We start from the raw sequence: 57,671 nt of genomic DNA on the forward strand, positions 1-57,671 counted from the left end.
GCTATATCTCTTGAGGTTAAAGGCTTTGGATATACCAACAAAAGAACATACCTGTACACAGAAACCATAAAGATGCTTGATGTGCTTGTCATAACGTTATGTATATCTATAGCTATAGCTATTTTCTATCCCGGCATATGAATTTCTTCAAACAGTCTATTGCTTCTTCAACACTTTTAGCGCTTTTTCCAAATCCTCTACACATTTTGATATAGATAGGTTCTTTAATACCGTAATCTTCAACTCTAACCCTGCTTAAAACATCTATAGGGTTACCATAAGCTACAACTCTTCTATTCAGTATAAGAAGTTTTGTAGCATAGCCTAACACATAGTCTAGATCGTGTTCTACAACAATTACTGTCACATTACTGTTTCTCCAATAGCTATATACATACTCATAAAATCTACGTTTAGATCCTGGATCCATATAGGCGCAAGGCTCATCCAATAACAGTATCTGGGGCTCCATAGCTATTACAGAAGCTAAGACAACACGCTGAATTTGACCCATAGAGAGTTCGTGAACTAATCTATTTCTGAGATTCTCTATATTAACAATATGTAAAGCTCTATCAATTCTTTTGCTAATCTCAATAGGCTCTAAGTTCATATTCTCAAGAGGAAAAGCTATCTCTTCTTCAACAGTTAGAGAAAAGATCTCGTTAATAGGATTCTGAAAAACAATACCAACTTTCCCCAAAAGCTTTCTGAAACCTTCTTTAAGAACATCTACATCTAGAACCCTAACATAGCCAGAGACCTTAAGGTTTCTAAAAGCTTCAACAATACCTATAAAAATCTTTAGAAGAGTAGATTTGCCACCACCACTAGGTCCTGAAACTATAACAAAATCTCCACAAGATATATCTATAGATACATCATCCAGTATTTTGAGACCTTCAGTATTCTCGACACTCAGAGATCTAGTTTCTATACATACAGACATATACATCACTATCTCTGTATATTACCGATATAATTGATTCTATAAATTGTTATAAAGTTTAGCTAGGTATACTCAGTATAACTTAGTTATACTCGATAAAACTACAAACCTATTAGGTTTAATACACTTATACTCACTTGGGTGAGAGATATGAAGTTAGAGCTAATTGTGAAACACACTATAGAGGGTTTGAAAAAAGTCTTCAATATATACGGAAGAACAACTGAATCAGCTACTAGACTTCAAGAAAAATACGAACAAGACGATAACTATGAAGAAACCCACATAGTAAATAGAAACAGTACAATAAGATGTGTTTTCGAATTAAACCAGATAATATGCTATGACACAGTAACGGGAAAGGTATACTAAGGGTATTTTAGTCATCTGAAACACATATTCGCAGTTAACTACATATAACATTTTAAAGAAAGTTTTATAAATTAGCTACTTTCAGCTTACGACACTTTTATTGTTAATCCAGGTATAGATACCTTTTTCTCTATTCTAGTCACGATTTCGCTTAAGATCATGGATACAGCTGTATAGAACAATGCTATGACTATATAGATCTGCATATACGCGAAGGTTTTTGATGCAATCCATTTAGCTGTATAGATAAGTTCTGGTAGAGCCACAAAATAAGCTATAGAACTAAACTTTAGAAGATATATCAGCTCATTTGTTAATGATGGTATCGCTATTCTTAGAGCTTGAGGAATCACTACATTAATGACTGTACTAAAAGAACTCAATCCAAGCGAATATGCAGCTTCCCACTGTTCCCTAGGTATAGAGTTTATTGCCGTTCGCAGATATTCTGATTGGTATGCCGCAGAATTTAATCCTAATGCTATTAATGAAGCTGTAAATGAATCCAACTTAATTCCTAAAACAGGTAGCGTATAGTATACAAAGAATAGCTGTACAATCATCGGAGTACCTCTAACAATCTCGATAAATAATGTTAAAAGGGATCTAAATGGTTTAGCTATAGAGCTTCTTAGAACGGCTATAATTATACCTCCTACAAAGCCTATAGAGAATGACAGAAATGTTAACTCTAAAGTCAATATAAAGGCTAATACTAAATCTATACCGTATTTAGAAAATATATCAAGTAATTCACTTATCATTTGTATCTCCTATCAATTCTGTAGAGCTCCATAAGTTTTGAAACGAAAATCTTTGTTCTCTCTTTTTCTGGAGCCAACAATATTCTTTCAGGAGGACCTTTCTCGACAATTCTTCCATCCTCCATAAATATAACTTCATCTGCAACTCTCATAGCGAATCCAAGTTCATGAGTAACTATAATCATAGTCATTTTCTTTTCTGATAACTTCTCAAGAACGTTGAGTACTTCTACCGTTAGCTCCGGATCTAGAGCTGATGTAGGTTCATCTAGTAGAAGAAGCTTAGGAGACATAGCTATTGCTCGTGCGATAGCAACTCTTTGTTGTTGTCCTCCAGAAAGTTGTGCTGGATACTTCTTCCAAAGATCTTCTGTTATACCTACAGAAATCAGAGCCTCTTCAGCGATTTTTCGAGCCATGGATTTATCCATTTTCTTAACCTTTACAAGTCCGAGCATAACATTATCAATAGCGGTTAGATGAGTGAAAAGGTTGTAGCTTTGAAAAACAAAACCTATTTCTTGTCTAACTCTATGTATATTGATTTTTCCTCTCGTTATATCCATACCATTAAATAATATTGTACCCTTATCAGGTTTTATTAGAAGATTTAGACATCTAAGAAGCGTTGATTTGCCTGATCCAGAAGGCCCTATAATGACAACTGTTTTACCTTCTTCTACCTCTAGATCTACACCCTTAAGCACGTGTTGTTTACCGAAATACTTATGGATATTTATAGCCTTCAGTAAAACATTCATAGAGGAGCACCATAGCCTAGAGAACCGATCCTCTTATGAATTAAATTAGATACAAATGATATCGTATAACATATTATTAAATAGAGAATAGCTACTGAAGCTAAAGGTATAACGTATTCCATTCTAGCATTAGCGATATTGATGGAAACAGTAAACATTTCTACAACACCTATAGCGTAAGCTATTGAAGAGTCCTTCAGAAGAATAGTAAATTCGTTAAGTAACGCTGGAATAGATAAAACTATCACTTGAGGAAGTATAATGTATCTAAATGATTTCCATCTATCTAGACCTATAGAGAGTGCAGCTTCTAGCTGTCTAGCTGCTATAGCTTCTATTATACCTCGAAAGATTTGGGATTGATAAGAAAAGCTTATAATGCCTAGACCTATTATAGCTGAAGCTATATTGTTCAGCTTTAGACCATAGAAAACTATGAAGAGCATCAATATAGGTGGAATACTACGTATAGTCTTGTTAACATAGTCTATAACTTTACTGTATACACCACCTATGAATACTTGCACAAAAGCTATTAAAGTTCCTAGAAAGAGTCCTAAAGAAAATCCACCAACTGAAAGTACAAATGTATTCAAAAAACCTCTCAATAGAATTAATAACAATGTTTGAAAAAATTCCTCAAAACTCATTTTGATTAGCCTAAGTATTTAGCTATTATTTGATCCCATTCATTGCTATTAAGAATATCATTCAATACCTTATTTATCTGATCCAAAAGCTCTCTATTACCTTCTCTTACAGCTATACCGTACCTCTCATTTGTTGGTATTACACATGATATCTCTATGCTGTATCTTTTCTCAAGAGCTCTAGCTACAGGAGAATCTACTACTACTGCATCAACTCTACCATTAATGAGATCTTGTACTGCTAATGTGTATGATGTATACCTCTTTATCTCTATCCTATAGCCTTGCTTCACGAGATTATCCAAAAGCTCTGCTGCTGTAGTACCGCTTTGAACTCCTACAATATAATTATCTAAATCTTCTAAGGATTGAGGTCTATAGGAAGAACCTCTAAAAACTATTATTGCTTGATCAGCTTCCCAATAAGGTATACTGAAGTCAACTCTCTTTTCTCTTTCCTCGGTTATAGTCATACCAGATATAACTATATCTACATGTCCTTGTTCTAGAGCAGGTATGAGTCCATCAAAATCCATACTCACTATCTCTACACTGTATCCAAGTCTATTAGCTACAGCCTTAATAAGATCTATATCTATACCTACGACCTCGTTTGTTTTTTCATCAATATACTCAAAAGGTGGGAAATCAGGTGAGGTACCTATTCTTAAAATCTTGGGCTTTGGTGATAATGAAAGGAAGTAACTATATGCAAGATATATAGCCATAACTGAAACTACAACGACAGCTACTACAAGTATATAAATCCAAGCTCTCATATCTAGAGCCCATTTAGTTTGACTAGTTACTGATATAAAAATATTATTAAGTTACATGATATTTTAATAAAATGTTAGAACTCTAATAAGGATCATTAGAGATACTATGTGTCAGCAACAGCGTTCCCAATTATGATTTACTAAAGGCTAACTTCATCATTCTATATAGTTCATTTTAAACAATCTATGTAATTTATTCCATCCTTCTATTCATAGCCTTAATTGAGGAACCCATATAGCTAACCGGTTTCGTTTAATTTCAATAATTTTTCTGTCACTATTATCATATGTTCTGAGATGTTGATCAAGTATTCACCTCTATATGCATATGCAACAATGCTGGAATGCATATCGAATATCTTTTCCACACAAGATATATCAGCAACACATTCTATTGGATCTATGTAGAGAAAGTTCTCGATCCAAGTTAAAGCAAACTTGAGTATAGCTTCGTCTTGTTCACCACAAAGTACATTAAATCTACTACATAACATATCTGCTACATTAAGAAGATCCCTCAGATTGTCTGTATACACCATATGCCTCTCATCCTCAACATGTCCAACACATCATGAACATCTTGTAATATTCACACAATCTATAGACCTCTGTATTACTCAATACTTCTCATATATAAACCTTTTCATACATAGTTATGCATAGATTTCATTAAGTTATTTAGTCAGTAGACAATCTACTACATATATTGATTACTTGATTACATTGTTATTTGTTCCTTATACATTAGATGCTATAACTATTTGGCCACTTCCTGCAAATACTCTTTCTATAATCATTATCGACGTGGTATTAACTATTTAAATAGATTAAATAGTTAAAATATAGTATTATCGGGAAATTCTTCAAGATCTAATCAAGTCTTTAGTATATGTTTAAAGAATAGACTTATTTAGTTCAATAATATCGTTAATCCAGGTGACCACCTATGCCACGCATAGCTGTTGTGGCTACAAGACTTGGAACTATTGTTGACCCCATGGTCAAATTCGCGGAAGAAAACGCAAAAAACTATGGATTCGAAATAAGCGGAATATACAGGGTGGCGAGTCTCCTTGGAATACCCATACTAGTTAAAAGGATTCTAGAAAGAGATAGAGATAACATCGAGTATTGTGGTTATCGGTGCCATAGTTAAAGGAACACAACTAGATGAATATGTATTCAATCAAGTAATCAGTAAACTCTTAGATCTGTCTATTGAGTATGAGAAGCCCATAGGGTTCAGTATTTCTGCTCCAGGAATCTACTGGAATAATAGGCTTATGGAGGCAGGTAGTGAAGCATATGCAAGTATATCTCTAGAAGAGATAAAGAAGGTCTTAGAAGCATTGAAAATGTATGGAAAATAGAAATTAAATAATGAAGACTATTTATGTATCGCGCTTAACATGGCTCGTGAACGTGGATACTATATAACGTATGCTCTAGATATAGATGATTTTTATTAGATGCCTCTCCTCACATACTACACCTCGTACTTCAGTAGCATATGCATTATGACCAATTATTATATGCTACAACAAAAGTTTTAGCTTTTCCATCAATACTAATTCGTTTTTCAAGTTTCTTTAATTCTGAAACTAGATAAAAAGTATAGGATGTGTTATGTATTTCGTGAACAGTATTGATGTATCTATGCGTATTGAAGATATTCGTAAGTATAGCTATGAATTGCCACTAGCCCTTTTTGGTAAAGATGTTCAGGAAGTTGTTGTAGAGGTTGTAGATCCCTATAGATGGAGATTACTGTTGTACGATACAGAAGGTAATCTCCATTCTATTACCTCAGGTAGTTTTATAAAGATATATCGCCCTATATCTCTGTATAGAGTTTGTTCTGGGGATATAGTTGTTTCATTTATTCACGATCCTCTAGAGAATTTAATGTATCTGTATAGAAAGGATGTTTTCTGCATGGCTAGAGTTAGTAATGGTTTTTGCTCACTTCATAAGGGATCTAACTACAGTAAGTATCTTTCTTATGTATTTGGATTAAGCAACACTAAACCTGATGTAGGTTTGGCTCAAGTTCCACATATGGTGTATATTTTATCTCTTGGTGGATCTAATGTCAAGGTAGGTATAGCTAATGCTATGAAGAACCTTAATAGGATTTTTGAACAAATATTTGTATATGCCACACCAGTAGCTTTTGTTGAAGATGTGGCTAGAGCTAGAGAGATTGAGAAGACGTTAGCTGGTAGTAAAATAAGGGATAGAGTTAGAGTATCTGAAAGAATTGAACAGATAAAGAATGTAAATATGTATAATTTAGAGACCCACCTAACACAATTCGTATTGACGTTTGTCCGCCAAATAAAGCCTCTACTTATTTCTAGAAAGATCGTCAACAAAGACAAACCTTTACCTGTTATTAGGTTTAGCGATAAGTATTTCGAGAACATAGCAAAAACATATATAGTTCATGAGGAAACTAGATTAAATAGCATTGAAGGATACGCAGAAGTTATAGAATATTTGCTTGGAGGTATCACAATTTCTATAAATAATCGTAGACTCTTTATTCCCTATCACTTCATCAGGGATAAAGCATTGAATATAGAGATAGTGAAGTAATGAAGAAATGAGAAGCACGTTAAGTAGAGTGAATTACAACAAATTATATCAATAGAAATATCTACCCATAGTTAGACAATTAATTAAAAAGTCTTAATCAACAGTATTATCCTTCAGAATCTTTCTGACTTTAGATAATGATATATTGAGTTCTTCAGCTATTCTTTTAAGTGAGTAACCCTTTTTGCGAAGATCTATTACCTTCAACACAATATCGTCTTCCTCTTGAGTGGTAGTGTCAAGAGAAGACAATTTCTTGTCTATAAATTCTATCTTTTCTTCTAAACTATGTATCTGGTTTTCCACTATATCAATCTTTTCCTTATACTTCTCCACATATTCTTTCAAATTGGCTAACTCTATACGTAACTCTTCTACCTTATCTATACACTTTCTTTCTGCGCTAAACATGTCCAGTCTATTCTTAACATATCCGATATGTCGTCGAACAATACCACGTTTAGTAGCTACATAGAAGGCTATAGGAGCTGATACAGCAACAGCTGTAACTATCATAATATTCATAGCCATATGTTCTCACCATAGATACATATAGTGCACTACTACTATAATACTGTATCTTTAGATATAGATAAAGTAGGAGAGTCTTTAGCGCATCGAGCTAAACACATCGATACATAAATCTCGTATCCTAGAATGTAGATACACAGCGTTAATGTCTAATCACTTATCGACTCACTCTCTAGCTTTACCCACAATATTTACATCAATTATTCGATCTTGTGACCAACTTATGACCAGGGCTTCGCTAATCTGGTTCAAGTATTCCTTTAGTTGAATTAAAATATATGGATTAAAGCTAGGGCATGCTATTTAAAATGAAGCTTAATCAACTAGGACGAGACATTTAGTAAAGCTTATAATGTTTTCTTATTAATTAATTCGTGAGTTTACAATGTATGCAGAACTAGTGTTGTTATCTCTAGCTGTACTTGTGGCTTTTCTGGTTTGGGGAAAGGTAGAAAGACACTGGGTCGGTTTGGGTATAGCACTATTTCTTATTGCTTCTGGTACTCTATCTGTTTCTGAAGCTTTGGATTATATTGATTGGGATGTTCTCGGACTTATACTGGGTGTAAGCATATATACTGTCTATATAGAGAAGAGTGGAGTTACATACATATCTGCACGCTATATAGTTAAGCGTACAGGGTATTCTCTATATGCTACACTATTTACGATATCCCTTGTGGCAGGTATGGTAAGTGTATTCATGGAGAATGTATCTGTAGTTTTTCTATTCTATCCAATAGTTTTCTCCCTCTCTAGACTACTCGGAATAGAGCCTACTATACCCATGATCTTCGTAGCTCTATCCTCAAATATAGCGGGATCAGCAACAATGATCGGAGATCCACCAGCACTAATTACTGCTGGAGCTTTCAAATTATCGTTTACGGATTTCATAGTTTATAGAGGAAAGCTCTCTATGTTTTTCTTCACAATAATATCGATGGTTTCTGCTATAGCTGTCTCTAGTTACATAGTATCGAAAAAAGCAAAGATTGGTAATAGAAGTGGTCCAAGCGAGAAGTTAGATGTGCTAGAAGATGTGTCTATAGATAGGGTCTTCGCTATTGAGGCTACTCTATTCCTAATAATCAAGATATTGCTATTGAGTGTGAGAAACATTATAATACTTCCTCTAAGTTTTTCTGCTGCTATAGCTGTTGGTGGTTTAACTATAGTTAGACTTATCCATAGAGATAGTGATAGCGTTAAGAAGGCATTCAAGCAAGGTTTCGAGTGGAGACTACTTATATTCTTAGCCACAATTTTCGTGCTCTCAAGAGCTTTTGAAAAACACGGTATAGCTAAAAGATTTGGTGAATATATTGTCTATAGATTAGGTAAGGATTTATTCAGAATAACATCGCTTATCATATGGCTATGCTCATTTTTTTCAGCAGTCATAGACAATGTTCCAATAACCTTGACAATGATACCTGTTGTTAAAGCATCTTCAACACTCTTAAACCAAGATCCTGTTGTCCTTATGTGGGCAGCTCTAGTAGGTATCACACTAGGGGGCAATTTAACGTACATAGGTGCATCAGCAAATGTAGCAGCTGTAAGAATCTTGGAGAAAAATAATCATGACGTGACATTCACAGAGTTCATGAAGATAAGCATTATATACAATTCAGTATCAATATTAATTGCTTGGTTTCTCTATACCATAATATACATAGTATAGAGTACGGATAATAAGATAAGTAATAACATGTGTTAGAAGTATTTAGATACTAATTCTGATGCACATATCCATAGAATTAAGAGAAAATTGAATATTCACAATCATAAATTGATGCGGCGAAGATAATCACATTCGGTATAATATAATGAAAATACGTGATGGTCATCCCTCATAGGATAGAATTCAGTCTAGGTATCAGGTTTCTAGACCACACAAAATTACTCTCATTGTTTCTCTCAATATGGCTACTACATATTTTTGACTCAATTATTTTAACAAAATAGTACCTCAAGTCTAGCGCTAACGATGATTTGATGAATTTTTAATACTATCTCGGTAATGCTTGACTATATGGTGAAGCCTGGTGGTATTCGTACCAAAACGTGTAATAGCGTTTTTTGCTGATGGATCGCACGAAATTTGTGATTATTGTGAAACTATTTCTAGTGATGTAACCAAATTATACAAATTTTTATGTAGAGATTTTGAGATTCATCTAGAGGATAGAGATGGTATTATTACTGTTGTTAAAGCTGTATCTAGATTGAAGCTTTTCTCGCCTTACGAATCGTTAATCATAGATTTAGAGATTGATGAAAACGTTTCACGTGTTCTTGTTTTAACGCTGAATACTGCTGTTGCTGAAGAACTTGGTAAAGGATTTGGTTACTACAATTACTTGGCTATAGATAGAGAACCTAGAGTAGAAAGGCCCTCTGATGCTATACCTTATCCATCTTTATCTAAGATAAATCTCAGTTATGTAGATCATGTACCTAGAGTCCCCTGCTGGACTTACCCTTTAGTACTTAGAAACATCAATGAGGTGCCAAAGTACTCTGTATTTATGCTACTTGATGCTGTCAGAAAATATGTAGCCCTTATGACATTAAGTAGCAGAGCTACAGCATATATAGGTCCTGGATCGAGGATAACTATCTTTAGTGGTAAAGCTTCTTATGAAATAGGAATGACGCATCTCTTGACATGTTCCGTTGATAACAATCCATATAAAGTTATCGAGGATTGTGTTCATAAAGCGGCTAAAGTATCTGGTTTCAAGTCGAGAAAACTGAAGAAGAAGCCTATATTTATGCAAGGTCTTGGTTGGTGCTCGTGGAATGCTCTATTAACAGAAGATCTATCGCATAGCAATATCGTAAACATAGTTAAAGGTCTTAGAGAAAAAGGTGTACCTATAAAGTGGGTCATAGTTGATGATGGATGGCAGATAGCATCCCCACCTAGGTCACATCACTGGTTCTCTAAGGTTATAGAGAGATTGGAAGTCAATAGCTCTAGGTTTCCATATGGATTCCAGCAACTTGTTAAAGAACTTAAAAGTCTAGGGATAGAATTTGTAGGTCTATGGTCTACAATAAATATGTACTGGGGTGGTGCAAGTAAACGATTTATCGATGAACTTGGTGTAGAAGGCTATAGATACCCTCCATTTGATTCATATGTACCTCCACCAGATATAGCATCAGCTTATAGTTTCTACAATAAGTTCCTCTCATGGATTAAAGATCTCGGCTTCAGCTTTCTCAAGATAGACAATCAATGGATAATACATCTGCTCTATCAAGGAATCAAATATGTGGGAGAAGCATCTAGAGAAATTGAACATGGACTACAGCTAGCAGCTGAAGTAAATAATCTCGATATATTGAACTGTATGTCTATGACACCAGAGAACTATAGCAATTTCCTAGTAAGTAATGTTATGAGGACATCCATAGACCATATACCTTTCTGGAAAGCTGATGCAAAACTCCACATATTGTTCAATACCTACAATTCTTTGCTATTCAACTATATAGTTTATCCAGACTACGATATGTGGATAACCTATGATCCTCACTCAAAAATCCATACTGTCTCTAGGGTGTTTAGCGGAGGACCTATATACATAACAGATAGGCATCCCGAGAAAACGGATGTAGAGCTGCTGAAGAGGATTGTTTTACCTGATGGGGAGGTGGTTAGAGTTGATGAACCAGCTCTACCCACAAAAGATGTACTGTTTAGTGATCCCTACAACGAAAACGTATTGCTGAAAATTGCATCAAGATGTAGAGGTTTCCCTGTTGTAGCAGTATTCAATATAAGTAAGGAGGGCGTCACAATCACAGATAATCTATCATTGAAACACTTACCGTTTAATATCGAGTCGGGTCTTTACGCATACTATAGCGTCTTTGCTGGAAAACGTGGGACCATAGATACTAGTGACGATCTAGAGATAACCTTAGATGAACTCGATGCTGATGTATACGTGTTTTCGAGAGTTATTGATGGAAACGCAGTCATAGGGTTAAAGGAATATATATTGCCTCCCTATCCAATGACTACGTACAGAGTTAAAGAAAAGAGGATTTCAGCTGAATTTAGGGTTCGAGGTACTGTTATAGCTTTAATCAATGGATTATTCAATGAAGTGCCAACACAAGACACCATTATAGAGCTTTAGTTCTCTTCTTACGATCTTGACATCTAGATTTGATAACTTCTTTATTACTAGTCATAGTTGCTTTAGTGTCCACCATTGTGTACATCGGCTTAGTTCTTTTGATTGGTTTCCATATATTGAATTCTGAAGCACGTGTTCATAATCTTTCAGCTCCTGAATTGCTTACAGAAGATCCATAGAATTGGATTCACATTGTTATTTAGCAATTTTATGTAACTTATCTGAGCCTATCAATAGTCTACTCTAAGTATGTATCTGAATTAATTATTGGTATCAATGCCATAATCACAGAATAATAAACAAGATCTTCCCTCACAACATTGTTTTTCGTCAACAAGCTTATAAAACCGCCCTTATCACCAATATTTGATGTTCCATAATGAGTATCAACGATTTCTTCAAGTTCTTCATAAACTCCAGAAACAAGAAACTCTACAAATTTTTTAGGAATGGCAAACGCAGGAGAAAAGCCGTAAGATGTTCTGTTATTTTTGTCGATTAAATATGTTATATGAACATCAAAATACCCGATTTCCTCTATATTCATTAATCCAGCTTCAATACCTAGATAAAAATCGCACAAAGCATCAATCTCTTTAATTTTTTCAGCTCGATATCTAGCGAATCTCAGTATATTCTCTAAACCAATAGGCTGTTTGGGCACACCTTCAACACCATATCCTTCAACTTTAACCACATCAAAGAACTGCCTAAAAGCCCTCTCAACCCCTTTTAATTTAGCTGGATTCTTGCTGCCAATACATACCCTAACCATAGTCTTCACCGATCATCTTTTTCAATTACAGACTGGCTGGTAATAAAATAAAAATTGAAAACATCTTGAGTTTCTACTTTCCTAGTTTAGGTAGTTTTGCGCGATAGACGTATTGTAATAATTATCGATATTACGGCCAAAACTATAGCTAGAAAGGTAGTATAAGTTACATGATCTGCCTTTTCGGTCATCTCTTTTAGATCTATATCAATTCTTTGAGCAAGACTCCTTATCGATGAATTTAAGAGGTAAAGATCCATGGACATGTTGTTTATATCTTTATTTAACCTATTGATCTTCATCTCTATATCTTCTATATTCTCTAGCTTGCTATAGATCATTGATATGGTAGTCATATTTTGGGTAATTCTGTACATCATTTCCTCAATACGGTTTTGGATTATCTCGTATGGATCTTTAGGTATTATTCTTATAACAAGAATGTATGGAAGATTTACACCATCTTTTAGTAATGTTACATTTATAACAGCATAAGTCTCTTGAAGAATCTGCGAACCTATTTTCATCCATAACCTATATGTGTATCTTCCTAAGGATGTAACATTAACTATATCCAGCGTAACTGGAGCTGGATATACTGCTAACACTGATACCTTATCTAGCGTGATATTATAGGTGACTATATCGATGAAATCTATGGATCCCGCTATATAGTATTGTTTAAGGTTTACAGCCACAGGAAAAGACACAATATACGTATTAGTAATATTGTGAACAACTGTCTGTGTCACTATTGACACGTTTGTATCGAGATATGGTCTTATAACTATTGATGAAGTAAGTGTGATGGTGGGTGTCGAGAAGTCTATAACTGTTAGATTGTATTCACCTTTTTCAGCATATGGTATTAAGAGATATGATATGTAGCTGCCTCTTAAGTTCGCAAAATCTAGCGTCAATAGGTTATTCCCTAAGTATATCCCTAAGGTATCTCCTATACCTATACCTGTGACTAAAACCTTGATCTCCTTTCCCCAGAAGCCTACATAATCTACCAACAATTGAGGCAGTATATATATGAAGTCTTTTCCATAAAGAACTCCTTTACTATCTACAACAGTTATAGTATTCATATACATATGTGTCACAGGTATTTCAACAGTTATAGGTTTTGAAGATACTAGACCGCTATATACTTTTGCACCAGATATGTATATATCTATTTGTTCACCTTCTTTAACCCCATTTATACTCAATGATATTCTATCTAAGGGTTTAGCTGAATGTGCATGAACATCTATATCTACGCTTAATAAGTTTACACCTTTAGCTCTAGCCACAGAAAGATAAGCATCAATAAGACCTTTTCCTGCGCCTGGATGATCGATAGCCATAGTTGTTGATGTCAATACATCATATACCTTCTCTACCAATAAAGCACCAGAAAAACCTTGGCTCCTTAACTTAACACTAACGATAGCAGCAATTCCTGCCACTACAGGTGCAGCAGCACTTGTCCCACTGCCAATAGCTATTAATCCTCCAGGAAAAGCACCTGCTACATCAACACCTGGCGCAACTATATCGGGTTTTATGTATCGGTTAGGATATCTACCTTTAAATGGCCATGTTTCTGGAGGATCTGGCCATTCAACTTCTTCGTAACTACTGAATACTGCTACATCATTGTTTAGATCTACAGCTCCTACACCTATCACTCCCCATATGTTTCCGGGATTGGAGGAGGTATAGGGACCACTATTTCCTATGGCAGCTACAGGAATGATACCATTCTCTATTACTTTAGCTATAGCTAACAAGAGTACGTTAGAATAGTTGCCTGTAGCCCCAAAACTCATAGATACTACATCAGGTTTTCTTATTCCTAATTTTATGCCTCTACAGTTGTAAGGTTCTAGAACCCATTCAAGTCCTGCTAAAACCTGAGCCACCGTACCTTTTCCACCAGGTAGAACTGATGCCGAGAGTATTTTGGATTTAGGAGCTACACCAAAAATATGTTTAGCACCATCGCCACCAGCAGCTATACTGGCAACCCATGTTCCATGACCATGTGTATCATGTGGCAAAGAGCATATGGGTCTACCCTTGGAGTCAAACTCTATCCATCCAATAAGTTTACCAGCAATCAGAGGATGTGTGGGATCTATGCCTGTATCCAGTATAGCGATAACAGAATCCGCTCCTTCTTCACCAAGATAGCTCCAGACAATATCTGAAGAAACTCTAGATATTGCCCATGACCAGTAGAAAGGTACCTTATCATACTCCTGATGTTGGTACCTACTATAATCAAATATAGATGAAGTTAATACTTTAAATTTTTCGATAGTAACATCTATGCTGACATTATAGTTGTAAAAAACATTGAAGTTCATAGATCTTAGCCGTTCAACTACATTATTGGGACAATGGGCTAAGATTATGTTGAACATTCTATATATTCTCTCTACATTACAACCTAGATCTGTTATAATGTCTAGATCTTGGTCAGATCTATACACTATAAGTATATCTTTAGCATCTATATATCCCTTAGCAGGAGCAGGCAGTTGTGAAAGTACTAAAATAAGGAGAGCTATAATCATAAGCGAAGACATATACCTCTGAGTCTTCATAATTACTTCGACCTCAGCTATACAGCTGGTAAAGAGATTATAACTGATTCTGTGGTTCATAAAGAGATAGTGAACCTTATAGATGCTTTCGTTTACATTGAAGATCAAGTCCTCTAGTATTGAAGATCAAAACTTTATGCCTTCATCTCCATAAGGTGAGATTCATTTTAACAACTATGCCTTAAAGACCTATAAGATATTACTAGTTTTTCGAATAGCTAGTGAAATTTGAGGGATGCGCACTTATGGTGAAACAGAAGATAGGTACGATAATATTTGATATCGATGGAACAATAGTGCTTCTGCCAATAGACTGGGACAATATTTTAATTAAGATAAAATCTCTATCACTAACATCTACGAAAACGTTCTTGGGCTTTGTATCAAAATACTATGGATCTAATGAATTCATATACATACACAAATACTTAGAAGATATTGAAAATAGTGCTGTAGATTCGATGCTTATTTTAGATAATGCTGATAAACTGTTGAAAAGGGTATGTAGATACATACCAATCGGTTTTGTAACAATGCAAAGTAGATCTGCTGCCGAAAAAATAGTATATAAGATGGGGCTCTGTAACTGTGATAAGTTCTTAGGTGTTCTAGCATCAAGAGAAGATGCATCTAACAGAATTGAACAACTTGCTAAAGCTATAAAATCTATTGATATAAATCCTGATGAAGTGCTATTTATTGGTGACAAGGTGCTAGATGGTATAGCCGCTATTGTGAATAAAGTAAAGAGTATAGTAATCTTAAGAAATCCGCGGACCTTTCGAATAAGTGACACAGATTATATAGATGAAGACTTAGAGACTATAGGTATACCCATAGCTACCGACTTAGCTGAAGCTCTAGCTATAGCTAAAGATATATACGATTTACCTATAGATATCTCTATAGGCTGATAAATTATGGTCAAAACAAGAGTATTCAGAATAGATCCACTAAACCCCGATGAAGAGATATTGAAGCAGTGTTGTAAAGAAATTACGGGTAGAAGCACTACAGTTGTATTCCCCACCGAAACTGTCTACGGATTAGGAGCATATGTGTTCGATGTCCATGCCATCAAGAAAATATTCACCATAAAAGAGAGACCTATAGATAATCCATTAATTATTCATATATCTAAATTCGATCATTTATATGAAGTAACTGGGGATGCCCCAAATAACTTTAAAGATATAGCGAAAAAGCTTTGGCCAGGACCCATAACATTTATACTGAGAAAACGTAAAGAGGTTCCTCATGAGATCTCTGGAGGACTACCTACGGTTGCTGTTAGAATGCCTGCTCATCCTGTACCATTGAGACTTATAGATTGTATTGGTCCTCTCGCTGCTCCTAGTGCTAACATATCTGGTAGACCTAGTCCTACTATACCCCATCATGTCTATGTAGATATGTTTGGTAGAGCTGACATAATCATTGACGCTGGTGAGACATTTCTTGGTGTAGAATCAACTATAGTGGATCTAACAACAGATCCACCTAAACTTTTGAGACCAGGATCTCTACCCGTTGAAAAGTTGAAAGAAATTTTAGGGAAGGATATTGTAGTACCGAATTTTGCGAAAGGTTTGGGTGAAAGCGATATTGCTCTTGCTCCCGGTACTAGATACAGACACTATGCTCCAAAAACGCCTATTGTTGTTGTTGAATCATCAGATTACCGTGATCTGAAAGAGTACACCAATAGCGTTGTCGAGGTTGTTAGAAATTACTCAACTCATAGATATGTTATTGTTGCTAGTAGAGAAACTGCTAAAGAGTACGAAGCTCTGGAACTAAATACAGTAGTTATAGGATCTAGATACAATCTATATGAGATTGCTAAGAATTTGTTTAAGGTACTTAGAGATGTTGATAGAATGGGTGTAGATATAGCTATTGTTGAAGGATTTCCAGAAATTGGCATAGGTTTAGCGATAATGAATAGACTTAGAAAAGCTTCTCGATTCAATATAGTGAAGGTTTAGCTACTTATCCCAAAAATCCTCTTATCCTACCTAATGCTATTATGTGTAGCTCAACTGGATTGAGCATTAGAAGAGATTTGTAAGTATCTATAGGTTCAGGCTTTACACCCATTATGTCTAGCGCTTCGTCAATCTTCTTAACGATATCTTCATCGAGTCTCTTTACAGCTATCCCACGGACATAGAATTTAGAGTCATAGAGCCATTCCTTATCTAGGTAGGGAACTAGTTTGAGAATTTCGTCAAGTTTATCCTGTTTATACATCTCTATTATGAATTCTGCATCAAGATATGTCGGTGGTATTCCGGTTGCATACCAAGTTGATGTGTAGACTATTGCACGAGGAACTGAGAGTGCCTCATTTTGAAGTGGAAGTAGTCTTCCATAATTTCTCCAAGATATTCTCTCTCTAGTTCCTGGGACATTATTTGCTAACTTCTGTATAATATCGCAATACTTAGACACTAACCTCCTATAGAGTTTAGTAGCTTGATCTACGAAGTTTATAATATCTGAAGATAGAGGTATAGACTTTGGTTTCGTATCTATATTTGCTAGTATTGCATTCTTTACAACAATATAGTCTCTGTAAGGTATATCGTGCCTTATGGCTGATTGTATAGTTGCAGTAGAAAATCCTCTATAGCGTTGAACCTCATATTCAACTAATTCTGGATTATTTAGGGCTCCTCTAAATGGTGGTACACCCATACCTATAATTGGTTTTATCTCTATAGCATATTCTTTGGCTAACTTTTCAAGCTCACTTAATGCATAGATAAGCGATAGAGAGGAAGCTATATGACCACTTCTTACAGCAGCATCACTTTTACCTAGAAATACTCTTAATATGTTTATCTCGGCATCAAATTCATTGAGTACAGTCATAATTGTGGAAACATAGTCATGTACAACCATATGTTTATGGGTTTCCTCAATAAGAGGTATAAGTTGTACGGGAAACATCTGGGTATTAACTTCTTCGCTTAACACTTTCTCTTTCATTATTATTAATCTCTGCACAAATCTAACAACATTACGGTCCTCAACCATCGGCAAAATGAACCATCTGACAGCCTGAACATTCATTATTTTATAGGAATAGTAGTTCGCTATAAGACCTGCTTCTATTGATAGATCAACTCTATCAAAATCTTCTAGCGAAGGATTGGGTATCCTAGGCGTTACAAAGAACTTCTCTCCTATAGGGATTTCGAGCTCATAAGATCTAAGAACAATATCTTTAGGCTGAGCATATGGTGTTAACTTTCCTTCATAATCGCTCATAACCTCATCGCAACTATACATGGTGTATCCCTGTAGAGCTTCATCAACTTCCTGTTGGGTAGTAATCTTTGCAGTAGCGTCTGGATGTTGAGTGCACAATAACTTAGGAATATACAATGTCGAAACCTCTATTAGTTTATGTATACAGGGATATATAAACGTTTAACTATTACCATTAAACTCATTTTCACAATCTATACAACTATCTTACCTATAATTGTGTCAGGATCCTTTAACGCATGACCTGTCGCTATAAGTACCACAAGACTATCCCTATCAATTCCACCCTCTTTCTCGCATTTCATCAGCCCAGCTAAGGATGCTGCACTTGCAGGTTCTACCCCTAGTCCTTCAACTCTAGCCAATAGTTTCATTGCGTTAATTATTTCTTCATCGCTAACGTCAATGAAGAAACCGTGAGACTCTTTAACGGCTTTGAATGCCTTAGGCCAATTGATTGGTCTCCCGATTCTTATGGCCGAGGCGATAGTATTTGGTTTATCCACATACAGAGGTTCAGAAAGTCTTTCTCTCCATGCTGATGCTAGTGGTGCTGCTCCTTCCGCTTGAACCCCTATCATCTTAGGAAGTTTGTCTATGTAACCAAAGCTATAGAGCTCTTTGAATCCTTTCCATATGGCTGAAATATTTCCTGCATTACCAACCGGTACTATCACATAATCTGGTACCTTTCCAAGTTCATCTACTATCTCGTAGGCTATTGTTTTTTGTCCCTCTAGACGCCATGGATTATAGGAATTTAGTGGATACATATTCTTAAACTCGCCATCTGCAATAGATTCAAATACTTCTTCAAGAGCGTTATCGAATGATCCCTCTACCTCTTTGATCTCGGCACCATGTAGAAGAGCTTGAGCTATTTTACCTTTAGCAACAGATCCTTTAGGTAGAACTACAATACACCTAAGTCCAGCTCTAGCTGCATAAGCAGCTGCTGAAGCGGCTGTATTTCCTGTACTTGCTACTACTACACCATCAACATTTACGTATTTCGCTATAGTTACTCCTACAGTCATTCCACGATCCTTAAAACTACCTGTGGGGTTAGCTCCTTCAAATTTTATATAGGTGTTAGGTATAGCTACGTGTTTTCTCTCATATAGGTTTAAAGCCTTAATTAATGGTGTACCTCCCTCACACATTGTTACAGGTTCTACATCATCTCTTATGGGTAATAACTCTCTGTATCTCCATACACCGAATCGCCTAATCTTAGCCTTGTTCCATTCAAACTTCACATTATTAATGACAACATCTAATAATGAACCACATTTAGGGCACATAAATAATCTGGGAAGCGGTGCATATTCATGTCCACATTTGGTACATCTTAGAAATACTTCCTCTTTTACAACTCTATACATATTGAATTCAGTATTTATGTTTCCAAGATATTCACCAAGTTATTCCTATACTACGTATAGGGGTTAAAAAACTTACTATACCTTAATTATGTGAACTACAAGTTCTTATCTAAGTGAAGCATACAAAATTTTGTTTAGTTCTTCTGTTACCGCTTTAGCTACATCTCTCGTTTTATAGTTTCCCCCGAGATCAGGTGTCCAAATCTTTTTATCCTCTATAACGGTATAGATAGAGTTCTCTAATGCTCTAGTCTTTTCAATAAGGGTTGAATCGCTGTATCTTTGAGCTAGGTACTCAAGCATCATTTTAGCAGCCATCATCGCTCCTACGGGATTAGCTATACCTTTACTAGCTATATCCATAGCGACACCATGTATAGGCTCAAAAACACCTATTGTATCACCTATTAACGCTGATCCGCATAGACCTAGGCTTCCCATAAGTCCTCCAACTAGGTCTGAAAGTATATCGCCATAAAGGTTGGGTGTAACGAGAATCTGTAGATCTTCAGGATTTTTGACAAGCATGTAAGCCGCAGTATCAACTATAATCTCATTAGCCGCTATATCTGGATAATTCTTAGCAACATCAAAGAATATCCTCCTAAATAGTCCATCACTTACCTTAAGTATATTTGCTTTATGCACTACTGATACCTTCTTAAATCCAAGAAGTTTTGCGTATCTAAAAGCTAGATCACATATCCTTCTAGACCCCTTCTCACTTATGATTCTTAATGAGATTGCTATATTGTTAAACATGCCCTCTATACCTACGTATTCACCTTCGGTATTCTCCCTAAAGATAACTATATTGAACACTTTCTGAGAAACACCACGAAAACTCTTGAAAGGACGTATATTTGCATAGAGATCTAGCTCTTTCCTAATAAGTATATTTACACTCTTGAAATTAGGGTCATGAGGAGGTGTGTAGAGAGGACCCTTCAAAACTGCATCAAGATTTCTAATAGTATCAAAGAATGTATCTTCTACTGCTTTACCTGTTTTCTTATAGTATTCGTATCCTGCAGAAATCTCTACAAAATCTATACCTGGATTAAGGTGCTGAAGAACTTCTAATGTCGAATCAATTATTTCGGGACCTATTCCATCGCCTCTAATAACACCTATCTTGTACCTCTTTGCCATGGAGGACCGCCATATCTCTTAATGTGCTCTATAATGCCTCCCGCTTCAACTATAACAGCTAGTTCTCCTGGAAAAGGAGCTATCAATTCTTCAATATCTTTAGTTAAGTTCTTTACCACACCTTTACTAATATCTATCTCCACAATATCTCCTGTCTCAGTAACGTCAGGTATTTTTTGTGCAACAATAACGGGTAGTCCTATATTTATTGAGTTTCTGTAGAATATATGAGCAAAACTTTTTGCAACTATGGCTGCCACACCAACGATCTTCAGAAGCCTTGGAGCTTGTTCTCTGCTTGATCCTTTCCCAAAATTTCTTCCAGCAACTATTATATCTCCCTTACTGACTTTTTTGTAGAATTCTGGAATAACTTCCTCGAGAACGTGTGGAACCATAGCCTCTATTTTATCAATAGCACTAAACTTATATTTACCCGATATTATATGGTCTGTACTTATATTGTCACCTAATTTCCAACATCTGCCTCTTATAATCAAGTTTACCACCTCTAAGAAAGATATTTCCTAGGGTCAGCTATCTTTCCTTCGATAGCTGAAGCTACAGCTACTGCTGGTGATGATAAATAGACTTTGCTGTTCTTGTGCCCCATTCTTCCAGGAAAGTTTCTATTTGTTGTTGATACTGCTATCTCATCTTCACCTAATATCCCCATGTGGGCTCCTACACAAGGTCCACATGTAGGTGGTGCTATGACACATCCAGCTTCAACGATAATATCTATGTATCCTCTTTTAAGAGCCTCTATATATACTCTTCGTGAAGCTGGTGAAACAATACATCTAACGTTTCTATGGACCTTTCTCTTATTTAGTATTCGGGCAACTATTTCCATATCTTCAAGCCTACCATTAGTACAAGATCCTACGAACACTTGATCTATTTCAACATTACCAACTTCATTTACTGTAACAACATTATCTACATCTGGTGGTGCTGCTACAACAGGCTCTATCTTATCTACCTCGAATATAGCCTCATCAATGAAATTCGATCTCTTTGAATCATAGTCTATGAACCTGTAATGCGTTATATTTCTCTCCTTAAGCCAAGCGTTAGTTACATCATCAACAGGTATAACAGCAGATTCCGCACTCATTTCTGTACACATATTGGTTAGTGTGAGTCTAGCATCCATAGATAGATGTCTAAGTGTATCACCATGGAATTCTACAGCTTTACCTATCATTCCATCTGTACCAAATTCACCTATGACACTAAGTATTATGTCTTTAGACATCACACCTATTTGGGGAACCCCCACCAAAACTATCTTCATTGTTGGTGGAACCCTTACCCATTGCTTCCCATAGGCTGTAGCTATAGCTGCATCAGTACTTCCAACTCCAAGCGCGAAAAGACCTAGAGCACCTACGGTAGGTGTATGGCTATCTGCCCCCATAACAATCATACCGGGTCTTACAATACCTTCATCAACAACAACCTGATGACATATCCCACTACCTACATCATATACACGTACACCATGTTTTTTACCAAATTTCCTCATCTCCTTATGAACAGTAGCTGCAGATACATGAGGCGCTGGTGATGAGTGATCTATAAAGAAGAATGTTCTATCTGAAGCCAAAAGCTTATCAATACCGAGTTCTCTTTCTATAACATCTATAACTAATGGTGCTGTACCATCTTGAGCATATATGACATCTACGTCAACTACTGTTATGTCTCCTGGTACAACATCTTTACCTACTACTCTAGATAGGAGTACATCTATTAGACCCAAAGTCATACACCAGAACGGAATTGTTAGTGATATAAATGATTTGGTACCTTTTTCTTACTTGAATAGCTCGGGAAAATGCTTCTTGACGAATTTCTCCACTTCTTCATCTGTTAGAGGTTCTGTTCTTCCTGATTTATTAAAGTAATCAACAATATCATTGTATGTTTCAATCACTCTGGGATCATCCTTACTTATACCATTACAGCCGAGGTAATTTCTCATCCATAATACTATAGCTGATCTACCTGCATAAGGTGTTATAGATACCGAATAAGGTATACCTAAGATCTTTATAGGATCAAATGGTAGATATACCTCGGGATTCTTCATAAGTCCATCAACATGTATTCCAGCTTTGGTTCTAAAGGCATTTTTGCCGAGTATGGGATAATGGTCTACGGCTCTATACCCCATCTTCTCAAAAACTTCAGGTATCTTAGATATTGCTCTGAGATTGATATCTTGTGATCCTTTTATACCTGCATAATGTATGGTCATGATCTCTAGAGGACAGTTACCAGATCTTTCACCTATACCGAATATAGTACAGTTAGCTGCTGCTGCTCCATACATCCATGCCGCGATCTGGTTGGCTACAGCAAGACCTAGGTCGTTGTGTGCATGGAACTCTATATACTCTTGTGGAATCCCTAAGCTTCTTATAGTCTTCACTATCCTCGGTATGCTTCTCGGCAATGACACTTCATAGAAAGGTAGCCCTAATCCGAGGGTATCTGGTAACTTTATTTTTACGGGAACTCCATATCTTTCACTAAGCTCTAACAGTTTTTTAATAAAAGGAATGACAACCCCATGGATATCGGCTCTAGTTATATCCTCAAGAGATGCTCTTACAGCTATTCCACGGCTTAGAGCCTTCTCAATAACCTCTAGATACTTCTTAATAGCTTCCTCACGTGTTACACCAAACTTGTATCTTATGTGGTAATCTGATATAGATGTGAGCATTACCGTTTCATCTAAACCTGCGTCTACAACTAGTTGTAAATCAGAATGTGTAGCCCTAATCCAGCCTATCACCTTAGGATACTCATAGCCGTAACTAATTAACCTTTTGGCAGCTTCTCTATCCTTATCAGTATACAGAAATACTTCGGTACTTATTATAGCTCTGCCGATATCTACTAAAAGTTCGTATATTTTCTCACATTCTTCTATACTAAACATCCTCCATCCTTGCTGACCGTCCCTCAATGTTGTATCTGTTAAATGTATCTTGCTAAGGTTTTCAGTTACTTCACGATCATCTATACGACCTACGTGTGGGACATCATGAAATGGATATATATCTCTAAAAAATACCCCATTGTTATATGTGCTATCCATACCGATCTCCCTCGTAATATTAACGATCTGAGGCAGGATTCTCCTACTCCAAATTTATATATATAGCGATAATGGCTATGTGCAGAAACATGTATCTCTATGGTGTGGAACCCGTACCTATGCATGTACTTCTCATTAAAGTTCGGTACATTAATGCCTTCTAGAACAAGGATCAACTTAGTTCTCTCTTTATTCAGCTAAGCTTATATAACCCACAGTTACAAGCAATGATTTGGTGAATCACTTTTGTCGATAAATTGCGTGCATTAATAGTTGATAAAGTATCAGAAAAAACAATAAACAAACTTAGAGATAGAGCTATAGATGTTGATTATAGACCTGGAATTGACTACAAATCTCTTCTTGAGATAGTTGAACAGTACGATATACTTGTATTCAGAGGCCGTCTCGAGATAGATAAAGAGGTTATCGCTAGAGGAAAAAGATTAAAGGTACTCGCTAGATATGGTATAGGCCTAGATAACGTTGATGTTGATTATGCGGTTAGCAAGGGTATAGCTATTGTAAATGCTCCACAAGCATCATGTATAAGTGTTGCTGAACTAACAATAGGGCTTATGATCACTGCTGCTCGGAATCTGCATCTCTATATTGATGGAGTTAAGAAAGGTGAATGGCCCAAGGGTCGTTATGGAGGCCTAGAGCTTTATGGAAAGACTATTGGCGTAGTAGGGTTTGGAAAAATAGGTAGCAGGGTTGGTATGTATGCCAAGGCTATGGGCATGAAGCTCTTAGTACATGATGTAAGGAACATCAATTTAGAGATGTCTGTTATCGGTGGAAAACAAGTGGATCTTGAAACGCTTCTTAAGGAAAGTCATATCATATCACTCCATGTACCATTAACTCCACAGACATACCATATGATTAACGATCATGCATTATCTCTAGTTAGAGACGGAGCGATAATCGTGAACACGAGCAGAGGTGAAGTCATAGATAGTGTTGCTCTCTTAAAACATATAGATAGACTTGGAGGTGTAGCTCTTGATGTTCTTGAAGAAGAACCTCCAAGATCTCCTCATCTCCTCGAGCTCATAAAACATCCCAAAGTTATAGTCACACCGCACATTGGTGCTGAAACTATTGAAGCTCTAGAGAAAATATCTGATGAACTTATCGAAAACATTATGGAGGCGATTAGATGGAGATGAAGTTTCTCACCCCAGGTCCTGTCCAATTACCAAAGAAGGTTATAGAAGCTACAGCAAGACAACCAGAATTCCATAGAATTGATGAATTTAGAAAAACCCTTAGAAGAGTTCTAGACAATTTAACTAAGGTCTACAAAGGAATTCCCATTATAGCACCTGGCACAGGTACATTTGCTGTAGATGCTGCCATATACAATTACATAGATCCAGGAGAAGAGGTAGTCGCTATAGTTCATGGAGAGTTTGGTGAAAGAATGTCTGAAGCAGCTAAATCCAGGGGTACAAAGGTTTATGAGCTTAGGTACCGTATACATCCACCACCACCAGATGTTGTCGAAGATTTTGTTAAGAAGCTGAAAAACGTAAAAGCCATAACAGTAGTACATAACGAGACTAGTGTGGGTGTAACCAATAGATATCTAGATAAACTACAGAAAATAGCTGAAGGATTAGGAGCAATATTAATAGTTGATAGTGTTTCAGCATTACCTGCTGAACCAATAAGACATAGAGTTGATGTAGTTGCAACAGCTACACAAAAAGCCTTTATGGCGCCTCCAGGAGGAGCCATAATCTACATTAATGTAGAGCCAAGAGCAAAATCACCTATCCCACCATCAATGAGTCTCAGAAAATTCATAGAGAGACTCGATAAAGCAGATCCCCCATACACACCACCTATAAACGTTATATATGGACTGGATGCAGCTCTAGAGATTATATTGGATATGGGGATAGAGACATACCATGAACTACATAAACAGAAAGCTGAGCTGCTATATAAATCACTTAAATTGAAACCTGTAGCAGAAGAGCCATTGAGAAGCTACACAGTAACGGCATTCTATGCTGATAAGCCCACGGATATAATTAATGAACTAAAGAAGCATGGCTATGTGATTGCTGGAGGTATGGGTGAGCTAAAGAACAATACCATAAGGATAGGAGTTATGGGAGATATAAGTGTAGAAGATCTAAAGAAAGTTATAGAGGTTGTTAATAGTCTTGTGGATCGATAACGGTTTATGTAAACTGTGTCTAATATACTCTAGATCAAAAGACATGATAAATCTAAAGAAGGTTGAGTTACTCGATAAAATGCTGATAGAGCTGGCCAACATAATCAGGAAAAACTACAGTAGAACATATGCTTTCACTTACTCCTTTAACATAGTGAAACAGCTTACAGAAAACCTTGATCCTTATAGAGATGTCAAAAAAGAGCTAAATGAAACAGGTAGAAGGCTTTCAGTTATCGTAGAGAAATACTTGGAAAGCGTTGGGTGGAATCTTCGTGAAGCTCTAAGGATATCTGCTGCAGCAAATATTGTTGATACATCTGTTCTGGGCTACGAAGCTAAGAACATAGAGGAGTGTATATGGGATAAACCTGTTATTGAGGAAGAGGTCGAGGTTCCAAAGAATATAGATGTGTATATCGTGCTCGATAATGCAGGTGAAGCTGCTATAGATTTACTGCTCGCTAAAGCACTTAAGCTAAATGGTTATAGGGTCTCTATAGTAGTTAGAAAAGAGAGCTATGAAATAGATATTCTGCGAAATGATATCGAACTCAACGATATAGATGTTATTGAAACCTATGGAAACTTATCACCCGTACTATACATAGATAAAGGTTTTGTTATAGCCAAAGGTATAGCTAATGCTGAAGCATATATAGAGGGAGGGAAAACACCATCTCTCCATCTACTAAGAGCTAAATGCGATGTGATTGCAAGACTGTTTAAAGTGCCTAAAAATTCTGTACTCATAGTAACTGGCGAAACACTTAAGAAAGCCTTCAGCAACTAATCTTACAAAAATATGATACTTAACTAGGCTTTCATCCTCTAATTGGAGGTAAGACGAACTTATTTCTTATGAGATACTTATCGATAAGATCTACAGCCTTTCTTCTCTTCAGCTGATGATCTTTTACAAACCTTGAGACTCTTTCAGCTAACTCTTTTTTGCACTCACCACATAGAATGTTTCCTAGTTTGCAAGAGTCGTATCGTTCAAAAAGCTTCTGATCATCTTCCTCGAACATCATCTCATACATCTTGTACACTGGACATAGATCTGGATTTCCGCCCAATTTTCTTTGGAGATCTATTGTAGGTTGCCCACCAGTATATGACCTCAAGATCTTTTTATACGCTACTTCAGGTGGATCTGTTGTATATACTGCTGATTCAGGTTTAGATGAAGACATTTTTCCACCAATGTCTAGACCCGGGAGAAGCTTACAATGTATTTGCGCAGGCTTTGGATAGCCTAACGATGGAGCTATATCTCTAGCTATCCTCCAGTAAGGATCTTGATCTATGGCCGCCGGAATCAATACCTCTGTAGGTTCATTAAATAGATCCGTTGGTAGAAAAGCTACAGCTATCTGCAGAACGGGGTAAAAGATCATGCCAACGTTTGTTGATTCCGTGAACCCAAATGTTGATCTCTGTGTAGAAAACGTTATCTTCTTTGCCACTCTAACAGCTATGGGGTATAGATATCGTATGTCTTCTGTATCTATTATAACATGGGTTTTGTTTACATCCATACCCAGAGCTATTAAGTCCAGCATATTCTCGTATGCGTAACTGTTGTATTCCTCTAAACTTTTCTCATTGCCATGTAGAAATTTTTCGTCATCAGTCATCTGGAAAAAGAGATGAAGGTTCATTCTATCTTGTAACCATTTTGTAAAAATCCATGGAAGTAGATGACCCAGGTGAGTAGAACCTGAGGGACCTCGACCTGTGTAAAGGATACACCTCCTACCCTCACCATATTTGTTTAGGTATATATCGAGATCTCTATGAGAGTAGAATACCCTTCTTCGAAGCATCATATGGTCTCCATTTGCGTACTTCCTGAGCATATCTACTTCTTGTTCTGATAGAGGTTTTGCTCCAAATACTTTTATCAATTTGTCGTAATCTACAAATGCTTCAGCTTCCCAAGGCGTTACATGGATCTCGCTTTCAGCCACAAAAACTTATCACCAGTATTTCAGCCAAATAGTGAAGGTTAAAAAGCTTAAGGCAGCAGTGATAGTTGTGCAAATCTCTTTAGAACTATGTTTAGCCCAAACACAAGTAATAGAGCTCCTAAAAAGACCATGAGTAGATAGTAACCCCTAGCTCCAACAAGTTGTGTTCCTCTCTTGCTTGTTTCTGCAACAAGAATGAGCCAAGCAAAATCTATCCATACATGGCTTAGATACATTATACCGATAGCAGTTAAACCCATATCAGATATGTACATTAGGAGTCCAAAGCCTATACTAAGCCACCAAAGGAGAAACCATATGTTTAATCCCGTAAAAACAATACCTACTAAGACGGGGCTATTTGAGAACTTTATCCACTTGCTATCAGTATTTCCATCTATAGATACGTGATATCCAACTGCTCTCAATTTTTTAAATGAGTCTTTTAGAAGCATTACAGCAAAGAATACAACTGTTCCTGCTCCTACAATAGTAACTATATCACCTACAAATCCTTCTAAAAGATCTCTGATATACGATATGAAAAAGTATAACGTGAGAATATATGGTACTTCAAACATTGTATGGCCTAATGCTATATATCCTCCCCCCTTCCATCCATACCTTGATCCTATAGCTAATGTAGCTACAGTTAAAGGTCCTGGACTTAGAGCTCCAGATGAAGAAACAGCTATTGTTGTAAAAACCAGGGCAGTAAGATCCATTAATACTCACCTTACGATACACAATTTCATTTGTGCCTCAGTTAAATAATTTATATGAATTACTTTCTATAGAATCTCCAACGATTATGTCCATACATAGACCACTGATTCAGATTAGTGCAAATATCTACAGTTAATATATGGGGTACCGTGCAGAAGATATAGGGTTCAGCTATGAGTATATCTGAACATGATAGAGAAACCATATTAAAATTTTTACTAACTAGAAGAAGCATTAGAAAATTCAAGCCAAATCCCATTGATATGGAGACCGTGAAGAGAATACTTGACATAGCTAGATATGCTCCTAGTGCAGGCAATAGACAGCCATGGATTTTCATAATTATTACAGATAAGGAGATTAAATCAAAACTTGCCGCTGTCCATCCATGGGCATATCCATTAAATGATGCACCTATGGGTATAGTAGTTGCATGCGATAAAAATGCTTCTCCAGATTCATACCATGTTGATTGTGCTAATGCAACAATTTACTTAATGTTAGCTGCACATGCACTAGGTCTTGGAACCGTATGGCTCCAGACGCTTAAGAACATAGAAGATATACAAAAGATACTGAATTTACCATCAAGCTATATCCCTATATCCATGATCGCTCTTGGTTATCCAGCCGAATCTCCACAACTTAAACCTAGAAAAAGCTTAAGTGATATAACCTACATTGATAGCTATGGTAATAGACTCAAATAACTTATTTAATGACTAGCAATAATTGTTGTTTTCATAACCCTAATCCTTATAGCTGTAGTTGAAAACTTCATGTGACTAACTGTTGCAATCATAATGAATAATAATGTAGTTAACCCCATTAGAGATATGTATAGCGTTATAATACGGATTTAATTAATATGATCTTCAGATCCATTGTATGAGGATATATGTATCTACATAATCTCTATGAATTACACCACATCTCCGATATTATTCGTGATCCTCCATATTATCGAAATAGGGTTCTTCTAACTCACGAACTGATGACTTCTTCAAAGATGTACCGCTCTTCCCTCATGCGACGATCTGTATGCAGCATCAATTATTCTCTGAACAATGAACGCTTCTTCTTCATCTACTAGAAATTTGCCTCCTCTTTCAATAGTATCTACAAAGTGCTTTAACTCTTCTTCATACATATGTATGGGATCCATTGATACTACCTCTCTCATAATCATCGTACCGTCAGAAGAGGATACTAAGAATTCACCTTCGAGATACCCTTCAACAACAATCCTACCTTTCTCACCATCGATACCCCATTTTCTCCAATTGTGTCCTCCGAACCAACTTAGTGTAAATGTTGATACTGTTCCCGAGACATGCTCTAGAGTGACTGTAAATGCTTTCTCAACATCATTGCTATTGTAAGTCATATTAGCATAGACCTTCTTAACAGGTCCACCATACCAATAAAAGACGTGGACTACATGAGATCCATGTTCAATTAATACACCACCGCTAATAGATTTAGAGTGTATCCACGATCTCTGTGGAAAACGTCCTAAAGCTATATGCCACATGAATTTCGGTTCACCTAACACATTATCTACTAAATTTTTCACTTTCTGGTACATTTTATTGAACTTAAGACAGTAACCAACAAAAAGTCTGTTCCTGCCTTTAGCTGCATCAAAAATTCTCCTAGCCCCATCAATATCATTAGCCATAGGTTTCTCTAAAAAAACGTAATACCCTTTGCTAAGAAATTCTATAGCATGTTCTGCATGATATAGTGGAGGAACAGCTATAATGACACCATCGAAACCTCCTTCTTCAGCCATAGATCTGTAATCCCTGTAAACCTTTACTTCTTCATTCTTGAATAATTTCAGCTTAGTTTCATCTATATCACATACAGCAACAACCTTAACATTCATCTTTTTCAATAAATTGTAGAAACGAGTACCCATAACCCCAAGTCCTACGATACCCAATTTGATCATATTAAAATACCTAGTATATCATCTTTATGCTTCAATTTATATCTATTTATCCGTATTAAATCTAAATGAAACTGAGACCTTTATGTAGAATATGTATACTGTTAATAAGGATATCAAAGATTGCTAACAAGAACTACATCTAGATAATAGCATAGTTGTAGGTTGAGTATTACCATCACTACTACACATTTTGATCTAAAATCGTATTATCGATATAAACTTAACATTTTCCGTAATACTAGCCATGTAGATGCAGTTCCAGTACACCAGGTTCTACAGACTTAATATGTTCTAGTCGAATATGTATTGATAAACCCATGTTCATAATCAATTAACTCGACAATAATTCATCAGATATCTTCTGTATTGTGGCAAATTTAGGTATCACGTATTGATCTCTATAGATATCTTCTTCTTATCCTTTGGTACATCCTTGAGAGTATCTATAAACGCTAAAACTATTGATTTGAGAACTTTTTTAACATAAGGATTGAGCGGAATTTTCATACCATCGATTACTAGAGAAACTTCTGAATCTCTGGGACACCATTGTGTTTCTCCTTTAGCATATGATTTAGCAAATATCCAGCAATTATCGTATCCACAAGTACCACAATCTGTTTTTGGTAGTTGTTGATATATGTAGTCAATAGCTCTGTTTTCTATGATATTTGTTAATTCATCGATATCGTCAAAAGTGAATAGTGGTGTGCCACTGTATTTTTTGTTATGGTTTTTGTACTCTCTAACAACATATGATATTATGTTTTTTATGTCGAGGACCTCATAAATATCCTCTTTCTTCTCTACAATAACTATGGAATCACCTATATCTACGTTTTTAAATCCCTCAACCATAATTATTGGTGTCTTGATGTACTTAATGTTATCAATAAGTGAGTCTATCCATATTCTTTGATATATTATCCCTAGACTAGCTGAAGAAGCTACTACTGTATCAGCACCGCTATGTAGATACTTGTGGGTGTCTTTATCCTCTATCTCTATGCCATGAGTACAGTGCTTAATAACACCTACACGGTATCCTCTATTCTTTAGCTTAGCAACTACCTGGCTCGCTATAAACGTTTTACCGACACCAGAGTATAACGAGACAAATCTAACTATATAGGGTCTCATTAGATCCACCGTTTATTTCCTTAATTCTATAGGCTATATCTAGAATGGAGTTGATATCTATTACCTTCTTAATGCTATCACTGGAATTGAGATATTTTTCTAGATACTTCATCTCTGCCTCTAGAGCACTATCTACATAGCTATTGATGAACCTTATGAAGTCGTAATCATTTGTTACATATATTATTGGTTCTACTGATATCCTCCACAAGTTCTTTTTACTAACGGATAGAAGTGCTTGCAGGATCTCTTTATCAGATGACTTCTCGCCTATATCCGATAGAACTGCATAATGTGTATCTATGTAGTGTACAAACATGTAGGTAACTCCGCTTTCTCCTCTGTTACATACAATTATTTCAAATTCTGATGAATCTGCTAAAACTGTGTGAAAGTACTCTTCGAAATTTGTTCCTTTATGCTTCAAATACTCAAGAAATGCATTTAGATTGTTTACGTTTATATATGATATGTATACATCCATTTTCTACACCTGACTCATTGACTATTCTCGATATGAACTACAGTAAGTATCTCTTTGAGATCTCTTAATTAGTACAGTCTGGTGGATATCGAGGTGTATGTGAGATCTTGAAAAACATAATATTTGTAACAGGATGATCTTGAAAAACATGTCTGTTTACTGGAATGGAAACCACTATCTAGGGATGAGATTATCCATTTTCTCTCTTAGTAGAGCTTCTTTTGCTTCAAGCCACATATCTACACCATTCTTATACCTAGTGTTTGCATCTAAAGTTAATGCCTTCTTTACCACACTTGCTACAGACTTAGGTATATCATTTATCCATGGCATGTATATTGTATCTAGATGTTCTAAATCTTCATTTATTGATTCCACGAAATTCTGAATAGATATTGATTTACTACGTAACTGTAGAGATCCATCGATTATCTTTTTTATGAACTCCTTTAACGGTTTTTCATCATCTTCTATTTTCTCCATAGGAATAGGATAATTATATAGATTCTGTAATATAATTATGTTGAGCGCTAATCTGTGTTTCGGTAGCTGTCCCGCCAGTGTGTATGCTACCACCATAGCTATACTATACACATCATAACTGAAGTCGGCTATACCTTTTGCAAGTGCTAATGGATCTGAATAACCGGGTGTTATTCTTACAAATTTGTATCCTCTATTTGGATCTCCAACAGCTCCACTAAAATCATTTAACTTAGGCGCATATTTGTAGTTTTCATTTCCATTACTATAGAGGAGGATGTTCCTAGGTTTAATATCTAGGTGAACTATATTGAATAAATGTGCTAAGGCTACTGCGCCAACAATCCTTATAAGGATGTACATTGTTTCTTCAACACTTCGAACACCATTGAGCTGTATATAGCGTTCTAGATCTCCTAATGATGCATATTCTTCAACTATTGTTGGTGGATAGATCATGTACTCATCTTTATCTAATTTATCTTTTACAATAAATAAAGCCTTTGCTGATGTAATGTATTTTTTGTACAGAAGGAGATCTTTTATGATTACTTTGTCATAACCTTTCAATTCCAATAAATCAATAAATTCTCTATCATCTACTGTAGCTACGACTAGCCCTTGGATATACCCTCTAACTACATCCATGAATCTCCTACCTACAACTATATCCTCTTTCAATACCTTTAAGGCATATGTACTACCTTGTTTATCATAAGCTTTAAATACATATGTATAACTACCTTTATCGCTTACTACATCTTCGATAATGAACCAATACAATCCTTTTCTTTTCCATAGCGATATACATATTTTTTCAGCTTCTTCAATACAAGGCTTAAGCAGTTCTACGATACTGCTATCTAGTTGAGATAGGGGTAGTTCTTCAACAATCATTTTCACATTTACCCTACTATTAAAAATCTCTGATAACGATTGAAGTACTTCTGTGCCATATAGCTGAACTTGTCCAGAGAGGTCTTCTTGAACAATAGCTAAAGCTATATCTTTTAAACCAATAACTCTATAGATCTTATCACTTAAATCAAATCTAAAATGTGTTAAGCTAGTATCTGGCGATTCTCTAATTATCTCTAGAACAAGTTTAGCTAGATTTTTTGCTTCATCAGAAGCTCTTCGGAGAAACCTTCTACCTTTAATTAACATTATCGAAGAAAATACCACAGGATCAAAGATATATTCGCTAATTTTATCAAGGTCTCTACATACACGTAAAAACATATAAACACCTAGACGTAAAATGCATTATTACGCTATAGTCCGAGGCGAGGGATCTAAATCTCTGTATTATTGAAAAGATAATAAAGTTAGCTCTCTTCAAATCCCTTAACTAACAACGTTGAGAACCCTAGAACTACCTCTATGCCTTCCTTGAGCTCTACTGCTCCTCTACCCCTTATATCTTCACCGTCCACATATGTACCGTTTCTGCTGCCCACATCCTCTATAAACCACCTGTTGTCTCTATAGAATATCTTTGCATGTCTTCTGGATACAAAGGGATCTGCAATAACTATATCGCAATCAGGGTCTCTACCAATTGTGTAACTATTAGGTTTGAGCTTCACAACCTGGTGGGATGTGGAGTGAATACTCTTCAAGATAGCGACCAAAATTCTTCCCTCGGACGACATCAAGCCAACCTCTTTACTCAAATCTTCCGCTAACTATCCTAGATACAAGCGATATAAGCTTTTTAACCACTTCTGGTGAAAATCCTTCCTGTTCTAGTTGAGCCCTTATGTCTATTGTTCTCGAGTAGAGATCTCTACGATCCACGGTAAGAGTGGCATTAGCGAGTTCCTCAATAATCTTCTTGATATCTACTATAGAGGATTTCCCATAGAGGTCTTTGGCTAGGAGAGAGGCCATCTTGACCATGTTGAACTCCTTGAACAGTTTCTCATCTATATCTAGGTACTCTATCGAAGGCTTTGAAAGACATGGTAGAGAGAGTGGCAGAGGAGATATCTCTCTAGAGACTTCCTTTGTATCGGTATAGCTAGCTGATATAGATGCTATATGGATTAGACCCTTCTTCTGTGGAGGAAGCACCACCTCTCCAACAATATCAATTGTTTCATTACTATATACATCGCCTACATCTACCTCTATGCCTCCTCTAACAGCGTAGGCAGGTCTATTGTATATATAGATAGAAGCACCAGGAAGCGATCTTACGAAGAGCTTTACGTTCTTAACACACAATCCTCTATACCTAGACGCTATATTGTTAAACATCGAGGGTATCTTCGATGGATTACTCAGATGTTCGAAGAAACCTCTGGTGCTTGTCGCTATATTCATCAACAGCTTCTCGTTGTAGTCGCTACCCACACCGATAATCAGGGATATAGATACATTTTCACCTAGCTTTTTAGCCATCTCGGCTATCTTTGTCTCATCTTTCACACCTGTTGTTGGAACACCATCTGTAACCATCACTAGTTTGAAGCTATCCACTTTTCCGTTACTGTTCTTCATCTCTATATAGTCTCTGTATATCTGCTTGAGGAGACCGTAGATGTTTGTTCCACCGCCCAGCTTTATACTAGCTACAGAATCAGCTATAGTTTCGTAGTTAGACACCTTAGCCATGTATGCAATTCTTTCAACTTTATTATTGAAGCTGTATATATTGACGAGATCCTCGGAAGACAAGTTCTTTAGCATCTGTATGGTTGCCTCCTTAGCTCTGAATATCTTTGCTCCATCCATAGACCAGCTGGCATCTATAGCTACAGCATAGAGAGATCTTGTATCCTGTGAAGAACCTACACCCTTCACACGTACTATGAAGGGAATTGTCTCAATCTTGTCCTCGACTATGAATATCTTGGCTAACTTAGGCTCTACAGCTATAGACAACAAAATACACCATGCAGATTATAGCTAATCTACTTCTATAAGTATCGCTAGAACTAATTTAAGTGTTAGTATTGTTTATGCGACTAGAAGTAGAAATAAGGCTTGTAAATAATTTGTTGTATGGAGGTATTAATATGTTTCTAGTTACTATAATATTAATTTGCTGCGATATTAATAGTTCTTTCACGGAATATATTTTCCCCTAATAGGTATTTCATAACTACATCTGGGACATCTATACACATCGCCCTCTCTATACATGTTGAACTCTTTCACTCTATACATCCATCTATATATTAGTTTTTTATTACATTTAGGACAATAGGTTATTTCAAACGAAGAATCTCCTATGTTCCCTAAATATACAAATTCTATTCCTTCTCTTTTTGCCTTCAAGGCTATTGAAACAAGTTTGTCTAAACTTGTTGGAGGTTCGTACCATTTGTAGGCTGGATAGTATCTGTTGATATGTAGAGGTGTTTTTGATCCTACGGTAGATAGATGGGTATCTATAATCCATTCAATACATTCATCTAAATCATTAGTATTTGTAACCACTAAGTACACCATCTCTACATGACCTCCTCTATCTATTATGTATTTAGCGTTTCTATAGATAATCTAGTGGTCTATATTCACTAGAGCTTTCTTCATTTTCGGGCAACCCTTTATATCTATACTCCAACCGTCTATACCGGCTTCTAATGCTTCTTCAATTACTCTAATTGTTTGATAGCCATTCGTAACTATAGATAAGTATAATTCATAACCTCTTGCTAATTCCGCTAGATCGAGAACGTATTCGATGGAAACCGTGGGTTCGTTAAAACTTGCGCAAAGCCCTTCATCGCTATTCTCAAGGGCTAACGCTGTTATAGACTGAGGAGATATATACTTGTCATCTTCTTTTGGATGTCTGAAACTTATGTGATGGTTCTGACACCATGGACAGTAGAAATTACAACCCCAAAACGAGAATGATAGGGATGTGCTATTTGGCCAGTAATGAAATAGGGGCTTGATTTCGATAGGTCTACTCTCTAAGGCACTAAAGTCTTCCGTAGCCTATGCTACATAGTTTTCCATCAATATTTACATAATTGCCACATATACCTTTTCTACCACTATCTATTCTACATCTACGTTCGCAGACGTAACATTCAGCTACATTGTTATCTATATTTCTCCGAAATTTAGCGATTCTCATACTATTACTCACGCTTACTATGGTTGATGTATCAGTATCTCTGACTTTCTTCATCGAATCTTCGAGGGTCCCATTCATCATCCAGGACGCTATAGAGTGACAGAACTTAAATACTGTGGTGAACTAGAAGGATTTCTGACTATAATGTCTATTGATAAATCTTAAATCTCAGGTGAAGACTTTTAGTGCATGGTATAGGTGATGGCTTTGAAGCGTATGGCTATGGATAAGCCTATAGTTGAGATTGATGGAGATGAAATGGCAAGAGTTATGTGGCACTGGGTTAAGGAGAAACTTGTAGAGCCTTACATCGATCTTAAGGTCGAGTACTATGATCTTCATATAAATGTTAGAGATGAAACAAACGATCAGATAACCATTAGAGCTGCTGAAGCTGTTAAACGATTAGGTGTAGGTGTTAAGTGCGCCACAATAACTCCTAATGCTGAAAGAGTTAAGGAGTATAACTTGAAGAAGGAGTGGCGAAGTCCCAATGCAACTATTAGAGAAGCTCTTGATGGAACTATATTTAGAGCTCCAATAATAGTCAAAAATATCGTTCCTGCTGTTAGATTCTGGAAAAAACCTATAGTTGTTGCTAGACATGCTTTTGGAGATATATACGCAGGAACAGGCATAAAGTTCAACGAACCTGGAGAAGTTGAAATAATCTATAGATCACTACAAGGTGAAGAAATCAGAATTAACATCGGCAACTTTCCTGGAAGCGGAGTTATTCAAGCGTATTACAATCTAGATAAATCGATAGAAAACTTCGCTCGATCGGTCTTTAGATACGCTATCATGGTCCATATGGATGTATGGTTTGCATCTAAAGACACCATCTCCAAGATCTATGATGCTAGATTCAAGGAGATATTTGCAAAAGTTTTTGAAGAAGAATTTGCAAACCAGTTTAGTGAAAAACGACTAAACTATTATTACTATTTGATAGATGATGCTTATGCTAGAGCTATAAGATCTGAAGGAGGATTCATTTGGGCTACGAAGAACTATGACGGTGATGTTCTATCAGATATGGTTGCTTCAGCCTTTTCAGGAAGCCTTGCCATGATGACCTCTGAACTTATGTCACCAGAGGGACACTATCTTACTGAAGCTGCTCATGGAACTGTTCAAAAACATTATTATAGGTATCTCAAAGGAGAAAAAACCTCTACAAACCCAACAGCAATAATATTTGCATGGGCAAAAGCTTTAAAGAGAAGAGCAGAACTAGACAAACTAGAAGATATAGAGAAATTTGCCGAAATACTCATGAATGCAACAATCAAAACTATAGAGGATGGTATAGTGACACAAGATCTAGCTAAAGTAATTGAATGTAGTAGTATCTCTATTGTTGATACTGAATCTTTTATACAGATGGTTAAAAACAACTTAGAGAAACTTCTAGCTAAAGCCAATCTACTCAAGTGATCCCTCTAACCATTAACTAAGGAAACCCATATTTCATTAAATAGAATCTTTTATTTTGCGAATCGATTTAACCACATTTGGTGACAAAAATGAATATAGTCGTTATAGGTGGTGGAGCTGCGGGAGCTTCTGCTGCTGTTAGAGCTAAAAGATTAAATCCGAATACAAATGTAATTCTTATTGAAGCTACAGACATGGTTACGCATGGACCCTGTGCTATTCCCTACTACGTTGAAGGCCTCGTTAAGGATAGATCTAGTTTGATTACATATACGCCACAGTATCTTGAAGAGAAGAGAGGGGTCAAGGTCTACATAAATACAAAGGCTATAGGCATAGATATCGATAAAAAGGTTGTGCGTGTTGAAAGAAAGGGTGATGTTGAAGGCATAAAGTGGGATAAGCTTATTGTAGCTACCGGTGCGACTCCTATAACAATACCTGGTTCTAACCTTAAGAATGTTGTGACCATGAGACATCCGGCTTATGCTGATCATGTAAAAAACGTGATTATAAATGCTGACAAGATCGCGATTATTGGTGGAAGCTACCTAGGTATAGAGATGGCTGAGGCCGCCTTATTCTTGGGTAAGAAGGTTCTTATGTTCGAGAAAGAGCATCAGATTCTAGCAGGTGCCCTGGATAGCGATCTAGCTAAAGTTGTGGAAGAAGAGCTTGTTTCTAGTGGTATAGGGCTATATCTATCTGAACCTGTTTTAGAGTTATCTGGTAATGATAGAGTTGAAAAGGTTGTTACAGAACATGGCAGTTACGATGTTGATGCTGTTGTACTAGCTATAGGTATAAAGCCTCAGACCGAAATAGCTAAAGATATAGGCATTAGACTTGGCGTAAAGGGTTCAATATCTGTGAATGAGTATATGGAGACCTCTATTGAAGACATATATGCGGCTGGTGATGTAGCTGAAAAGTATCATAGAGTTCTTAAGAAAAAGGTGTGGATACCTCTAGCTCCTACAGCAAATAAGGAAGGGCAGGTAGCTGGAGCCAATGCTGCACTTGGAAGAACTCTTGCCTTTAGAGGCGTTGTTGGGACAGCTGTAACGAAATTCTTTGACCTATACATAGGTAGAACAGGTATTACAGAAAAAGAAGCCAAAGAAAATGGTATAGACTTTAGAGCTAAAACAATTAGTGTTAGAACAAAGGCTCATTATTACCCAGGAAGTGTAGAAATAAAGATGAAGATGATTGTAGACAGAAATAACACTATCATAGGTGTACAAGTAGTAGGTAAGGATATATCTGTAGCCCACTACATAGATGTGGCTGCTCTAGCTATTGAGAGGAATACTGTAATTGATGATCTGTTCTTCTCGGACTTAGGGTACATGCCTGCCACAGCACCAGTGTGGCACCCACTTATAGTTGCAGCTCGAGTTTTATCTGATAGTAGATTCTAATTACATGATTCTCGTGAATCTTTTAATAACTTAATGAACGTTTAAGGTAATTTGTCCACCTAGCATCTAGATTATATCATTATTTATACACTAACGTAAAGTGACGCAAATAGATCATGGGAAAGCATTAAAGAGAGTGATTACACCTGTAAATAATTTAGTAAGGTTAGAAAACGCTTCAAAGTCGATATGATTAGAGCGTTAAGTTATTGCAAAAAATTCGTTTATTGTATGAGAAGCTGAAATATGATAGCTCTAAGGCTATGTCAAGAAAATTGTTATGGATATTATTGGAAGGAATACCATAGGTTATTATAGAGATACGCAAGATTTTTTAGAAAAATTCTCTAAAAATTCTCTGGAATTTAATGTGTGTATAGCAAAAAATCTTTAAGGAACATAGCCAAGTGTACAACATTTGATCTAATTGAATATACTGTTTCTCTTTGGCTGGTTTTGAACAGCAGATTGATAAACGATGCAAAAATATTGGAGATCTTGATTAATAACATAGTAGAGAAACCTATTAAAGGGCATGTGGATAGAGAGGAACTAGAATTTGATGTATTAATGATACCAAGAGAGTGGCCGATAATTCTCTCTACATAATTTAAGTTTATTAGAGGGTTTTATTCGACACTAATATATCTCTTACCTCTTTGCAATCAATACTTATTCTTTATAAACATCACAAAGTCTGTACACGAGAAAATATTATTGGAACTCCTTAAAGCTTTGTCGAGAAAAGTTTTACCTACTGTATAAACGCAACAGTGATGGTGGGGACCTAGATCATATAAAGAGATTATACCAAAAACTAGCTAAAGTGTCTAGCAAGCAGAAACTGATGTGCAGTTGTGTGCATATAGGGATTGGTATTGTATTCGATAATGTTGAAGATGTAGTGCATATAAACCCACTACATGATAATGTGGTACCTTCTTAGACATGCTATCGGCCTTTATCTTAATAGAACTTAGATACCTCAATAAAGTGTACGTAGAGAAAATAACGTTAAGGCTTTACGCTAAATTTGTGCTATAGATTAAAATCAGGAAGGCAGAAATATAGAAAATATTGCTATAGTGATTGTGATCGATATAGGAGTCAATACTACTGTTAGAATAGATACTATTTCGGATTTTAGGTTATACACTTTAGCTAGAATTATGTTTGAGACTGCTGGAGGCATAACACTTTGAAGCATAAGCCCCCTATAGTAGTTGAAGTTATTGATCAAACCATTCTGAAGTATTAGAAGGATTAACACAATTGGTGAAACCATATACCTCATTATGACACCAAGAAGTACAAACTTGATGCTTGATTTCATAGTATCGATGACGATCTTCGAAAATTCGTATCCTATAATCACGAATGAAGACAATATTATGATGTCTATAGATCTGAAAATCATTTGCGGTACTGCTATATATATGTTAAGGAATTTCAAGAATAGAGATACCGCTAGAGAAAATAAGAATGGTACAGACTTAACCAAATTAATTTTGCTACTGTTGTTAGTACTATAGAATATACTCAGTATGAGTATCAATAAAGGTAGAACTATATTAAATGCTATCGTGTATGGTACTACATATCTAGAATCACCGATAAGAACTACCGATAATGGTATAGCCAAGTACCCTACGTTAGGCATAGACAATGAAATCATGATTGCTGATAACTCTTTACTATTCTTTATACCAATTGCGTATGAAGTTATGTAGGATATTATGAACATTAATGATATGTGTGTACCTGAGGTAACAATAGCTGATGAAATGTTCTCTAAATCATTACTACCATATATAGCTTTAAATATAATTGCCGGTATAACTACATAAAATAGCAATTTGTTAACTAGATCCATACACACATCAATGATCTTTGAACGTATTTTGCCAAACATGTATCCTAGTACAGTAAGAACAAACATTACAACTATACTTTCAAGCGTATTTATTTCAGCTCCCTCTTTCTAGTTTACTACATCGAGGATATGGATAACGCATTACTCCTTTACGCATTATGTATACATATTATACATATTATCTGTGGTATATGTGTATACCATAACCGTACACTATTGTTAATGCCATATATCTAATGGGCCTATTTAAGTTCTTCTATGAATTCCTTAATTCTCTCTACACCCTTATCTATCTTATCTATATCTAAAGCGAAGCTAAGTCTTATAAACGATGCCCCAGCTTTATCTGGAAAACCCGTTCCAGGCAGTACAACTACATGTTTTTCATAGAGGAGTCTTTCAACAAAAAGTTCTACATCCATACCTATTTCATTAAGCAGATTACCTATGTATGGAAATAGGTAGAGCGTTGCACTACTTGGCCACACATCTATCCCCTTTGTATTCTTCAGTTTTGAAACAATGAAATCTCTTCGCTTCTTATAAAGATCGATCATATGTTTGACAAAATTCCAGCACTCTTCGCTCCTTAGAGCCACGATACCTGCTTTTTGGACAAAAGATGTTGAACAAGACCATATGTTTACAGCTATATTAGCTAACTTACTAGCTACATCTTCCCTAACAACAAGGTATCCAAGTCTCCAACCAGTCATAGAGAATGTTTTTGAGAAACCATTCACATAAGCTACGACATCTCTCCAGTTATTAAAGGTTAGAGTGGACTTAAAGTTGGGATTACTATCTAGTAGAAGTTCGTTGTAGATTTCATCAGCAAGAACAACAATATTATTCTTTTCAGCTATCTCCAAGATTTCATCAACGTATTTCGACGGTATGATTGCTCCTGTAGGATTATGTGGATTATTTAAAACTATGAGTTTTGTTTTTTTGGTAATGCTTTGCTTAAGTAAATCTAGATCTAGCTCAAATCCTTTTTCCGTACCTTTCCATGTAAGTGGTACATATTTAGGAATAGCGTTACAAAACAGCGTAAGTTCCGTATATGGTGGATAAGAAGGCTCTATTATGATGACTTCATCACCTGGCTCTACATAACCAGCATAAACAAGATATATCGCTGGAAGTGCTCCTGGTGTTACAATTATTTCTGAAGGTTTTACCTCAGTACTATATCTCTTGTTTAGGTATTCAGCTATGGCTTCTCTAAGTTCTGCTATACCTACAGCTTCTGTATACTTTGTGAATCCTTCGTCTAAAGCTTTCTTAGCTTCATTAATAATAGGTTTAGGTGTATCTAGATCTGGTTGACCTATACCAAAGTTTATAACATCGTATCCCTGTTTAACGAGCTGCTTAGCTATAGCTAGGTATGAGAAACTTTTTCTACCCTTTACACGAGCTACAGAGGGTTTAATTCTATCGATAGACTTCATATGCTTAACCGTTTATCATTAAGGTATGAACAGCCTATATAAATTTTGTCTCTTGTTTTAGATCCAAAATATCCACTATTAATAAACTTCCACACTACTATTAAAGTTGTCCCCACACTAATCTAGTGGATGATCCACATATGTCTGCCAAAAGAAGATGGCTTGCAAGCGAGAGAATAGCTCTAACTCTCTTAGATGATCTAGGTTATAGAGTTCTCGAAACTAGAAAGAGAATAACAATAAACGGTATTGATGTTGGTGAAGTAGATGCCTTAGCCACAGATAATGATGGAAATGTATACGCTATAGAAATTAAGGCTGGAAGAATAGATATTACAGGTATTCGTCAAGCATACATAAATGCTGTTCTCCTGAACGCTAAACCTATGGTTATATGCAAAGGTTTTGCTGATGAAGCTGCTAAAGAACTATCATCAAAACTAGGTGTGCACGTAATCCAGTTGTCAGATGTATTTCTTGTCGAAAGTGAAGAGTTGAATATAGTGATAAGAGAAGTTATTGAAGAAACACTAACAGAGTATTTAGAGATTTTCTATAGCTATAATCCCGACACTAAGTCAGAACATATAGAGCTGCTAAATGCTATCTATTCATCATCGTCAATTAACGAAGCAGCTGAAAAATTGGGTCTAGATATCTCAACTTTTTCTAAAAAACTTGAAGAGCTTAGACGTATAGGCGTTATACCTAAATGGGCAAAGAAATACAGCTCGATAAAGAGAGTTGCACAAATATTGCTTCAAAAACAAAGCATTGTAAGTGCTCTAGAAGAAACTAGAAGGCTGATTGAGACTATTAAAGATGTTGCTGAACAGGTAAAAAATCTACAGAATGCATTGTATTCTGTGAATCAACAAGTACAAAAGTTTTTGTCATATATATCTAGAATTGAGTCAAAGGTACAGGATCTAGCAGTAGAGCATGAAATAAAGAGTAAATAAATCGTAAATCTTAAATAATGATCTTTTTACACGATATTTTTCTTAACCATAAGCTCTGCTATAAGAACTCCTGTACCCGCTGCTCCCCTGATGGTGTTATGTCCTACGACAAAGTACTTTATACCACCTAGAACTTTGTCTTCTCTAATTCTTCCCACAACAACGCTCATACCATTACCTTCCATTCTATCCAATCTCGGTTGAGGTCTATCCTGCTCTCTTCTAACAACTACGGGTTTCTTTGGAGCTGTAGGTAGGTCAAGCTCTCTTATCTTATTATTCTTGAACTCCTCCATAATCTTCATCACATTCTCTGCATCAGCTTTCTTTTCGGTTTCCACAAATACTGCTAGAGAATGTCCCTCTAAAACCATAACCCTATGACAGCTAGCTGTAACTCCAAAGCTATTGTTCAACTCTATAGAGTTCTTGCCTAGAACACCTAGTATCTTTCTAGATTCTGTCTCTACCTTCTCTTCTTCGCCCTCAATAAAGGGTATAAGGTTGTCTAAGATGAACATAGAGGGTACACCTGTCAAACCTGCGCCAGAAAGTCCTTGCATAGATGCTACTACGACACGTTTAATACCATATTCATCATATATGGGTTTTAAACTTAATGTAAGTATTGCCGTAGTACAGTTCGGAACTTTAACAATAACCCCACTCCATCCCCTTATCTTTCTTTGAACCTCAACTATCTCTATGTGATCTGCATTTATCTCTGGATTAAGCAGAGGTATATCTGGTTCCATTCTCATGTTACTAGCATTAGAAACTACTGCCACTCCTTTCATGGCCAACTCGGGTTCCATAGTCGACGCAACCTCCTTGGGCAGAGCTATGAAGGCAATATCTATCTTCTCTCTGACTATAGCATCAACATCTAGTGGATCTATTACTAGCTCTGCTACAGAACTGGACATGGATTTCTCTATAACCCATTTAACGGATTCTGAATACTTTTTACCTACAACCTTCTCTGAAGCTGTTACCATCACTAGATCAAACCAGGGATGGTTATCTAGTAGCGACACAAATCTTTGACCAACAATTCCTGTAGCACCTAACACAGCTACACGTCTTTTCATATGTGTTCACCTTCAAATAAAACTCTGTGCAATTTTTTTAAAGTATCATAACTGTTTTCTCTGTCTACGTAAAGTACGATTGATGGTCTATGAATATATGATTGAATACCTCTGATCTCTATACCTAAATTGACAACATAATTAAGAATATCCTTTATGAATACCGTCTTAGAGGTTCCCTCACCTATTATAGCTATATACGAATATTCCGCGATATCTTTTTTCATCACAAGTTTAGGTCCTTTAAACTCCTCCGCTATCCCCTTCGATATAGTTGTACCAAACATTTTCCACGATCCTATTAAAACATTACTACCGTAAACTTTTTCGAGAGGATCAAATGACTTTGGATTAATGCCTTTTGCTCCATGCATTGATGCTTCTAGAGCTTCACTATAGCTCATATACTTGACCAGTTTTGCTGTAGGCACTAGATCTGGATCAGTCGTCATGATGCCCTCAACATCAGTCACGAGATACACTCTATTAAGTTTCAGAAGCGATGCTATAGTTGTTGCAGTATAGTCGGAACCCCCTCTACCGAGAGTTGTAATTACGCCTTCGGGTGTTGCACCTATGAATCCCTCTATCACGGGTACATAAACGCTATCCCTAATTACTGTATAAACTTTCTCAAGAGCTATTGAAGTGGCTATATAGTCTATCAAAGCATCTCCATGGTTGTTATTCGTTATTATAACATCTTTAGCGTTCAATTCAAAAGCTTTTATGTCGCTAAGTTCTAGGGCTTGGACTAATATCATCTTACTGATTTTCTCGCCATACGATAATACAATATCCAAAAGCGCTAGATCTATACTCCCTATACTTTCAACTATTCTTCTTAAATTCTTCAGCTCTTCATCAATTCTCTTGACAAGTTTTATCGAACCTATCTCTCTAGCCACCTCTGTATATTTTGATTCAACCTCATTAAGTGCTTCCCTAGACCCTCTCGCTGCTTGAAGCAACCTATCTGTTATACCCTTCATAGCCGATACTACAATAATAGGTCTGATACCTCTTTCCGCAAAAACCTCCTTTATGTTTTGTGCAACCTCTATATAGGATTTACCATCTCTAAGTAAGGAACCACCTATCTTTACTACTACATCTTCTATTCTTTATCACCTTTCCGAAGATAAAGCTATAGCTAAAACATCATCTAGTACTGAATGAGCTGTCTCTACTCCACCACCACCTTTACCAACAAAGAAGAGATCTCCAGTATTGCTTTTAATTCTAACAGCATTTAAAGTACCGTTTATCTGAGCAAATACATCATTTCTCGATATCCTCGAGATCCTAACGGATGCTTTTCTTCCTTGAACATCCAGGGAGGCTATGTACTTAATTGTGTAGCCTTCTTTGAATGCTTCAACAACATCTCTAAGCTTAACTTTCGATAAGCTTTCTCTTTCTACCTCATCAAGTTTTAGTTCATGGCCAATAACGTAGGATAGTATTACTAATTTTGCAGCTGCATCAACACCATCTATATCAAGTGTTGGATTAGCTTCTGCTATACCCATTGCTTGAGCCCTTTTCAAAGCTTCCTCAAAGTCTATAAGTTTTTCATGCATTTCTGTAAGTATGAAATTTGTTGTAGCATTCAATATTCCGTCTATTCTCTCTATATCTTCGCTCTTCAAACTCATAAGCATATCAATAAGTGGTGTACCCCCCATAACCGTTGATCTAAATCTGATGCTGATCTTCTTACTTCTAGCTAAATTCATTAACTCTTTAAACCTTAAGACAAGAGGTGCCTTATTTGCTGTGACTACATGGATTCCTCTACTTAACGCAAAAGTTATATCGCTTAATCCTGGCTCACCATTAATGTAGTTAGCTGGTGTAAGTTCTATATGGATATCAGGTTGTACAGTATCATACATGTGATGCAAATCCACATAGTTATATGCGTAAGGAACAAACAGGTTTACTCCAGATCTAGGTACTTCACTAAGTTTTAGAAGCTCATACTCAGTAAAGCCTTCATTCTTCATGGCCATACCTTTGGAATCCACTATCCCTACAACGGATAATGCTACCCCATACTTATCTTCAATCATTTTTCTCTTCAGAGCGAGAACTCTAGCAAAAGCTCTGCCAACAGAACCAAATCCTATTACAACAATTCTAGAGGTCCTCAAATCCATACTACTCACCCAAGATCTCCACACCTTTGTGACTTACCCTGGTTACTATGAGATCTGAGTATAGACCCTTATCATTGAGAAAAGATATAAGCTTTTTACCCACATTAAGAGCCTCTTCACCAGATCTATATATCGAGAATACCGCTGGTCCTGCACCACTTATGTTGAATCCCAAGGCTCCGAGTTTTAATGCCAGTTCCTTTAGTTCATAGTAGTAGGGTATAAGATTGGCTCTATAAGGTTCAGCAATAAAGTCTGTTGATATTGCTTCACCGAAAAGCTCTATATCATTATTCATTAATGAGTACATAAGTTTTGCGATAGCTGAAGACTGTTTAACGTGTATAGCTAGGTCTATACTCTTGGGTAAAACAGATCGTGCAAACTCTGTCTTTCTACTAACCTTAACCACACCTTTGGGAATAACTACAGCTATATGGATTGAAAAACCGGGCTTTATTTTGTACACTCTTTCTTTATTCAAATCAAGAACAACTATACCTCCAAAAAGGCTTGCCGCAACATTATCGTAGTGTGGTGTACCTACAGCTGCAACTTCACCTTCTCCTGCGATTTTAAGCATTTCGTATTCATCATATTCTCTATTAAGAAACTTCATAAATGCATAAGCAGTAGCAGCTGAAGAAGCTCCTGAGCTACCTAACCCACTTGCTGGTGGAACACCTTTAACGACATTAATTACTATATCAATGTTGTATAATCCGTATTTCTTGATAATGTTTTGTGCAATAGCATAGACTATATTGTCTTTCCCCGAAGGAACATCCAAACCTCCTGCTTTAACATCGATTAAACCATTTCCTCTACATATAGTAATTTCAACGATATCATAGATCCCTTCTATTGCCATAGCAAGAATATCGAATCCCGGACCTATATTAGCTATAGATGCAGGTGCCCTTACCTTAACATTTGTACAATATTTATCTATAGTGTTTGGCGCATCAAAATCACCTTACCTACTATTCTAACACGATAGCGTTTAAAAATTTTTAGGTAGTTCTAGACCCATGTTCTTAGCACTATCATTGTGTATGTACTTACAACACCAGGTATAGATCTTATCTCATCTATAAATCTATTTATTGTATCAACACCCGTAGCTCTAGCGATGACTATGATATCGTATTCGCCAGTAACTTCGTAAACCAAATCAACGCCAACAATTCTCCTGATGTTTTTCGAAACATCTGGTACAGGTGTTGGTGGTTGTGTTTTTACGAGAATTACTGCTTTTACTTCATTTTCAAGTTCGTACTCTATGGTCATTTTCTTAATTACTCCATTTTTAACTAATTTCGATATTCTTTTTCTAACAGCTCCTTCACTTATCCCAAGTTCTCGAGCAAGTTTAGAGTAGGAAGTTCTGGCATTTTCTTTTAGAAGTTGAAGAAGTTTGAGATCTATGTCGTCTATAGGCATTTTATCCCCTAATAATTGCTGTACCACCTCCTCTTAAAGCATTTAGGATGGGATCTTCAATTAATCCTGAGGATATTACAACTTTTTCTACGCCTTCTTCAACAGCTTTCTTTGCTAACATTATCTTTCTGTTCATACCCATTCCTATTTTATCGATAATGTTATCTACATCAGATGTCTTTATTTCTCTAACCATAGAATTGTCTAGCATTACTCCATCAACATCAGACATCATTATCAATGCATTGGCTTTAAGTGCTACAGCTATAGCGTATGCAGCTTGATCTCCATCAACATTAAGCAACGTACCCTCGCTATCTATAGCTATAGGCGATACCACAATAACGTAATTTTCGTCTATTAGCTTCTGGATCAAGCTCGTTTCAACTCTAATTATCTTACCTGTATAGCCTCCATCTATAACCCTCTTTCTACCCTTTTCATCTACAATTACTATCCTTTTCTTTCTCTCAGCAATAAGTGTAGGACCATCTGCCCCGCTAATCCCTATAGCCTTAACATTGAACATAACCAGTCTGGATACAATAGCTTTATTTATCTTGCCGGCCATGACCATTACGTAGACTTCGAGCTCATTTTCATCTGTATACCTACTCCTGATACCTTCGGGAGACACCACAAATTTCGGTTCGATACCTAATTTTCTACACGTTTCTGTAACAGCATCTCCGCCACCGTGAATGAAGACAATCTTATCTCTATCAACCACATTAGCTATACCTCTAACTATCCCGTTTATGTTCTTATCTAAGGCTCTTCCACCAGCTTTAACAACAATAACCATAACCATAGCACCCTTTAGACAGGTTTTAATGGTACAATCTCTAGGCCCGCTTTTTCGTCAAATCCCACAGCTATATTAAATGCTTGAACAGCTTGACCTGCAGCACCTTTCATTAGGTTGTCTATTGCGCAAAACGATGTCAACCTCTTGATCCTTCGTTCAACAGCGAACCCTACATCAGCATAATTACTTCCAACAACATATTTGGGATCTGGATACCCTGGAGGAACCCTATAAACTACTCTAACGAATGGTTCACCCTTATATGTATTTACATATGCTTTAAGTATCTCCAAATCTTCGAGATCTTCAACCAGCCATGTATGTGTAGATGCAAGAGCTCCTCGTATAGCTCCTACTGCATGAGGAACCATAGATATCGTTATTTCTCTTCCAGCTAGCAAACTTATCTCTTGTTCAACTTCTGCCGCATGTCTATGACCCTCAGGATCATAGGGTCTTATGCATCCTTCTCTTTCAGGATGATGATCACCTACAGAGGGTTTAGAACCTGCTTCGCTACTTCCAACCTTTACATCAGCAACAATCTTCTCTAAATTTATTAATTTATTCTTAACTAAGGGTATTAACGAAAGTATAGTTGCTGTAGCATTACATCCTGGAGAAGCAATAAGCCGTGCTCCTCTCAATTCATCTCTATGGAGCTCAGGTAAACCATATACAGCTTTTTTCAATAGGTCTGGATATTTATGTTCAATACCGTACCATACTTTATATGCTTCAGGATTCTTTAGCCTAAAATCAGCACTTAAATCAACAACTTTTAGACCTACTTCAAGAAGTCTTGGCACATACTGAAGAGAGACACCATGAGGTAGGGACAGGAATACCGCATCACAATTGCTGGTTATCTCATCCAAATCAATGTTACTAAACTTCAGATTTCTATACATGCCCCTAAGATTGAAATGGACATAGTGAACAGGCTTACCCACATACTCCCTAGATGTTACTACTGTGACTTCTACATGTGGATGTTGAACAAGAATTCTTAATAATTCTCCTCCTGTATACCCTGAACCCCCTAACACACATACTTTTATCTTACTGCTCAATATTGTCACCGGTTTTCAGGAAAGGCTAAAACTTTGTTCTAATTTAAGAATTTTTCAGCTACATAAGCTCTAGTACACTCAACTATGTGTTAGAGACTCTATCAGAAATCTGATGTTCGTTATATAGTTAGGTACGAATCTGAACAAATGTTTTACATAAACTCGTACCAACTATTAGTAGTTTTACATATAACCCCTGTTTCAGTAAAGAGGCTACATCTTGACTGAAACAGAATCTAGGTTTGGTGGAACATGCCTGAAGTAAAATGTCCTATATGTGGAGGGAGCGTAGAACTGCCAGATGATGTAGTATCAGGAGAAATAGTGGAACATGATTGTGGGGTTTCACTAGAGGTAGTTATTGAAGGTAAAGAACTGAAACTTAAACCATTTGAAGATGTAGGTGAGGATTGGGGAGAATAAGTAGGTGGGGTTTATTGCCCAAGTCGGTATAGCTTATGAAGTAATCAGATGGGAAGAGAAGTCATTAACTGAAGCAGCAAAAGAACTCGGCCTTGAACCGAAGCTTATCCACCTTCACTCTACATATCTTCTTGTTGGACTTAATGGAAAGAAGAGCCTAGATCCTGCTTTATCAGTTGTTCTACAGAGAGCTATAAGTCATGCCATAGCATTAAACTCTACATTAGCGCTCGAATCCATGGGTCTTAGAGTTGTAAATAACTCACTATCAACAGCCATAGCCATGAACAAGTTATGGACAATAAAGACGTTATCTAACATAGGAATATCTGTACCAAATACTGCTATATCTTTCGACTTCGATTCTTGTCTAAAGGCTACAAATGTATTGGGGTATCCAGTAGTCATTAAGCCTATAGATGGTAGCTGGGGAAGACTCATAGCTATGGCTAGAGATGAAGAGGAATTGAGAGCTGTAATAGAGCATAGAAGCTATATACCGAACCCAATAATGAAGGTAAACATGCTCCAAGAATTTGTTAAGAAACCTAATAGAGATATAAGGGTATTCGTTATCGGTGAAGAAGTTCCAGCAGCAATATATAGAGTGAGCAACCATTGGATAACAAATACTGCGAGAGGAGGTATAGCTGTTCCAGCTAAAGTAGATTCAACACTAGAGGAATTAGCATTAAAGGTGGCCAGATCAATAAATGCTGAAATAGTTGGTGTTGATGTATTCGAGGACCCTGAGAGAGGTTACATAGTTAATGAAGTTAATGCTATTCCGGAATTCAAGAATACCGTAAAGGCTACGGGATGCCCTATACACATGAAGATAATGGAGTATATAAAGAGTTTGGTGAAAAAATAATGTTGAAGTACTTAATGCTGTATGAGGATAGAGGTCTAGATATAGAGTATGCCGAAGCACAATACGTGTGGGATAAGGATAGAAGAAGATATCTAGACATGTATACAGGTCATGGAGTAGCCTTCCTAGGACATAGACATCCACGTGTAGTTGAAGCATTAATTGATCAGATTAACAACATAACGACTCTACCAACATCATTCAGGATAAGAGTAAGAGATGAAATGCTTGAAGTTCTCTCGAAAATTATTCCAAAGAGATATGAATATGTTTATCTACTTAATAGTGGTAGTGAAGCTGTTGATTTTGCTCTAAAGATCTGTAGAAGGATTATGGGACGTAGAAAGATTATCTATTTTACAGGCTCGTTCCATGGAAGAACATATGGAGCATTATCAGTTACATCTAATCCTAAATATAGAGAGGGATTCGAACCACTTTTACCAGAAACCGTTCAGATAAAATTCAATAGTATAGATGATGTGGATAGATATGTTGATGATGCTACAGCCTGTGTTATTTTAGAACTTATACAAGGTGAAGGAGGTATCAACATAGCTGATGAAGAATTCGTAAGATTTGTAAGAAAGAAAACAGAAGAAGTGGGAGCATTAATGATTATAGACGAGATACAGACTGGTTTCGGTAGAACCGGATCTGTATGGCTCTTCGAGCAATACAGTATTGAACCTGACATGTTTCTAGCTGGAAAGGCAATTGGTGGAGGATTTCCTGTTAGCGCTATATTTCTACCTAGAGATATAGGTGAGAAAATGGAGATTGGGAGTCATGGATCTACCTATGGCGGTAACCCGCTAGCATGTGCAGCTGTAAAAGCATCTACAGAGGTTCTTGTAGAAGAGAAGGTAGCTTTACAAGCAGGAGCAAAAGGGAGAATGCTCATAGATATGCTTAAGAATAAGTTGAAGGATTACAGAATAGTTAAGGAAGTTAGAGGTAGAGGACTTATGATAGGTGTTGATCTTAGACTAAGACCTGGGGAAATCATTAAGTGTATGCAGCAGAACGGAGTGATAGCCCTTAAAGCCGGTAACACCATCGTGAGATTTTTAGCTCCGTACATGATCACCAATAACGATATAGAGCAATCGGTGGAGGTTCTTGATAAATGCATCAACCAAGAACTTAGCAGTAGACATGCTTCTGGATTTACTCAAGATCTACAGCCCCCCACGTAGAGAAAGACAGGCAATAGAAGTCCTGAAAAAGTATGCAGAGGAACTAGGATATGAATATATTGAGGTAGATGGTGCTGGAAACCTTATAGCAGGTTACGGTGAAGGTAACACAATTCTGGCATCTGTAGGACACATAGATACTGTTCCCTGGGAAATACCTGTAAAATTTGATGGCTATACCGTATCTGGAAGAGGTGCTGTAGATGCTAAAGGACCACTTGTAGCTGCATTTATAGGATTTGCTTTAGCGAAAGATATGATAGATAGGAAAAGATTTAAGGTTTACGCTATAGCGGCTGTTGATGAGGAGGGAGATAGTTTAGGAGCTAAGCATCTCCTTAAATCAGGATTTAGAGCTGATGGACTAATAGTTTCTGAGCCTAGTAATGGTAATGGTGTTGTTGTTGGTTATCGCGGAAGCATGAGAATAAGAATTGTGTGCACAGGCTCTGGAGGACATTCCTCGTCGTATTCCGAAGACTCTGCATGTGAAAAACTCATATCTATATGGCAAAGACTTAGAAGTAACTATGGTGTCATTGATGTTAAGAGAAATACAGCATCATTATTGAAACTCTTCTGTGGTGAAGATGCGCCAATAAATCCGAGATATGGCGAGTCTATAATAAGTATAAGGATATCTATAGATGGAGATATATTGAATTTGAAGACAGATATAAATAACATTATCAACGATTTTAGTAGCTGTAACTGGTATATACTTGACTATACGAAACCTGTTAAAACATCTATGAATAATCCTATTGCAAGAGCTTTGACAAGAGCTATTATAAAGAATGGATTGAGGCCGCGAATACTCTATAAATATGGTACTAGCGATATGAATATATTCTATCCAGAGGTTTCTCAAAACATAGTTGCTTATGGTCCTGGACGATCTGAGCTAGCCCATACAGCAGTAGAAGAAATATCTGTTGATGAGCTTTTGCAAGGAATAGAGGTGTATAGAGCTGCTGCTGGTGAATTCTTTAACATAATCAGACTTTAACATAATCAGATCTTGATCTCTTTAGAGTCTATAGACCTAGATAAAGTTTCGCAAATTCTTCATTTTCTAGAAGATCCTTAGGAGAACCTTCATATCTAATCTTGCCAGAGACAAGGAGATAGGCTTTATCACTAATCTCTAGAGCTCTTTTAGCATACTGCTCCACCAGAACTATCGTAAGCTTCAATTTATCCCTTAACTCAACAATTATGTCAAGAACCTTCTTAACAATTATTGGTGCTAGATCTGTTGTTACCTCATCTAGGAGCATTATCTTAGGCTTCTTCATAAGCCCCATAGCTATTGCAAGCATCCTTCTTTCTCCACCACTAAGAGTACCTGCTTTCCTATTTAGAAATTCTTTAAGTCTTGGAAATGCATCTAAAACCCAACTAATTCTGTCTCTTAGCTCATTTCTATCCATCTGATAGCCAGCCAATAAAAGATTCTCATAAACCGTTAGTTCTGCAAATATGTTACCCATTTGAGGAACATAAGATATACCTAGATGAGCCCTCTTGTAAGGTTTGAGATAAGTTATGTCAATTCCATCAAATATGATCTTACCGTTATAGACATCGGCCAATCCATAAATGCTATTGAGCAACGTTGATTTACCTGCACCATTGGGACCTACAATAGCCGTAATACCATTCGGTACAGCTGCAATATTGATTCCGAACAGAACCTTGAGTTTTCCATATCCTGCAAAAAGATCTACCGTACATAGACTCAAAATCTATTCACCAACATATACCTCAACAACCTTAGGATCTTTATAGACTATGTCTGGCAAACCTTCAGCTATAATTTTTCCTCTATCCATTACATATACGTAGTCAGCAAAAGGTAACGCTATATCTATTCTATGCTCTACTACCACAAACGTAATATCCATTTCACTCTTAATTTTCCTGAGTTTCTCGAAAATAGTTTTAGCGTATCCAGGATCAGTACCACCTATAGGTTCATCAAGAGCTACGAGTCTAGCATTTGCTGCTAATGCTCTAGCCACCTCTAGCATTTTAAGCTGACCTGCACCAAGTTTGTAAGCCTCCACATCCCAATAATCATCAAGACCTACAAGCTTTAGTACCTTGAATGCTTTCTCTATATATTCTTCTTCAATTTTTCTCCACATAGATCTGAATATAGCGTATAGTGGATCTTCACCTCTACTGGTGAAAACAGCTAATACATTCTCTAGAACTGTCAACGATAAAAATGGTTGCGGAATTTGGAAAGATCTAACAAAACCAGATTTATATACTTCATGAGGGGGCCAGCCGGTTATATCAATTACACCATTGCCTGTAGGCGAAAATAAAACTTGACCTTTATCAGGTTTCAGTATTCCTACACAAGTATTTATGAGTGTTGATTTACCTGCACCATTAGGACCTATCAAGAGTGTCAACGAGTTTCTCTTGATGTTAAGGTTCACATTATCTAGTGCTATAAGACCTCCGAAACGTTTTGTTAACTCAATAGTTACTAGAACTACACCATCATGCTTCATGTTTCTATACCTCAAATATCTTTAAGTTTGATGATCTCGCTTTTACCTTATACTAAGGTTTAAAAAGTTAAAAATGTTTTAAATCTTTATGGTTATAAGAATACTAATACCATTGAACGTCATCTCTCTCTCCATCATATAGGCCTACAATCTTCCATTCGTACCTATCATCAACCTTGGCCACAGTCCAAATATCATAATAAGCTAATGCTCTATCACCATTTTCGTCAAGTGCTATTTTTCCTGAAGCACCTTCGTAGTCAGCAAGTACTTCAGGCAACTTGTTTTTAACAGCTACAGCATCGTATTCACCAACGTTATCTAGTGCTAAAGCTATTGTCCAAGCTATATCATATGCAAAGTACGTATAACCCATAGGATCTCTACCAAGTTTTTCTCTAATCACATTTCTTACAACTTCAGACTTAGGTGAGGCACCTGGAGAGGCCATAGTGTTCAAGAACTTTACCTCTACAACGATATCAGCTATACCTGGATCAAGTAACTGCACTATGTTTGCTGTACCATCAGAGCCTTGCCATACTACCTCGCTTAGTATTGCATAACCTTTTGCAGAAGCAAAAACACTCGCAGCTTCTTCAAATGATATCAGTAGTACACCAACCCTATCTCTTCCATATTTTCCTGTAGCATCGCTAACTAATGCAGCTAATTGTGAGACTTCTGCTGAAAATTCTTTAGCTGATGGATCGTACCTTATGCCAGGCTCTATAACACCACAACTTTCACCACTAGCTCTACATATCTCCTTAAACCTATCTATAGCAGCTCTTGCAAGACCATCACCCCATGTATCCCCCCTCCATATAGGTATAAGCCATCTAATTCCTCTATTCCACATAATCCTGGCTATAGCTTTTCCTTGATACTGATCCGACGGTGCATAACGTAGAGCCATATCTGGGAGAGATAGTGCAGGTGATGTTGATGATGGCGATATAATGAGTATATTGTTAGTATTACAGTAGCTTAATGCTTCAGAAAGTTCTGCACTAGAGATGCCACCTATAAATATCTTTACGCCTGCTGCATGTAGCGCCATAAGCTTCTCTAGATGTGTTCTAGGATCTCCAGCGGTATCCTCTACAACAAACTTTATTCTCCATGTTCTACCTTTGGAAGCTAGATAATCATTTATTTCTCTTTCAGCATACTCTATAGCTGTTTTGAGCTCTGCAGCGAATGACGAAAGCGGTCCAGAGAGTGGAAGAAGTGCACCTATCTTTACTTCCCCACTTAGTTTATATTGTGTAGGTGGTGATAACAACATTTGGTAGTACAGTATTCCTCCAGCTATTGCTACAATAACTATAGCTACAATTAACGCATAGAGAACAGTTTTGCTCACCATGTTGTCACCAGATTCGTGTTTATACTTATTGAAACTTATTTAAAGGGTATATAAGGTTTTGATATTTTAACGAAGTCTATCAAACTTTTTAACCGTACTATAGCTTAATAAGCTGGTGTTATTGTTATTTGCTAAAACCAACTTGGTGTATACAATGTTAGATGTGACGCTGATAGCAAAGGCTATAGTGTATTCAATAAGTATAGCTCTAGGTGCTGCAGGTATAACCTTGATCTATACTGCCACAAAAACATTTAATTTTGCTCATGCATCAATGGTTGGATGGGGTGTATATATAGTATTCACATTCCTATATTTCTACGGTGGAATACCCCATGTGTATCTACCTATAGCTTTTCTGTTCTCTGGAGCTCTAGGCATTATAACATACCTATTGGTGAACAGACGTTTAATCATGGTTAAAGCTTCCGACATAAACCTCATGATGTCCACCTTAGGTGTAGACCTGATCTATTTTGCCTTCCTTAACATATTCGCCGATTACCTCATGTATACACATAAAATTGGTATCGCAAAGAACTTTGTTTTAGAGGCACGCGATATTGAACTAAATGTATATGGAGCTAATATAAAGTTAACCTGGATTATATCGCCAATAGTA

The 57,671-nt window shown here is 36.6% G+C and carries 60 protein-coding genes (2 of these 60 running past the window's edge); 22 read left to right on the plus strand and 38 right to left on the minus strand.

The annotated features are described in order from the left end of the window. On the plus strand, positions 1–141 hold the final stretch of the coding sequence (locus QXK50_07270; protein MEM2008947.1) for an energy-coupling factor transporter transmembrane component T. The gene continues 627 nt to the left of window position 1, outside the view; 141 of the gene's 768 nt are visible here — the last part of the coding sequence; the start codon falls outside the window, past its left edge; the stop codon is at positions 139–141. Here QXK50_07270 and QXK50_07275 read toward each other — a convergent pair. Further along, positions 119–949, minus strand: coding sequence for an ABC transporter ATP-binding protein (locus QXK50_07275; protein MEM2008948.1), 831 nt, complete (start codon positions 947–949; stop codon positions 119–121). The genes QXK50_07270 and QXK50_07275 overlap by 23 nt on opposite strands. A 150-nt stretch (positions 950–1,099) precedes the next feature. On the opposite strand from QXK50_07275, the gene QXK50_07280 reads away from it, so the two are divergent. Next, entirely contained in the window at positions 1,100–1,321 is a 222-nt protein-coding gene (locus tag QXK50_07280) for a hypothetical protein (protein ID MEM2008949.1), read from the plus strand. 86 nt (positions 1,322–1,407) lie between these two features. Here the strand turns inward: QXK50_07280 and QXK50_07285 are convergent, their stop codons facing one another. The 5 genes from QXK50_07285 to QXK50_07305 all read right to left on the minus strand — a co-directional run bounded on the left by QXK50_07285 (position 1,408) and on the right by QXK50_07305 (position 4,814). Beyond that, the gene (locus QXK50_07285) at positions 1,408–2,085 is read right to left on the minus strand and encodes an amino acid ABC transporter permease (GenBank protein ID MEM2008950.1); all 678 of its coding nucleotides are present in this window, start codon (positions 2,083–2,085) and stop codon (positions 1,408–1,410) included. Next, on the minus strand, positions 2,082–2,846 hold the full coding sequence (locus QXK50_07290) for an amino acid ABC transporter ATP-binding protein (protein MEM2008951.1): 765 nt from the start codon (positions 2,844–2,846) through the stop codon (positions 2,082–2,084). The genes QXK50_07285 and QXK50_07290 overlap by 4 nt, the downstream gene beginning before the upstream one ends. Further along, positions 2,843–3,496 carry an amino acid ABC transporter permease gene (locus QXK50_07295; GenBank protein ID MEM2008952.1) on the minus strand — a complete coding sequence of 218 codons (654 nt, stop codon included), beginning with the start codon at positions 3,494–3,496 and terminating at the stop codon, positions 2,843–2,845. The genes QXK50_07290 and QXK50_07295 overlap by 4 nt, the downstream gene beginning before the upstream one ends. A gap of 5 nt (positions 3,497–3,501) precedes the next feature. Continuing rightward, positions 3,502–4,275 carry a basic amino acid ABC transporter substrate-binding protein gene (locus tag QXK50_07300; protein MEM2008953.1) on the minus strand — a complete coding sequence of 258 codons (774 nt, stop codon included), beginning with the start codon at positions 4,273–4,275 and terminating at the stop codon, positions 3,502–3,504. A 239-nt stretch (positions 4,276–4,514) separates the two neighbouring features. Next, positions 4,515–4,814 carry a hypothetical protein gene (locus QXK50_07305; protein MEM2008954.1) on the minus strand — a complete coding sequence of 100 codons (300 nt, stop codon included), beginning with the start codon at positions 4,812–4,814 and terminating at the stop codon, positions 4,515–4,517. A gap of 407 nt (positions 4,815–5,221) precedes the next feature. Between QXK50_07305 and QXK50_07310 the strand changes: the two genes are divergently transcribed. From QXK50_07310 to QXK50_07320, 3 genes are all read left to right on the plus strand, one after another. Beyond that, entirely contained in the window at positions 5,222–5,431 is a 210-nt protein-coding gene (locus QXK50_07310) for a hypothetical protein (GenBank protein ID MEM2008955.1), read from the plus strand. Continuing rightward, on the plus strand, positions 5,409–5,645 hold the full coding sequence (locus QXK50_07315) for a hypothetical protein (GenBank protein MEM2008956.1): 237 nt from the start codon (positions 5,409–5,411) through the stop codon (positions 5,643–5,645). The genes QXK50_07310 and QXK50_07315 overlap by 23 nt, the downstream gene beginning before the upstream one ends. Before the next feature lie 256 nt (positions 5,646–5,901). Continuing rightward, entirely contained in the window at positions 5,902–6,873 is a 972-nt protein-coding gene (locus tag QXK50_07320) for a DUF2797 domain-containing protein (protein ID MEM2008957.1), read from the plus strand. Between the two features lie 93 nt (positions 6,874–6,966). Here QXK50_07320 and QXK50_07325 read toward each other — a convergent pair whose 3' ends face one another. Then, positions 6,967–7,404 (minus strand): helix-turn-helix domain-containing protein, encoded by a 438-nt coding sequence (locus QXK50_07325; protein ID MEM2008958.1) that lies wholly within the window; start codon positions 7,402–7,404, stop codon positions 6,967–6,969. 385 nt (positions 7,405–7,789) lie between these two features. Between QXK50_07325 and QXK50_07330 the strand changes: the two genes are divergently transcribed. Together QXK50_07330 and QXK50_07335 are read left to right on the plus strand one after the other, a co-directional pair. Then, on the plus strand, positions 7,790–9,091 hold the full coding sequence (locus QXK50_07330) for an SLC13 family permease (GenBank protein MEM2008959.1): 1,302 nt from the start codon (positions 7,790–7,792) through the stop codon (positions 9,089–9,091). Positions 9,092–9,455: 364 nt separating this feature from the next. Continuing rightward, complete coding sequence (locus QXK50_07335; protein MEM2008960.1) at positions 9,456–11,564, plus strand: Sip1-related alpha-galactosidase; 2,109 nt, start codon at positions 9,456–9,458, stop codon at positions 11,562–11,564. A 238-nt stretch (positions 11,565–11,802) separates the two neighbouring features. On the opposite strand, the gene yjjX is transcribed toward QXK50_07335, so the two are convergent. Further along, a complete protein-coding gene (gene yjjX / locus QXK50_07340; protein ID MEM2008961.1) occupies positions 11,803–12,339 on the minus strand; it encodes an inosine/xanthosine triphosphatase in 537 nt (178 codons plus the stop codon). 86 nt (positions 12,340–12,425) lie between these two features. Continuing rightward, complete coding sequence (locus QXK50_07345) at positions 12,426–14,939, minus strand: S8 family serine peptidase (GenBank protein MEM2008962.1); 2,514 nt, start codon at positions 14,937–14,939, stop codon at positions 12,426–12,428. A gap of 245 nt (positions 14,940–15,184) precedes the next feature. Between QXK50_07345 and QXK50_07350 the strand changes: the two genes are divergently transcribed. Together QXK50_07350 and QXK50_07355 are read left to right on the plus strand one after the other, a co-directional pair. Further along, the gene (locus tag QXK50_07350; protein ID MEM2008963.1) at positions 15,185–15,853 is read left to right on the plus strand and encodes an HAD hydrolase-like protein; all 669 of its coding nucleotides are present in this window, start codon (positions 15,185–15,187) and stop codon (positions 15,851–15,853) included. A gap of 6 nt (positions 15,854–15,859) precedes the next feature. Continuing rightward, positions 15,860–16,927: an L-threonylcarbamoyladenylate synthase gene (locus tag QXK50_07355; protein ID MEM2008964.1), complete on the plus strand. Its 1,068-nt coding sequence runs from the start codon at positions 15,860–15,862 to the stop codon at positions 16,925–16,927. A gap of 4 nt (positions 16,928–16,931) precedes the next feature. Here the strand turns inward: QXK50_07355 and ppcA are convergent, their stop codons facing one another. The 6 genes from ppcA to QXK50_07385 form a co-directional block, all read right to left on the minus strand. Continuing rightward, positions 16,932–18,332, minus strand: coding sequence for a phosphoenolpyruvate carboxylase (gene ppcA, locus QXK50_07360; protein MEM2008965.1), 1,401 nt, complete (start codon positions 18,330–18,332; stop codon positions 16,932–16,934). A gap of 77 nt (positions 18,333–18,409) precedes the next feature. Further along, on the minus strand, positions 18,410–19,600 hold the full coding sequence (gene thrC / locus QXK50_07365; protein ID MEM2008966.1) for a threonine synthase: 1,191 nt from the start codon (positions 19,598–19,600) through the stop codon (positions 18,410–18,412). A gap of 105 nt (positions 19,601–19,705) precedes the next feature. Continuing rightward, positions 19,706–20,752 carry an isocitrate/isopropylmalate dehydrogenase family protein gene (locus QXK50_07370; protein MEM2008967.1) on the minus strand — a complete coding sequence of 349 codons (1,047 nt, stop codon included), beginning with the start codon at positions 20,750–20,752 and terminating at the stop codon, positions 19,706–19,708. Beyond that, a complete protein-coding gene (locus QXK50_07375) occupies positions 20,731–21,261 on the minus strand; it encodes a 3-isopropylmalate dehydratase (protein ID MEM2008968.1) in 531 nt (176 codons plus the stop codon). The genes QXK50_07370 and QXK50_07375 overlap by 22 nt, the downstream gene beginning before the upstream one ends. A 2-nt stretch (positions 21,262–21,263) precedes the next feature. Continuing rightward, entirely contained in the window at positions 21,264–22,520 is a 1,257-nt protein-coding gene (locus QXK50_07380) for a 3-isopropylmalate dehydratase large subunit (protein MEM2008969.1), read from the minus strand. A 54-nt stretch (positions 22,521–22,574) separates the two neighbouring features. Further along, positions 22,575–23,867, minus strand: coding sequence for a 2-isopropylmalate synthase (locus tag QXK50_07385; protein ID MEM2008970.1), 1,293 nt, complete (start codon positions 23,865–23,867; stop codon positions 22,575–22,577). 257 nt (positions 23,868–24,124) lie between these two features. On the opposite strand from QXK50_07385, the gene QXK50_07390 reads away from it, so the two are divergent. The 3 genes from QXK50_07390 to QXK50_07400 are packed head-to-tail and all read left to right on the plus strand — an operon-like array spanning position 24,125 to position 26,854. Then, the gene (locus QXK50_07390; protein MEM2008971.1) at positions 24,125–25,042 is read left to right on the plus strand and encodes a D-2-hydroxyacid dehydrogenase; all 918 of its coding nucleotides are present in this window, start codon (positions 24,125–24,127) and stop codon (positions 25,040–25,042) included. After that, a complete protein-coding gene (locus QXK50_07395; GenBank protein ID MEM2008972.1) occupies positions 25,033–26,061 on the plus strand; it encodes an aminotransferase class V-fold PLP-dependent enzyme in 1,029 nt (342 codons plus the stop codon). Before QXK50_07390 ends, QXK50_07395 begins: the two co-directional genes overlap by 10 nt. Continuing rightward, on the plus strand, positions 26,036–26,854 hold the full coding sequence (locus QXK50_07400; protein ID MEM2008973.1) for an ARMT1-like domain-containing protein: 819 nt from the start codon (positions 26,036–26,038) through the stop codon (positions 26,852–26,854). Before QXK50_07395 ends, QXK50_07400 begins: the two co-directional genes overlap by 26 nt. Positions 26,855–26,885: 31 nt before the next feature. Here the strand turns inward: QXK50_07400 and QXK50_07405 are convergent, their stop codons facing one another. Both QXK50_07405 and QXK50_07410 read right to left on the minus strand, forming a co-directional pair. Further along, positions 26,886–28,034 (minus strand): tryptophan--tRNA ligase, encoded by a 1,149-nt coding sequence (locus QXK50_07405; GenBank protein MEM2008974.1) that lies wholly within the window; start codon positions 28,032–28,034, stop codon positions 26,886–26,888. 47 nt (positions 28,035–28,081) lie between these two features. After that, positions 28,082–28,759 (minus strand): LysE family transporter, encoded by a 678-nt coding sequence (locus tag QXK50_07410; protein MEM2008975.1) that lies wholly within the window; start codon positions 28,757–28,759, stop codon positions 28,082–28,084. Positions 28,760–28,933: 174 nt separating this feature from the next. Between QXK50_07410 and QXK50_07415 the strand changes: the two genes are divergently transcribed. Further along, on the plus strand, positions 28,934–29,470 hold the full coding sequence (locus QXK50_07415; protein MEM2008976.1) for a nitroreductase family protein: 537 nt from the start codon (positions 28,934–28,936) through the stop codon (positions 29,468–29,470). Positions 29,471–29,763: 293 nt separating this feature from the next. Here the strand turns inward: QXK50_07415 and QXK50_07420 are convergent, their stop codons facing one another. The 9 genes from QXK50_07420 to QXK50_07460 all read right to left on the minus strand — a co-directional run bounded on the left by QXK50_07420 (position 29,764) and on the right by QXK50_07460 (position 37,001). Next, complete coding sequence (locus QXK50_07420) at positions 29,764–30,717, minus strand: Gfo/Idh/MocA family oxidoreductase (GenBank protein MEM2008977.1); 954 nt, start codon at positions 30,715–30,717, stop codon at positions 29,764–29,766. A 384-nt stretch (positions 30,718–31,101) separates the two neighbouring features. Continuing rightward, entirely contained in the window at positions 31,102–31,857 is a 756-nt protein-coding gene (gene mobB / locus QXK50_07425; protein MEM2008978.1) for a molybdopterin-guanine dinucleotide biosynthesis protein B, read from the minus strand. Further along, positions 31,838–32,341, minus strand: coding sequence for a hypothetical protein (locus tag QXK50_07430; GenBank protein ID MEM2008979.1), 504 nt, complete (start codon positions 32,339–32,341; stop codon positions 31,838–31,840). The genes mobB and QXK50_07430 overlap by 20 nt, the downstream gene beginning before the upstream one ends. A 174-nt stretch (positions 32,342–32,515) precedes the next feature. Then, positions 32,516–34,066, minus strand: coding sequence for a hypothetical protein (locus QXK50_07435; GenBank protein MEM2008980.1), 1,551 nt, complete (start codon positions 34,064–34,066; stop codon positions 32,516–32,518). Between the two features lie 86 nt (positions 34,067–34,152). Beyond that, a complete protein-coding gene (locus QXK50_07440) occupies positions 34,153–34,479 on the minus strand; it encodes an FHA domain-containing protein (GenBank protein ID MEM2008981.1) in 327 nt (108 codons plus the stop codon). Positions 34,480–34,492: 13 nt separating this feature from the next. Further along, entirely contained in the window at positions 34,493–35,713 is a 1,221-nt protein-coding gene (locus tag QXK50_07445; GenBank protein ID MEM2008982.1) for a VWA domain-containing protein, read from the minus strand. Positions 35,714–35,896: 183 nt separating this feature from the next. Further along, the gene (locus QXK50_07450) at positions 35,897–36,271 is read right to left on the minus strand and encodes a hypothetical protein (protein ID MEM2008983.1); all 375 of its coding nucleotides are present in this window, start codon (positions 36,269–36,271) and stop codon (positions 35,897–35,899) included. Between the two features lie 63 nt (positions 36,272–36,334). Then, positions 36,335–36,742 (minus strand): radical SAM protein, encoded by a 408-nt coding sequence (locus tag QXK50_07455; GenBank protein ID MEM2008984.1) that lies wholly within the window; start codon positions 36,740–36,742, stop codon positions 36,335–36,337. A gap of 19 nt (positions 36,743–36,761) precedes the next feature. Next, entirely contained in the window at positions 36,762–37,001 is a 240-nt protein-coding gene (locus QXK50_07460) for a hypothetical protein (GenBank protein MEM2008985.1), read from the minus strand. Positions 37,002–37,121: 120 nt separating this feature from the next. Between QXK50_07460 and QXK50_07465 the strand changes: the two genes are divergently transcribed. The 3 genes from QXK50_07465 (at position 37,122) to QXK50_07475 (ending at position 40,393) form a co-directional block, all read left to right on the plus strand. Continuing rightward, complete coding sequence (locus tag QXK50_07465; protein MEM2008986.1) at positions 37,122–38,360, plus strand: NADP-dependent isocitrate dehydrogenase; 1,239 nt, start codon at positions 37,122–37,124, stop codon at positions 38,358–38,360. 89 nt (positions 38,361–38,449) lie between these two features. Then, positions 38,450–39,784 (plus strand): FAD-dependent oxidoreductase, encoded by a 1,335-nt coding sequence (locus QXK50_07470; GenBank protein ID MEM2008987.1) that lies wholly within the window; start codon positions 38,450–38,452, stop codon positions 39,782–39,784. A gap of 372 nt (positions 39,785–40,156) precedes the next feature. Then, a complete protein-coding gene (locus QXK50_07475) occupies positions 40,157–40,393 on the plus strand; it encodes a hypothetical protein (GenBank protein ID MEM2008988.1) in 237 nt (78 codons plus the stop codon). 442 nt (positions 40,394–40,835) lie between these two features. Here the strand turns inward: QXK50_07475 and QXK50_07480 are convergent, their stop codons facing one another. Then, positions 40,836–41,750 carry an AEC family transporter gene (locus tag QXK50_07480; GenBank protein ID MEM2008989.1) on the minus strand — a complete coding sequence of 305 codons (915 nt, stop codon included), beginning with the start codon at positions 41,748–41,750 and terminating at the stop codon, positions 40,836–40,838. Between the two features lie 149 nt (positions 41,751–41,899). Further along, positions 41,900–43,114, minus strand: coding sequence for a pyridoxal phosphate-dependent aminotransferase (locus QXK50_07485; GenBank protein ID MEM2008990.1), 1,215 nt, complete (start codon positions 43,112–43,114; stop codon positions 41,900–41,902). 140 nt (positions 43,115–43,254) lie between these two features. Here QXK50_07485 and QXK50_07490 point away from each other — a divergent pair, with 140 nt between their 5' ends. Beyond that, positions 43,255–44,076, plus strand: a complete 822-nt coding sequence (locus tag QXK50_07490) for a recombinase RecB (protein ID MEM2008991.1) — start codon at positions 43,255–43,257, stop codon at positions 44,074–44,076. Positions 44,077–44,102: 26 nt separating this feature from the next. Here the strand turns inward: QXK50_07490 and asd are convergent, their stop codons facing one another. The 7 genes from asd to argC all read right to left on the minus strand — a co-directional run bounded on the left by asd (position 44,103) and on the right by argC (position 50,653). Then, positions 44,103–45,167 (minus strand): aspartate-semialdehyde dehydrogenase, encoded by a 1,065-nt coding sequence (gene asd / locus QXK50_07495; GenBank protein MEM2008992.1) that lies wholly within the window; start codon positions 45,165–45,167, stop codon positions 44,103–44,105. Beyond that, positions 45,164–46,288 (minus strand): aspartate kinase, encoded by a 1,125-nt coding sequence (locus QXK50_07500; GenBank protein MEM2008993.1) that lies wholly within the window; start codon positions 46,286–46,288, stop codon positions 45,164–45,166. The genes asd and QXK50_07500 overlap by 4 nt, the downstream gene beginning before the upstream one ends. Before the next feature lie 6 nt (positions 46,289–46,294). After that, on the minus strand, positions 46,295–47,329 hold the full coding sequence (locus tag QXK50_07505) for a homoserine dehydrogenase (protein ID MEM2008994.1): 1,035 nt from the start codon (positions 47,327–47,329) through the stop codon (positions 46,295–46,297). Position 47,330: 1 nt separating this feature from the next. Further along, on the minus strand, positions 47,331–48,281 hold the full coding sequence (locus tag QXK50_07510) for a homoserine kinase (protein ID MEM2008995.1): 951 nt from the start codon (positions 48,279–48,281) through the stop codon (positions 47,331–47,333). A gap of 71 nt (positions 48,282–48,352) precedes the next feature. Continuing rightward, positions 48,353–48,772, minus strand: a complete 420-nt coding sequence (gene lysM / locus QXK50_07515; GenBank protein MEM2008996.1) for an HTH-type transcriptional regulator LysM — start codon at positions 48,770–48,772, stop codon at positions 48,353–48,355. A gap of 1 nt (position 48,773) precedes the next feature. After that, positions 48,774–49,577, minus strand: a complete 804-nt coding sequence (locus QXK50_07520; protein MEM2008997.1) for a [LysW]-aminoadipate/[LysW]-glutamate kinase — start codon at positions 49,575–49,577, stop codon at positions 48,774–48,776. 14 nt (positions 49,578–49,591) lie between these two features. Beyond that, the gene (argC, locus tag QXK50_07525) at positions 49,592–50,653 is read right to left on the minus strand and encodes an N-acetyl-gamma-glutamyl-phosphate reductase (GenBank protein ID MEM2008998.1); all 1,062 of its coding nucleotides are present in this window, start codon (positions 50,651–50,653) and stop codon (positions 49,592–49,594) included. 252 nt (positions 50,654–50,905) lie between these two features. Here argC and lysW/argW point away from each other — a divergent pair, with 252 nt between their 5' ends. From lysW/argW to QXK50_07545, 4 genes are read left to right on the plus strand one after another with little or no spacing between them, the layout of a single operon-like run. Further along, positions 50,906–51,076, plus strand: a complete 171-nt coding sequence (lysW/argW, locus tag QXK50_07530; GenBank protein ID MEM2008999.1) for an alpha-aminoadipate/glutamate carrier protein LysW/ArgW — start codon at positions 50,906–50,908, stop codon at positions 51,074–51,076. Positions 51,077–51,080: 4 nt separating this feature from the next. Then, positions 51,081–51,950, plus strand: coding sequence for a lysine biosynthesis protein LysX (lysX, locus tag QXK50_07535; GenBank protein MEM2009000.1), 870 nt, complete (start codon positions 51,081–51,083; stop codon positions 51,948–51,950). Beyond that, entirely contained in the window at positions 51,896–53,149 is a 1,254-nt protein-coding gene (locus tag QXK50_07540) for an aspartate aminotransferase family protein (GenBank protein ID MEM2009001.1), read from the plus strand. The genes lysX and QXK50_07540 overlap by 55 nt, the downstream gene beginning before the upstream one ends. After that, complete coding sequence (locus QXK50_07545) at positions 53,073–54,158, plus strand: M20/M25/M40 family metallo-hydrolase (GenBank protein ID MEM2009002.1); 1,086 nt, start codon at positions 53,073–53,075, stop codon at positions 54,156–54,158. The genes QXK50_07540 and QXK50_07545 overlap by 77 nt, the downstream gene beginning before the upstream one ends. Positions 54,159–54,186: 28 nt before the next feature. Here the strand turns inward: QXK50_07545 and QXK50_07550 are convergent, their stop codons facing one another. The 3 genes from QXK50_07550 to QXK50_07560 all read right to left on the minus strand — a co-directional run bounded on the left by QXK50_07550 (position 54,187) and on the right by QXK50_07560 (position 57,049). Continuing rightward, the gene (locus tag QXK50_07550) at positions 54,187–54,894 is read right to left on the minus strand and encodes an ABC transporter ATP-binding protein (protein MEM2009003.1); all 708 of its coding nucleotides are present in this window, start codon (positions 54,892–54,894) and stop codon (positions 54,187–54,189) included. 3 nt (positions 54,895–54,897) lie between these two features. Beyond that, the gene (locus tag QXK50_07555) at positions 54,898–55,677 is read right to left on the minus strand and encodes an ABC transporter ATP-binding protein (protein MEM2009004.1); all 780 of its coding nucleotides are present in this window, start codon (positions 55,675–55,677) and stop codon (positions 54,898–54,900) included. A 103-nt stretch (positions 55,678–55,780) separates the two neighbouring features. Then, positions 55,781–57,049 (minus strand): ABC transporter substrate-binding protein, encoded by a 1,269-nt coding sequence (locus QXK50_07560; GenBank protein ID MEM2009005.1) that lies wholly within the window; start codon positions 57,047–57,049, stop codon positions 55,781–55,783. Between the two features lie 154 nt (positions 57,050–57,203). Here QXK50_07560 and QXK50_07565 point away from each other — a divergent pair, with 154 nt between their 5' ends. Continuing rightward, on the plus strand, positions 57,204–57,671 hold the 5' portion of the coding sequence (locus QXK50_07565; GenBank protein MEM2009006.1) for a branched-chain amino acid ABC transporter permease. It continues 459 nt past the right edge of the window; only the first 468 of its 927 coding nucleotides appear in the window; it begins with the start codon at positions 57,204–57,206; its stop codon lies off the right edge, out of view.

Source organism: Ignisphaera sp., assembly GCA_038831005.1.
GTDB lineage: Archaea > Thermoproteota > Thermoprotei_A > Sulfolobales > Ignisphaeraceae > Ignisphaera.

Bases quoted from the DNA above. Each gene is read 5' to 3' on its own strand.
- QXK50_07275 (MEM2008948.1), bottom strand. From the start codon at position 949: ATGTCTGTATGTATAGAAACTAGATCTCTGAGTGTCGAGAATACTGAA.
- QXK50_07280 (MEM2008949.1), top strand. From the start codon at position 1,100: ATGAAGTTAGAGCTAATTGTGAAACACACTATAGAGGGTTTGAAAAAA.
- QXK50_07285 (MEM2008950.1), bottom strand. From the start codon at position 2,085: ATGATAAGTGAATTACTTGATATATTTTCTAAATACGGTATAGATTTA.
- QXK50_07290 (MEM2008951.1), bottom strand. From the start codon at position 2,846: ATGAATGTTTTACTGAAGGCTATAAATATCCATAAGTATTTCGGTAAA.
- QXK50_07295 (MEM2008952.1), bottom strand. From the start codon at position 3,496: ATGAGTTTTGAGGAATTTTTTCAAACATTGTTATTAATTCTATTGAGA.
- QXK50_07300 (MEM2008953.1), bottom strand. From the start codon at position 4,275: ATGAGAGCTTGGATTTATATACTTGTAGTAGCTGTCGTTGTAGTTTCA.
- QXK50_07305 (MEM2008954.1), bottom strand. From the start codon at position 4,814: ATGGTGTATACAGACAATCTGAGGGATCTTCTTAATGTAGCAGATATG.
- QXK50_07310 (MEM2008955.1), top strand. From the start codon at position 5,222: ATGCCACGCATAGCTGTTGTGGCTACAAGACTTGGAACTATTGTTGAC.
- QXK50_07320 (MEM2008957.1), top strand. From the start codon at position 5,902: ATGTATTTCGTGAACAGTATTGATGTATCTATGCGTATTGAAGATATT.
- QXK50_07325 (MEM2008958.1), bottom strand. From the start codon at position 7,404: ATGGCTATGAATATTATGATAGTTACAGCTGTTGCTGTATCAGCTCCT.
- QXK50_07330 (MEM2008959.1), top strand. From the start codon at position 7,790: ATGTATGCAGAACTAGTGTTGTTATCTCTAGCTGTACTTGTGGCTTTT.
- yjjX (MEM2008961.1), bottom strand. From the start codon at position 12,339: ATGGTTAGGGTATGTATTGGCAGCAAGAATCCAGCTAAATTAAAAGGG.
- QXK50_07345 (MEM2008962.1), bottom strand. From the start codon at position 14,939: ATGAAGACTCAGAGGTATATGTCTTCGCTTATGATTATAGCTCTCCTT.
- QXK50_07350 (MEM2008963.1), top strand. From the start codon at position 15,185: ATGGTGAAACAGAAGATAGGTACGATAATATTTGATATCGATGGAACA.
- QXK50_07355 (MEM2008964.1), top strand. From the start codon at position 15,860: ATGGTCAAAACAAGAGTATTCAGAATAGATCCACTAAACCCCGATGAA.
- thrC (MEM2008966.1), bottom strand. From the start codon at position 19,600: ATGTATAGAGTTGTAAAAGAGGAAGTATTTCTAAGATGTACCAAATGT.
- QXK50_07370 (MEM2008967.1), bottom strand. From the start codon at position 20,752: ATGGCAAAGAGGTACAAGATAGGTGTTATTAGAGGCGATGGAATAGGT.
- QXK50_07385 (MEM2008970.1), bottom strand. From the start codon at position 23,867: ATGGATAGCACATATAACAATGGGGTATTTTTTAGAGATATATATCCA.
- QXK50_07395 (MEM2008972.1), top strand. From the start codon at position 25,033: ATGGAGATGAAGTTTCTCACCCCAGGTCCTGTCCAATTACCAAAGAAG.
- QXK50_07410 (MEM2008975.1), bottom strand. From the start codon at position 28,759: ATGGATCTTACTGCCCTGGTTTTTACAACAATAGCTGTTTCTTCATCT.
- QXK50_07415 (MEM2008976.1), top strand. From the start codon at position 28,934: ATGAGTATATCTGAACATGATAGAGAAACCATATTAAAATTTTTACTA.
- QXK50_07420 (MEM2008977.1), bottom strand. From the start codon at position 30,717: ATGATCAAATTGGGTATCGTAGGACTTGGGGTTATGGGTACTCGTTTC.
- mobB (MEM2008978.1), bottom strand. From the start codon at position 31,857: ATGAGACCCTATATAGTTAGATTTGTCTCGTTATACTCTGGTGTCGGT.
- QXK50_07430 (MEM2008979.1), bottom strand. From the start codon at position 32,341: ATGGATGTATACATATCATATATAAACGTAAACAATCTAAATGCATTT.
- QXK50_07435 (MEM2008980.1), bottom strand. From the start codon at position 34,066: ATGTTTTTACGTGTATGTAGAGACCTTGATAAAATTAGCGAATATATC.
- QXK50_07440 (MEM2008981.1), bottom strand. From the start codon at position 34,479: ATGTCGTCCGAGGGAAGAATTTTGGTCGCTATCTTGAAGAGTATTCAC.
- QXK50_07460 (MEM2008985.1), bottom strand. From the start codon at position 37,001: ATGATGAATGGGACCCTCGAAGATTCGATGAAGAAAGTCAGAGATACT.
- QXK50_07465 (MEM2008986.1), top strand. From the start codon at position 37,122: ATGGCTTTGAAGCGTATGGCTATGGATAAGCCTATAGTTGAGATTGAT.
- QXK50_07470 (MEM2008987.1), top strand. From the start codon at position 38,450: ATGAATATAGTCGTTATAGGTGGTGGAGCTGCGGGAGCTTCTGCTGCT.
- QXK50_07485 (MEM2008990.1), bottom strand. From the start codon at position 43,114: ATGAAGTCTATCGATAGAATTAAACCCTCTGTAGCTCGTGTAAAGGGT.
- QXK50_07490 (MEM2008991.1), top strand. From the start codon at position 43,255: ATGTCTGCCAAAAGAAGATGGCTTGCAAGCGAGAGAATAGCTCTAACT.
- asd (MEM2008992.1), bottom strand. From the start codon at position 45,167: ATGAAAAGACGTGTAGCTGTGTTAGGTGCTACAGGAATTGTTGGTCAA.
- QXK50_07505 (MEM2008994.1), bottom strand. From the start codon at position 47,329: ATGGATTTGAGGACCTCTAGAATTGTTGTAATAGGATTTGGTTCTGTT.
- lysM (MEM2008996.1), bottom strand. From the start codon at position 48,772: ATGCCTATAGACGACATAGATCTCAAACTTCTTCAACTTCTAAAAGAA.
- QXK50_07520 (MEM2008997.1), bottom strand. From the start codon at position 49,577: ATGGTTATTGTTGTTAAAGCTGGTGGAAGAGCCTTAGATAAGAACATA.
- lysW/argW (MEM2008999.1), top strand. From the start codon at position 50,906: ATGCCTGAAGTAAAATGTCCTATATGTGGAGGGAGCGTAGAACTGCCA.
- QXK50_07540 (MEM2009001.1), top strand. From the start codon at position 51,896: ATGCCCTATACACATGAAGATAATGGAGTATATAAAGAGTTTGGTGAA.
- QXK50_07555 (MEM2009004.1), bottom strand. From the start codon at position 55,677: ATGAAGCATGATGGTGTAGTTCTAGTAACTATTGAGTTAACAAAACGT.
- QXK50_07560 (MEM2009005.1), bottom strand. From the start codon at position 57,049: ATGGTGAGCAAAACTGTTCTCTATGCGTTAATTGTAGCTATAGTTATT.